47 protein-coding genes and 2 pseudogenes (2 of these 49 only partly in view) are annotated in these 57,671 nt (G+C 59.2%); 38 read left to right on the top strand and 11 right to left on the bottom strand.

Translation table 11 applies throughout. From position 1 onward, the window contains the following. The 13 genes from FXN65_RS20375 to FXN65_RS20315 form a co-directional block, all read left to right on the top strand. Positions 1–34 carry the 3' end of an NAD(P)/FAD-dependent oxidoreductase gene (locus FXN65_RS20375; RefSeq protein WP_151135801.1) on the top strand. It extends 1,241 nt beyond the left edge of the window, so the window shows 34 of its 1,275 coding nt (coding positions 1,242–1,275); the start codon falls outside the window, past its left edge; its stop codon occupies positions 32–34. 127 nt (positions 35–161) lie between these two features. Then, positions 162–1,811, top strand: a complete 1,650-nt coding sequence (locus FXN65_RS20370) for an ABC transporter substrate-binding protein (protein WP_151135799.1) — start codon at positions 162–164, stop codon at positions 1,809–1,811. A gap of 72 nt (positions 1,812–1,883) precedes the next feature. Continuing rightward, a complete protein-coding gene (locus tag FXN65_RS20365) occupies positions 1,884–2,837 on the top strand; it encodes an ABC transporter permease (protein WP_151135797.1) in 954 nt (317 codons plus the stop codon). Between the two features lie 71 nt (positions 2,838–2,908). Further along, positions 2,909–3,760 carry an ABC transporter permease gene (locus FXN65_RS20360; protein ID WP_244620690.1) on the top strand — a complete coding sequence of 284 codons (852 nt, stop codon included), beginning with the start codon at positions 2,909–2,911 and terminating at the stop codon, positions 3,758–3,760. A gap of 1 nt (position 3,761) precedes the next feature. Beyond that, positions 3,762–5,591: an ABC transporter ATP-binding protein gene (locus tag FXN65_RS20355; RefSeq protein WP_151135793.1), complete on the top strand. Its 1,830-nt coding sequence runs from the start codon at positions 3,762–3,764 to the stop codon at positions 5,589–5,591. Next, a complete protein-coding gene (locus tag FXN65_RS20350) occupies positions 5,588–5,896 on the top strand; it encodes a (2Fe-2S)-binding protein (RefSeq protein ID WP_151135791.1) in 309 nt (102 codons plus the stop codon). The genes FXN65_RS20355 and FXN65_RS20350 overlap by 4 nt, the downstream gene beginning before the upstream one ends. Further along, positions 5,878–7,302, top strand: coding sequence for an FAD/NAD(P)-dependent oxidoreductase (locus FXN65_RS20345; RefSeq protein WP_151135789.1), 1,425 nt, complete (start codon positions 5,878–5,880; stop codon positions 7,300–7,302). The genes FXN65_RS20350 and FXN65_RS20345 overlap by 19 nt, the downstream gene beginning before the upstream one ends. A gap of 41 nt (positions 7,303–7,343) precedes the next feature. After that, on the top strand, positions 7,344–8,453 hold the full coding sequence (locus FXN65_RS20340; RefSeq protein ID WP_394351306.1) for an NAD(P)/FAD-dependent oxidoreductase: 1,110 nt from the start codon (positions 7,344–7,346) through the stop codon (positions 8,451–8,453). Further along, complete coding sequence (gene argE, locus FXN65_RS20335; protein ID WP_151135785.1) at positions 8,450–9,607, top strand: acetylornithine deacetylase; 1,158 nt, start codon at positions 8,450–8,452, stop codon at positions 9,605–9,607. The genes FXN65_RS20340 and argE overlap by 4 nt, the downstream gene beginning before the upstream one ends. Positions 9,608–9,749: 142 nt before the next feature. Beyond that, positions 9,750–11,789 carry a methyl-accepting chemotaxis protein gene (locus FXN65_RS20330; RefSeq protein ID WP_151135783.1) on the top strand — a complete coding sequence of 680 codons (2,040 nt, stop codon included), beginning with the start codon at positions 9,750–9,752 and terminating at the stop codon, positions 11,787–11,789. A 151-nt stretch (positions 11,790–11,940) separates the two neighbouring features. Continuing rightward, positions 11,941–13,407, top strand: coding sequence for an NAD-dependent succinate-semialdehyde dehydrogenase (locus FXN65_RS20325; protein WP_151138901.1), 1,467 nt, complete (start codon positions 11,941–11,943; stop codon positions 13,405–13,407). A gap of 23 nt (positions 13,408–13,430) precedes the next feature. Continuing rightward, on the top strand, positions 13,431–14,510 hold the full coding sequence (locus FXN65_RS20320) for a tartrate dehydrogenase (protein ID WP_151135781.1): 1,080 nt from the start codon (positions 13,431–13,433) through the stop codon (positions 14,508–14,510). 104 nt (positions 14,511–14,614) lie between these two features. After that, a complete protein-coding gene (locus tag FXN65_RS20315; protein WP_151135779.1) occupies positions 14,615–15,445 on the top strand; it encodes a substrate-binding periplasmic protein in 831 nt (276 codons plus the stop codon). 91 nt (positions 15,446–15,536) lie between these two features. Here FXN65_RS20315 and FXN65_RS20310 read toward each other — a convergent pair. Further along, positions 15,537–15,713: pseudogene (locus FXN65_RS20310) on the bottom strand (TonB-dependent receptor); the annotation flags it as partial. Positions 15,714–15,850: 137 nt separating this feature from the next. Further along, a complete protein-coding gene (locus FXN65_RS20305; protein ID WP_151138899.1) occupies positions 15,851–16,777 on the bottom strand; it encodes a 2-hydroxyacid dehydrogenase in 927 nt (308 codons plus the stop codon). Positions 16,778–17,047: 270 nt separating this feature from the next. Here FXN65_RS20305 and gabT point away from each other — a divergent pair, with 270 nt between their 5' ends. The 3 genes from gabT (at position 17,048) to FXN65_RS20290 (ending at position 19,624) form a co-directional block, all read left to right on the top strand. Next, on the top strand, positions 17,048–18,343 hold the full coding sequence (gene gabT / locus FXN65_RS20300) for a 4-aminobutyrate--2-oxoglutarate transaminase (protein WP_151135777.1): 1,296 nt from the start codon (positions 17,048–17,050) through the stop codon (positions 18,341–18,343). A gap of 94 nt (positions 18,344–18,437) precedes the next feature. Continuing rightward, positions 18,438–19,091 carry an HAD family hydrolase gene (locus FXN65_RS20295; RefSeq protein WP_151135775.1) on the top strand — a complete coding sequence of 218 codons (654 nt, stop codon included), beginning with the start codon at positions 18,438–18,440 and terminating at the stop codon, positions 19,089–19,091. Between the two features lie 41 nt (positions 19,092–19,132). Then, entirely contained in the window at positions 19,133–19,624 is a 492-nt protein-coding gene (locus FXN65_RS20290; protein ID WP_151135773.1) for an Lrp/AsnC family transcriptional regulator, read from the top strand. Between the two features lie 28 nt (positions 19,625–19,652). Here FXN65_RS20290 and FXN65_RS20285 read toward each other — a convergent pair whose 3' ends face one another. Continuing rightward, a complete protein-coding gene (locus tag FXN65_RS20285) occupies positions 19,653–20,474 on the bottom strand; it encodes a substrate-binding periplasmic protein (protein WP_151135771.1) in 822 nt (273 codons plus the stop codon). A gap of 1,032 nt (positions 20,475–21,506) precedes the next feature. Here FXN65_RS20285 and FXN65_RS20280 point away from each other — a divergent pair. Continuing rightward, positions 21,507–22,454: a hypothetical protein gene (locus tag FXN65_RS20280; protein ID WP_151135768.1), complete on the top strand. Its 948-nt coding sequence runs from the start codon at positions 21,507–21,509 to the stop codon at positions 22,452–22,454. 297 nt (positions 22,455–22,751) lie between these two features. Here the strand turns inward: FXN65_RS20280 and FXN65_RS20275 are convergent, their stop codons facing one another. Beyond that, complete coding sequence (locus FXN65_RS20275; RefSeq protein ID WP_151135766.1) at positions 22,752–23,108, bottom strand: histone-like nucleoid-structuring protein, MvaT/MvaU family; 357 nt, start codon at positions 23,106–23,108, stop codon at positions 22,752–22,754. 118 nt (positions 23,109–23,226) lie between these two features. Continuing rightward, positions 23,227–23,502: a DUF7740 domain-containing protein gene (locus FXN65_RS28615; protein WP_449288519.1), complete on the bottom strand. Its 276-nt coding sequence runs from the start codon at positions 23,500–23,502 to the stop codon at positions 23,227–23,229. Between the two features lie 156 nt (positions 23,503–23,658). Between FXN65_RS28615 and FXN65_RS28585 the strand changes: the two genes are divergently transcribed. Next, positions 23,659–24,192: a lecithin retinol acyltransferase family protein gene (locus FXN65_RS28585; protein WP_394351254.1), complete on the top strand. Its 534-nt coding sequence runs from the start codon at positions 23,659–23,661 to the stop codon at positions 24,190–24,192. A gap of 150 nt (positions 24,193–24,342) precedes the next feature. Here FXN65_RS28585 and ribB read toward each other — a convergent pair whose 3' ends face one another. The 5 genes from ribB to FXN65_RS20240 all read right to left on the bottom strand — a co-directional run bounded on the left by ribB (position 24,343) and on the right by FXN65_RS20240 (position 31,245). Then, positions 24,343–24,999: a 3,4-dihydroxy-2-butanone-4-phosphate synthase gene (gene ribB / locus FXN65_RS20260; protein ID WP_151135760.1), complete on the bottom strand. Its 657-nt coding sequence runs from the start codon at positions 24,997–24,999 to the stop codon at positions 24,343–24,345. Between the two features lie 59 nt (positions 25,000–25,058). After that, on the bottom strand, positions 25,059–26,402 hold the full coding sequence (locus FXN65_RS20255) for an MFS transporter (protein WP_151135758.1): 1,344 nt from the start codon (positions 26,400–26,402) through the stop codon (positions 25,059–25,061). 98 nt (positions 26,403–26,500) lie between these two features. After that, positions 26,501–27,445: a D-2-hydroxyacid dehydrogenase gene (locus FXN65_RS20250; RefSeq protein ID WP_151135756.1), complete on the bottom strand. Its 945-nt coding sequence runs from the start codon at positions 27,443–27,445 to the stop codon at positions 26,501–26,503. A gap of 284 nt (positions 27,446–27,729) precedes the next feature. After that, positions 27,730–29,721, bottom strand: coding sequence for a sigma-54-dependent Fis family transcriptional regulator (locus FXN65_RS20245; RefSeq protein ID WP_151135754.1), 1,992 nt, complete (start codon positions 29,719–29,721; stop codon positions 27,730–27,732). Between the two features lie 363 nt (positions 29,722–30,084). Then, positions 30,085–31,245, bottom strand: coding sequence for an ABC transporter substrate-binding protein (locus FXN65_RS20240; RefSeq protein ID WP_244620689.1), 1,161 nt, complete (start codon positions 31,243–31,245; stop codon positions 30,085–30,087). A gap of 598 nt (positions 31,246–31,843) precedes the next feature. Between FXN65_RS20240 and FXN65_RS20235 the strand changes: the two genes are divergently transcribed. The 16 genes from FXN65_RS20235 to FXN65_RS20160 all read left to right on the top strand — a co-directional run bounded on the left by FXN65_RS20235 (position 31,844) and on the right by FXN65_RS20160 (position 53,035). After that, on the top strand, positions 31,844–32,950 hold the full coding sequence (locus FXN65_RS20235) for an LLM class flavin-dependent oxidoreductase (protein WP_151135752.1): 1,107 nt from the start codon (positions 31,844–31,846) through the stop codon (positions 32,948–32,950). Between the two features lie 280 nt (positions 32,951–33,230). Further along, positions 33,231–34,133, top strand: coding sequence for an ABC transporter permease (locus FXN65_RS20230; RefSeq protein WP_151135750.1), 903 nt, complete (start codon positions 33,231–33,233; stop codon positions 34,131–34,133). Further along, the gene (locus tag FXN65_RS20225) at positions 34,130–34,999 is read left to right on the top strand and encodes an ABC transporter permease (RefSeq protein WP_244620688.1); all 870 of its coding nucleotides are present in this window, start codon (positions 34,130–34,132) and stop codon (positions 34,997–34,999) included. Before FXN65_RS20230 ends, FXN65_RS20225 begins: the two co-directional genes overlap by 4 nt. Then, the gene (locus FXN65_RS20220; RefSeq protein WP_151135748.1) at positions 34,932–36,017 is read left to right on the top strand and encodes an ABC transporter ATP-binding protein; all 1,086 of its coding nucleotides are present in this window, start codon (positions 34,932–34,934) and stop codon (positions 36,015–36,017) included. The genes FXN65_RS20225 and FXN65_RS20220 overlap by 68 nt, the downstream gene beginning before the upstream one ends. A gap of 62 nt (positions 36,018–36,079) precedes the next feature. Further along, positions 36,080–37,684 (top strand): GMC family oxidoreductase, encoded by a 1,605-nt coding sequence (locus FXN65_RS20215; RefSeq protein WP_151135746.1) that lies wholly within the window; start codon positions 36,080–36,082, stop codon positions 37,682–37,684. Then, positions 37,685–39,112: an NAD(P)/FAD-dependent oxidoreductase gene (locus FXN65_RS20210; RefSeq protein ID WP_151135744.1), complete on the top strand. Its 1,428-nt coding sequence runs from the start codon at positions 37,685–37,687 to the stop codon at positions 39,110–39,112. A 49-nt stretch (positions 39,113–39,161) separates the two neighbouring features. Further along, positions 39,162–40,679, top strand: a complete 1,518-nt coding sequence (locus FXN65_RS20205) for a sigma-54-dependent transcriptional regulator (protein WP_151135742.1) — start codon at positions 39,162–39,164, stop codon at positions 40,677–40,679. A gap of 378 nt (positions 40,680–41,057) precedes the next feature. Further along, entirely contained in the window at positions 41,058–41,435 is a 378-nt protein-coding gene (gene gcvH / locus FXN65_RS20200) for a glycine cleavage system protein GcvH (protein WP_151135740.1), read from the top strand. 13 nt (positions 41,436–41,448) lie between these two features. After that, complete coding sequence (gene gcvP, locus FXN65_RS20195) at positions 41,449–44,316, top strand: aminomethyl-transferring glycine dehydrogenase (protein WP_151135738.1); 2,868 nt, start codon at positions 41,449–41,451, stop codon at positions 44,314–44,316. 60 nt (positions 44,317–44,376) lie between these two features. Beyond that, complete coding sequence (gene glyA / locus FXN65_RS20190; RefSeq protein WP_151135736.1) at positions 44,377–45,630, top strand: serine hydroxymethyltransferase; 1,254 nt, start codon at positions 44,377–44,379, stop codon at positions 45,628–45,630. Between the two features lie 28 nt (positions 45,631–45,658). Continuing rightward, positions 45,659–47,035: an L-serine ammonia-lyase gene (locus FXN65_RS20185; protein ID WP_151135734.1), complete on the top strand. Its 1,377-nt coding sequence runs from the start codon at positions 45,659–45,661 to the stop codon at positions 47,033–47,035. A gap of 73 nt (positions 47,036–47,108) precedes the next feature. Further along, positions 47,109–48,233, top strand: a complete 1,125-nt coding sequence (gene gcvT / locus FXN65_RS20180; RefSeq protein ID WP_151135732.1) for a glycine cleavage system aminomethyltransferase GcvT — start codon at positions 47,109–47,111, stop codon at positions 48,231–48,233. 93 nt (positions 48,234–48,326) lie between these two features. Further along, positions 48,327–49,289, top strand: coding sequence for a lipoyl synthase (gene lipA / locus FXN65_RS20175; protein WP_151135730.1), 963 nt, complete (start codon positions 48,327–48,329; stop codon positions 49,287–49,289). Positions 49,290–49,685: 396 nt separating this feature from the next. After that, positions 49,686–51,122, top strand: a complete 1,437-nt coding sequence (locus FXN65_RS20170; RefSeq protein ID WP_151135728.1) for an NAD-dependent succinate-semialdehyde dehydrogenase — start codon at positions 49,686–49,688, stop codon at positions 51,120–51,122. 64 nt (positions 51,123–51,186) lie between these two features. Next, entirely contained in the window at positions 51,187–51,681 is a 495-nt protein-coding gene (locus tag FXN65_RS20165; protein ID WP_178119372.1) for a flavin reductase family protein, read from the top strand. A 121-nt stretch (positions 51,682–51,802) separates the two neighbouring features. Further along, positions 51,803–53,035: a PLP-dependent aminotransferase family protein gene (locus FXN65_RS20160; RefSeq protein ID WP_151135724.1), complete on the top strand. Its 1,233-nt coding sequence runs from the start codon at positions 51,803–51,805 to the stop codon at positions 53,033–53,035. Positions 53,036–53,075: 40 nt separating this feature from the next. Here FXN65_RS20160 and FXN65_RS20155 read toward each other — a convergent pair whose 3' ends face one another. Then, on the bottom strand, positions 53,076–53,777 hold the full coding sequence (locus FXN65_RS20155; protein WP_178119371.1) for a GntR family transcriptional regulator: 702 nt from the start codon (positions 53,775–53,777) through the stop codon (positions 53,076–53,078). 363 nt (positions 53,778–54,140) lie between these two features. On the opposite strand from FXN65_RS20155, the gene FXN65_RS20150 reads away from it, so the two are divergent. The 4 genes and pseudogenes from FXN65_RS20150 to FXN65_RS20135 form a co-directional block, all read left to right on the top strand. Then, positions 54,141–55,301: a mandelate racemase/muconate lactonizing enzyme family protein gene (locus FXN65_RS20150; RefSeq protein ID WP_151135720.1), complete on the top strand. Its 1,161-nt coding sequence runs from the start codon at positions 54,141–54,143 to the stop codon at positions 55,299–55,301. Between the two features lie 81 nt (positions 55,302–55,382). Beyond that, positions 55,383–55,742, top strand: coding sequence for a RidA family protein (locus FXN65_RS20145; RefSeq protein WP_151135718.1), 360 nt, complete (start codon positions 55,383–55,385; stop codon positions 55,740–55,742). A gap of 93 nt (positions 55,743–55,835) precedes the next feature. Continuing rightward, positions 55,836–56,141, top strand: a pseudogene (locus tag FXN65_RS20140) (aldehyde dehydrogenase family protein); the annotation flags it as partial. Positions 56,142–56,357: 216 nt separating this feature from the next. Continuing rightward, positions 56,358–57,671, top strand: the 5' portion of a protein-coding gene (locus tag FXN65_RS20135) for a methyl-accepting chemotaxis protein (RefSeq protein WP_151135716.1). The gene runs 807 nt beyond the window's last position; the window shows 1,314 of its 2,121 coding nt (coding positions 1–1,314); its start codon is at positions 56,358–56,360; its stop codon lies off the right edge, out of view.

Raw genomic sequence — 57,671 nt, 5'->3', positions numbered from 1 at the left:
TGCCTATTACCGGGTCCAGGACTATTTGCATTAAGCGCATACGTGGTCAAGGAGAGCTATCCACACGAGCGAGACTGTTGATTCACCGTCGTTTGCGTTACCAGGTGGCTCCGCTCAACTGCGGGCATTCGAGCCTTCTCATTATCGACAGGTAGAACGATATGACTGACAACAAGAATAAAACCGAATCCCAGCTGATCAGCGGTTCGGAAAGCCAACGTATTTTCGAAGGACTCAATCGCGGTATGTCGCGGCGTGATGCGCTACGCATGCTGGGACTGGCCGGGGTGGCTGTCGCGGGCGCCAGCAGCCTGTTCGGCTCAGCCGGTCAGGTGTTCGCATCTACTTCTACCTCCACCGACACGGGCAAAGGCAAGCGCGGCGGCCGCATCAAGGTAGCCAGTGCGACCAGTTCTACCGCCGACACGCTGGACCCGGCCAAGGGTGCGAATTACACCGATTACTGTCGTCACAACATGTTCTACAACGGCCTGACCACGCTGGACGAGAAGTTGGTGCCGCGCATGGCCTTGGCAGAGTCGTTCGATACGAGTGACGCGATCTCCTGGACCGTCAAGCTGCGCAAGGACGTTGTGTTCCAAGATGGCAAGCCGTTCACCTCGGCGGATGTGGTCTATTCGTTGAACCGCCACAAGTTGCCTGAGCTCGGTTCCAAGGCACTGACAATCGCCAAGCAGTTCAGTGAAGTGAAGGCTGTTGGTCCCAATGAGGTGCAGATCATCCTGGGCAGTCCGAACGCGGACCTGCCGGCTATCCTCGGCACTACACACTTCCTCATTGTGCGAGACGGCACTACCGACTTCAGCATTGCCAATGGCACCGGGCCATTCAAATGCGTCGAGTTCCAGCCGGGCGTGCGTTCTATCGGCAAGCGCAACGACAGCTATTGGAAACCGGGCCTGCCTTACCTCGACGAGATCGAGTTCTTCTCCATCCCGGACGAGGCGGCTCGTATCAGTGCCCTGCTGGCCGGCGACGTGGACCTGATCAATCCGGTCAACCCGCGTTCGGTTTCGCGCCTTCTGGACAACCCCAAGGTCGCCTTGATGGAGACCAAGACCGGTGGCTATACCGACCTGGTGATGCGCGACGAGCTGGGCCCGGTGCAGAACCCGGACTTCGTCCTGGCCATGAAACACCTGCTCGATCGCAAGCAGATCAACCGGGTCGCCTACCGTGGCTACGGCACCATCGCCAACGATCAACCGATCGCCCCGAGCAACCGCTACTACTTCGCTGGTCTTCCGCAGCGTGAGTTCGACCCGGAGAAGGCCAAGTTTCACCTGCAGAAGTCTGGCATGACCGGGCGCTCCATTCCGCTGGTGGCCTCCGAAGCCGCTACCGGTTCGCTGGACATCGCCCAGTTGCTGCAGCTGTCGGGCCAGCAGATCGGGCTCAAGCTCGATATCAAACGGGTACCGGCAGACGGCTACTGGTCCAGCCACTGGATGAAGCACCCGCTGGGCTTCGGCAACGTCGGTACACGGCCGACCGCGGATCTGCTGTTCAGTCTGTTCTTCCAGTCCGACGCCAGCATGAACGAGTCGGGCTGGAAGAATGAGCAGTTTGACCAACTACTGCTTGCCGCCCGCGGCGAGACCGACGAGGCCAAGCGGAAACAGATGTACGCCGACATGCAGGTGCTGGTGCATGAGCACGGCGGCATCGGTATCCCGCAGTTCAACAGCAGCCTCGACGGCCACAACGCCAAGCTGAAAGGCCTTTCTCCCCATCCGCTCGGTGGGTTGATGGGCTACATGTTCGCCGAACACGTCTGGTTGGATGCCTGAACGCTGGTTCGATAACCAAGGCTCCGTCTGCAGGGCAGTGCAGGCGGAGCCATAGAAGAAAAGGGTTCAGTTATGAACAGCACCATTGCGCGCCTTGTGATTGGTCGGCTGGCTGTCGGCGTGCTGACGTTGCTTATTGTTTCGCTGGTGGTCTACTTCCTCACCAGCTTGCTTCCCGGCGATGCGGTCCAGGAGCAGCTCGGCCAGGAGGCGACCCCCGAAGCGGTGGCGGCCCTGCGTGCGCAGCTCGGCCTCGATCAGCCGGTCTACCTGCGTTACCTCTACTGGCTGGGCGGGCTGGTTACCGGCAACCCAGGTGTTTCCCTGGTCAACGGCATGCAGGTCGACTCAATGATCGCCAGCCGCCTACCCAATACCCTGAGGCTGGCCGTGATCACCGCGCTGGTCTCGGTGCCGCTGGCGCTGACCATCGGCATTCTCTCGGCAATGTATCGCGGCTCGATCTTCGACCGCTACAGCAACATGCTGGCGGTGTTCGCCGTCTCCGTCCCGGAATTTCTGATCGCCACCATCGCCGTGTTGATCTTCGCCGTGAAGCTGGGCTGGCTGTCAGCACTGTCGCGCAACGTCGATGTCCACACGTTCGGTGAGTTGGTGCGCGTCTACGCCATGCCGGTGCTGACCCTGTGCTGCGTGCTGACGGCGCAAATGGCGCGTATGACCCGCGCAGCAGTAATCGATCAGCTCAGTGCTCCCTATGTCGAGATGGCGGTGCTGAAAGGGGCTCGGCCGATCCGCGTGGTGCTGCGTCATGCACTGCCTAACGCCATCGGACCGATCGCCAACGCCGTGGCGTTGAGTCTTTCCTATCTGTTGGGTGGTGTGGTGATTGTTGAGTCGATCTTCAACTATCCGGGCATCGCGACGTTGATGGTGAACGGTGTGATTACTCGAGATATGCCGCTGGTACAGACATGCGTGATGATGTTCTGCCTTGGCTTTCTGGTGCTGGTGCTGCTGGCTGACCTCTGTGCAATTCTTTCCAACCCGAGGCTGCGTAAATGAAAGCGAACCGCAATACACCGAAACCAAACGGAACGCCTGATGGCGATAACGCATTGCCTGCGGAAGGACCGATGAAGGACCAGGCCTCTGCCGTTAAGCACCGCAAACGTTGCTTCTCGCTATCCGTTGGCGGCGCCATCGGCCTGCTGCTAGTACTGTTCTGGGCCCTGATGGCCTTTATCGGCCCGCTGATCGCGCCGCACGACGCCAACGCCCTGATCGGCGATGACTTCTTCGGCCCACTCAGCTGGGAGTTCCCGCTGGGCACCGATTACCTGGGCCGCGATATCTTGAGCCGGCTGCTGTACGGCGCGCCCTACACCATCGGCCTGGCCCTGGTGGCCACCCTGCTGGCCTGCACCGCCGGCGTGGTGCTGGGGTTGGTGGCGGCCGCCTCCGGTGGCTGGGTCGACGCGCTGATCAGCCGCACCCAGGATGCGCTGATCGCCATCCCCAACAAGATCTTTGCCCTGCTCATGGTCGCCTCGTTCGGCTCCTCGGTGCCGCTGCTGCTGGTGATGGCTGCCTTCGCCTACATGCCGGGTTCGTTCCGCATCGCCCGGGCCGTGGCGGTGAACGTGATGACCATGGACTTCGTCCGAGTCGCCCGCACGCGAGGTGAAGCCATGCCCTACATCATCTTCGTCGAGGTGCTGCCGAACATGCTGCGCCCGGTGCTGACCGATTTCGGCCTGCGCTTCGTGTACGTGGTGCTGTTGCTTAGCGCGATGAGTTTCCTCGGCCTGGGCATACAGCCGCCGGACGCCGACTGGGGCTCTCTGGTGCGCGAGAACATCGATGGCCTGGGCCAGGGCGCACCGGCCGTGCTGGCGCCGGCGGTGGCCATCGCCACCCTGACCATGGGGGTCAACCTGCTCATCGACAGCTTCGGCGGGCGGTCCAAGCGCGAGACGGAGAAGTGAGATGAACGAAATCGTCAGGGTAAGCGGTCTGCGTGTGGCCGCACGCAACGAAGAGGGTGTCGACGTACCGATCGTGCACGGTGCCGATTTCAGCCTGAACAAGGGCGAGGTGCTGGCGCTGATCGGCGAATCCGGCTCGGGCAAGAGTACGATCGCGCTGTCTCTGATGGGCTATGCGCGCGCCGGTTGCCGCATCGTCGGCGGCTCGGTGCGCATCGGCGACGTCGACGTGCTCAAGCTGTCGAACGCCGAGCTGGCCAAGCTGCGCGGCCGCACCGTGGCCTATATCGCACAGAGCGCGGCCGCGGCGTTCAACCCGTCGAAAAGCATCATGGAGCAGGTGATCGAAAGCGCGCTGATCCATGGCGTGCTGACGCGGCAGCAAGCGCAGGCCAAGGCCGTCGAGCTGTTCCGCGCGCTGGCGCTGCCGGAACCCGAGCGCATCGGCTCGCGCTATCCGCACCAGGTCTCGGGCGGGCAGCTGCAGCGTCTGATGGCGGCGATGGCGCTGATCACCGATCCGGCGCTGGTGATTCTCGACGAGCCGACCACGGCGCTGGACGTCACCACCCAGATCGAAGTGTTGCGCGCCTTCAAACAGGTGGTGCGTGAGCGCGATACCACGGCGATCTACGTGTCCCACGACCTCGCAGTCGTGGCGCAAATGGCCGACCGCATCATCGTTCTGCGCGACGGCCAGATTCAGGAAAACAGCAGCACCGGGCAGATCCTCGAAGAGCCGGAGCACCCCTATACCCGCAGTCTGCTGGAGGCGATGAAGCCGGCGGCGAACAATGTCGGTGAACAGGAGATCGCTCCCGCGGAAGAGGGCCTGCTGCTCGAGGTGCGCGGCCTAGAGATCTGCTACGGCACGAAGAAGGTGCTGCACGACGTCGATCTGAAGATCCGCCGCGGTGAAGCGGTGGGCGTGATAGGCGAATCGGGCTCGGGGAAAACCACTCTGGCGCAGGCCATCGCCGGCCTGGCCGAGCCGTCTGCCGGGCAGATCATGCTGGACGGCCAGCCGCTCAGCCGTTCGCTGGCCGGCCGCACTCGCGATCAGTTCCGTCGTGTGCAGTACGTGTTCCAGAACGCCGATACCGCGCTCAATCCGAAGCACAGCATCGAAGACATCCTCGGCCGTCCGCTGCGTTTCTACCACGGCATGAAGGGCGCGCAGCAGCAACGGCGAATCGCCGAGCTGCTGGAACTGGTGCAACTGCCGGCCAGCATCGCACAGCGCCGACCGGGCGAGCTGTCCGGTGGCCAGAAGCAGCGCATCAACCTGGCGCGGGCGCTGGCGGCGGAGCCGGACCTGATCCTCTGTGATGAGGTGACCTCTGCGCTGGACACTGTGGTTGGGGCCGCGATCCTCGAGCTGCTGCGCGATCTGCGTCGCGAGCTGGGGGTTTCCTACCTGTTCATCAGCCACGACATTTCCACCGTGCGTGCGCTGTGCGATGACATCGTGGTGATGTACAGCGGCCATAAGGTCGAGGCGGGCAACCAGCAGTCCTTCGCCCAGGTGCCTTTCCATCCCTACACCGACCTGCTGATCAATTCGGTGCCGGAGCTGCGCCAGGGCTGGCTGGAAAACTGCGGCGCCAACTACGGCGCGCTGCCGCGAATCGGCGAACCGGCCGCCGGGGTGAATCTCTGTCCGTTCCTCAACCGCTGCCCGATGCGGGTCGACGGCTTGTGCAATCGCAGCGCACCGCCACGCAACAGCATCGCCGGTGGCAGTGAGGTCCTCTGTCATCGCAGCGGCGCTGAGCTGCTAAAGGCGCAGCAGGGTGCGAACAGCTTGAAACTCGTGGGTACCTACGCATGAGCGGACGTTTCGTGCGGTTGGCCGAGCGTGACCGGTCAACGGTGAAGCTGATGGTCGATGGCGAGCCCATCGAAGCGTTACAGGGCGATACGCTGATGGTCGCTCTGCTGACCCGAGTGCCAGCGCTGCGCCAGTCGGAGTTCGTTCCGGGTAACCGCGCCGGCTTCTGCCTGATGGGCGCCTGTCAGGACTGCTGGGTCTGGACTCGCAGCGGTGAGCGTCTGCGCGCCTGTTCCAGCGAAGTCTGCGAAGGACTGGACATCGTCACCAGGCAACCGGAGGCGATATGGCCACTGCGCGGTTGAAAGACCTGCACAAGGAGGCCTGTCGGGTGGTGATCGTCGGTGCCGGCCCGGCCGGAACTCGCTGTGCCGAAGCTCTGGTTGCAGCCGGAATCCGGCCGATCCTGCTCGATGAGAACCGCCGCGATGGCGGGCAAATCTATCGCCGTCAGCCCGAAGGTTTCAGCCGCGACTACGCCACTCTATATGGCAGCGAGGCGGATAAGGCCAGGGCGCTGCACCAGACATTCGATCGCCTGCGCGGACAGATCGATTATCGGCCCGACACTCTGGTCTGGGGTTTGACGCCGGGCCAGTTGTGCTGCGTCAGCCAGGGCAGCCATTCGACAGTGGAATACGACGCGCTGATTCTCTGTACAGGCGCCACCGACCGGATAATGCCGATCGAGGGCTGGCAGTTGGCTGGCATCTACAGCCTGGGCGGGGCGCAGATTGCGCTGAAGGCCCAGGCGGTTTCCATCGGTCGCCGGGTGGTGTTTTTGGGCAGCGGGCCGCTGCTGTATCTGGTTGCCAGTCAGTACCTGAAGGCCGGCGCCAAGATAGCCGCAGTGCTCGATACCTCGCCGCTGCGCAGGCGCATCGCGGCCCTGCCAAATTTGCTAGCACGCCCTGGGGTGCTATTCGCCGGGATAAAGTTGCTGGCGCAGCTCCAGCGAGCCAAGGTTCCCGTTCATTTCGGTGTCGAGCCGCAGCGGATTCTCGGCGACGCCTCGTCGGGTGTCTGCGGCGTGCACGTGCGAACCGCCGCTGGCGATGATCTGCAGGTCGAATGCGATGCCTTGGCGCTGGGCTATCACCTACGGCCCGAGACGCAGCTGGCTGACCTGGCTGGCTGTCGCATGCGCTTCCATCAGGTTTCTCAGCAGTGGCTGCTGGATACCGACGAGCAGGGCCGCACCTCGGTCAAGGGCGTGTACGCCTCCGGCGACAGTACGCGCATTCGCGGCGCCGATGCTGCCGAACACGCCGGGCGCCTGACGGCGATGGCGCTGCTGCAGGACATGCGGCAACCCGTGAGTAGTGAGGCGCTCGCGCTTCACCGCCGCGCCTTGGCGGTGATGGAGCAGTTCAGTCAAGGCCTCTACCAGGCCTTTCCCTGGCCGGCGGCACAAGCCGGTGCGCTGCCGGACGAGGCGATCGTCTGCCGTTGCGAAATGATCAGCGCCGGAGAGCTGCGCGCCGCGGTGAGCGAGAAGGGTGCCTCCGAGGTCAACCGCGCCAAGGCGTTCAGCCGGGTCGGCATGGGCCGTTGCCAGGGCCGCTACTGCTCCCAGGCCGGTGCCGAAGTGATCGCCGCGGCCGCCGGCGTTGATGTCGAGCTGGTCGGCCGTCAGCGTGGCCAGGCACCGGTAAAGCCGCTGTCGATGTTGACCGAGGAGCTGAAGCCGGGCGAGGAGGTGGCGCTGTGAGCTTTGATCAGACCGATGTACTGATTGTCGGCGGCGGCCTCATGGGCGCGGCTTCGGCATTTTTCCTGCGTCAGCATGGGCGTTCGGTGGTCCTGCTTGAGCGGGACGTGATCGGCCAGTACGCCAGCGGGGTGAACTTCGGCAACGTCCGCCGCCAGGGACGTTTCCTCGGCCAGTTGGAGCTGGCCAACCACTCCTTCGCACTGTGGAAGCGCTTGCCGCAGCTGATCGACGATGACCTGGAGTTCATCACCAGCGGCCATATGCGGGTCTGTTATCGCGAGGACGAGATTGCTGAGCTGGAGGCCTACGCAGCAACCCCCGAGGCGCGCGAGCTGGATCTGCGCATCTATAGCGGGCGCGAGCTGCACACGCGTTTCCCGTTCCTCGGTCCTGAGGTTAAGGGCGGATCCTATGCGCCGCACGACGGCCATGCCAACCCGCGCCTCGCTGCACCCGCCTTCGCCCGCGCCGCGAGGCGTGCAGGCGCGATAGTCGAGGAGCGCTGCGAGGTGACCAGCGTAGAGAAGGTCGGCGGGCAGTTCCGGGTGACCACCAGCAACGGCCGCGAGTACCGCGCCGAGCAGGTACTGATCACGGCCGGTGCCTGGGGCGAGAAACTGTCCGCGCAGTTCGGCGAGCCAGTGCCCCTGATCACAAAGGGCCCGCAGATGTCGGTCACCGAGCCGGTGCCCTATGTCCTGAAGACTGTGATCGGCGTGTACACCAAGATGCCTGAAGAAGAGCTGTATTTCCGACAGATCCCGCGCGGCAACATCATCATCGGCGGCTGCAGTCACACCAAGCCGGACATGCTCAACCGACGCGCCCATTTCGATCCGCGCAGCCTCCTCAAACAGCTGCAGCAGATGCGCCGGCTCGTACCGGATATGACCAATCTGAACATCATCCGCACCTGGAGCGGTATCGAGAGCTATTTGCCGGACTCACTGCCGATCATGGGGCCGAGCGGCAAGGTCGAGGGTCTGTACTACGCCTTTGGCTTCAGCGGCCATGGTTTCCAGCTTGGCCCGGGCGTGGGCGACGTGATGGCTGAACTGATGAGTACCGGTGGCACCAACACTTCGATCGCGCCCTTCGGTATCGGCCGCTTCGCCGATTACACCGAGCAGCAGAGGAGGGCGTCATGAGACCCCGCGCACTGGAAATCCTCAAACGGCTGATTGCCTTCGATACCGTCTCCTCGGAATCGAACCTGGCGCTGATCGACTATGTCCGCGAGCTGCTGGCGAGTAAGGGCATCGAGTCGCTGATCGTCAAGGACGAGAGCGGGCGCAAGGCCAACCTGTTCGCGAGCGTCGGCCCGCGCGATGTGCCGGGCATCCTGCTGTCCGGACATACCGACGTAGTGCCGGCCGCCGGTCAGGCATGGACGGTGCCGGCGTTCCAGGCGACGGTGCGCGATGGGCGCATCTATGGCCGTGGCAGCTGCGACATGAAGGGCTTCATCGCCCTGGCCGTCGACGCCATGCTCAGCGCGACTGAAGCGCCGTTGACCCGGCCCCTGCAACTGGCCCTTTCGCATGACGAGGAGATCGGCTGCGTGGGTGTGCGGCGCCTGCTCGATGTGCTGCATCTGGCGCCTGTGAGGCCGATGCTGTGTGTCGTCGGCGAGCCGACCGAGATGCAGTTCGTTCTCGGCCACAAGGGCAAAGGTTCCTACCGCACTCTGTGCCGTGGCCAGGAGGCGCATTCCTCCCTGGCGCCGCGCTCGGCCAATGCCATCCACCTGGCGTGCGACTTCATCGCCGCGCTGCGCGAGGGGCAATGCCGCCTGCAACAGCAGGGCGCCCATGATGCGGCCTACGACGTGCCTTACAGCACCGTGCACGTCGGGCAGATCGCAGGCGGCAAGGCGCTGAACATCGTGCCGAATCTGTGCACCTTGGATTTCGAGGTCCGCAATCTGCCGGCCGACGACCTCGACCAGTTCATCGAGCAGATGCGCGAGCAGGCGCAGGTCATCGTCGCGGAGGCCAGGCGACTGTCCAGCGTCGCGGCCATCGAGATCGAAACCCTGAACGTCTATCCCGGCCTCGATACCCACCCGAGCGTCGAGGCCGTGCGCTTGCTGCAGGCGTTCGCAGCGCCGGGGACCGGCACCGCCAAGGTGTCTTTCGGCACCGAGGGCGGACTGTTCAACCAGCGCCTGGATGTGCCGGTGGTGGTCTGCGGCCCCGGCTCCATCGAGCAGGCGCACAAGCCCGACGAATTCGTCGAGTTGAGCCAGATGGACGCCAGCGAGCGTTTTCTTGATGGGCTGCTGGGCTCGCTGAAGGCGTAGCGCCGACGCTCTGCTACGGCCGCCTCGCGCCCGCAGCCGGGCCGCGCGGCTACGCAGGCGACAGTCGTGGGCAAAAAACTATAACCATAAAGCTGGACTGCTGAGGCTCCTCGTAGTCCCGAGCACTGCTGGAAACCCTGCCATGAAAGCTATGGAATACTTGTCCTTCTCCGCCAAGTTCGTCTTGCTCGGTGCATTGGCCTTCAGCCTGGTCCTGGTGCCGACCACTCTGTACTTGTTCGGCGCGCTGAAAAGCGGCCACCAAGCCGAGCGTGAATTGCATGGTGTTGTGCCGGTGCAGACGCTGCTGCAGCTGGTCGCGCTGACCCAGCAACATCGCGATCTGACCGCCAGCATGCTCGGCGGCGACAGCGGCCTGCAGCAGGCTCGCCAGGCTAAACAGGCCGAGTTGCAGCGTGCCTTCGAGGCGAGCGAGCAGGCGCTGCACGCAGCCGATGTCGAAGCCGATCTACTGGCCGCCTGGCAGCAGGTGCGTGAGCAATGGCGCACCCTTTCCGAGAAGATCGGCCAGGGCGATATCGGTGCCAGACAGAGCCTGCAACAGCATGCGCAGCTCATCGCGTCCAGCCTGCTGATTGAAGATGCCTTGCTCGATCACTTCGAGTTGGCGCTGGATCCGCTTCTGGACAGCGCCGCACTGATCAACTCAGCGCTGATCGAGATGCCGCAGACCGCCGAACTGTTCGGCCAGCTGCGTAGCTACGGCGCCCTGTATCTGGCACAGGGTCGCATTCTGCCGGAGCAGCAAGGCGCCCTGATGGGGCTCAGTGCCCAGGCGCTGGTCAGTGCCGAGAGGATGAGCCGCGCGTTCGCCAAGGCCTCTGCCGCCGATCCGGCGCTCGCGGCCATGCTGGAGGCACCGCTGGCTTCGCTGCGTCCGCAGATCCAGAAAGCCTTGGCATTGACCGACAAGGAGTTGATCTCGGCCATAGAACTGGATTTTGCCGGCGGTGGTGCCGGTTTGAAGCTGACCTACCCGGTGGCGGATTACCTGGCCGCTTATGCTCGGTCGATCGACGGCTTGCAGGCGATTGGCGACTCCGCCCTGATGGAGCTCGAGAAGAGGCTGGGCGAGCGGCGTGATGAACACCGCCGCCACACCCTGCTCATGTCCGCCGCTCTGCTGGCACTGTTGCTGATTGGTGGCACTGTCGCCGCATTGATCGTTATGCGTTTGCTCGCTCAGCTGAGAGAGGCCATGGCTGCCGCCGAGCGTATCGCCAAGGGCGACCTGAGCCAGCCGCTGGAAAGTGACGGCCGCGACGAAGCGGCTCGCCTGCTGCAGGCATTACACCGTATGCAAACCGATCTGCGCGTCACGGTCAGGCAGATTGTGTGTTCTTCAGAGCAGTTGGCCACGGCTTCGGGCGAGCTGAGCACGGTAACCGAGGGGGCCTCCTGTGGCCTGCAGCGCCAGTGCGAGGAGCTTGACCAGGCCGCTGCCGCCGTGACGCAGCTGACCACGGCCATCGAAGAGGTAGCGCGCAATGCGGTGTCCACCTCCGAGGTGTCGCTTTCGGCGGACCAGTGCTCGCGTCAAGGACACGACAGTGTTATCCGCACGGTTGATGCCATCGAGGCCCTAGCCGGCGATATCGAGTGCACCGCGCAGGCCTTACAGTCGTTGGCCGGTCGTATCGACGACATCGGATCGGTGTTGGATGTGATTCGAGCGATCGCCGAGCAGACCAACCTCCTGGCCCTGAACGCGGCGATTGAAGCAGCGCGAGCAGGCGAAAGCGGCCGCGGTTTTGCCGTGGTGGCCGACGAGGTTCGGGCACTGGCCCGACGCACACAGGATTCTACCCGGCAGATCGAAACCATCATCGGCGCGGTGCAACAGGGCAGCCAGGACGCTCTGCGGGCCATGCGCAGCAGCGATGGGCGAACCCGGGAGACCTTGGAGCTCGCCCGCGCGGCGGGTGTGGCACTGCAGCGCATCGTCGGCGCTATCACCGAGATCAACGAACGGAACCTGTGCATCGCCAGCGCCACCGAGCAGCAATCCCAGGTAGCGCGCGAGGTGGATCGCAATCTGCTCAATATCCGAGAGGTCGCCGCGCTGACTTCCAATGGAGCCGATCGGACTCAGCTTTCCAGCCGCCAACTCGCGGATCTCGCCGGGGAGATGAGCGATATGGTCAGACACTTCGTGATCTGATTCGGTACCTCGCGCGCCTGATTTGGAGTGCCGGCAGAGCCTGCCGTTGGTGGATGAATTTCAGCATCCGTCACCGCTCAAACCGCGCTTTCAGCATCCTCGTCTGCCTCGGCTCAATAGACTGAAGTCTGTCTCGGAACAGGACTCGACCATGTTGAAGAATCGTCTGAAAGATCCCAGCCTGTTGGTGGAACGTGCCTATATCGATGGCCAGTGGGTGAGCGCCGATAATGGCGACACGCTCGATGTCGTCAACCCTGCCAACGGCGAGTGTCTCGCCCGGATTCCAGCTCTGCAGGGCAGCGAAACTCGCCGCGCCATCGAAGCGGCCGAACGTGCCTGGCCTGCCTGGCGAGCACGGCCCGCTGCGCTGCGTGCTGCGCTGCTCGAGCGCTGGTATGAGGCCATGCTCGACAATCTCGACGATCTGGCACTGATCATGACCTGCGAGCAAGGCAAGCCGCTTGCTGAAGCCCAGGGCGAGATTCGGTACGGCGCCAGTTTCGTCAAATGGTTCGCCGAGGAGGCTCGCCGGGTGTATGGCGAAACCATTCCCGCGCCTAGTGGCGATCGTCGCCTGCTTACCCTGAAGCAGCCGGTCGGTGTGTGCGCGGCCATCACGCCGTGGAACTTCCCCAATGCGATGATCACCCGCAAGTGCGCGCCAGCCCTGGCAGCCGGCTGTCCTATGGTGGTCAAGCCCTCCGATCTGACTCCGCTGTCGGCGCTGGCGCTGGCAGTGCTGGCCGAGCGCGTTGGCATCCCGGCTGGCGTCTTCAACGTGGTCACCGGCATGCCGGCGGGCATCGGTGAGGAGCTGACCAGCAATCCGACCGTGCGCAAGATTTCCTTCACCGGTTCGACTGCCGTTGGCAGCTTGCTGATGCGCCAGAGCGCCAATCAGATCAAGCGCCTCAGCCTCGAGCTGGGCGGCAATGCGCCCTTCATCGTATTCGACGATGCAGACCTCGAACAGGCGGTCGCCGGGGTGATGCAGAGCAAGTTCCGCAACGCCGGGCAAACTTGCGTCTGCGCCAATCGAATCCTGGTGCAGGACGGTATTTATGAGCGCTTCGCTGCGCGCTTGGTGGAGGAGGTGGGCAAGCTCCGTGTCGGCGATGGAATGGAGTCCGCTACCACCATTGGTCCGCTGATCAATGCCGCGGCTGTGAGCAAGGTCGCCCGACATGTTGACGATGCCCTGAGTAAAGGAGCCCGTCTGCTCTGTGGTGGCGTGCCTGAGGACGATAGCCAATTCGTCAAGCCGACGGTGCTCGGCGAAGCTCGCGCCGACATGCTGCTGGCGAACGAGGAAACCTTCGGGCCAGTCGCGCCACTGATGCGCTTCAGAACTGAAGCAGAGGCCCTGGCTATCGCCAACGCGACTCCTTACGGCCTCGGCGCCTACTTCTTCACTCAGGACCTGCGTCGATCCTGGCGTTTCGGTGAGGCGCTGGAGTTCGGCATGGTCGGTCTGAATACCGGATTGATCTCGATGGAGGTAGCGCCGTTCGGTGGCGTCAAGCAGTCGGGTCTGGGTCGCGAGGGCTCCAAGTACGGGCTGGACGAATATCTGGAAATCAAGGCTTTCCATATCGGTGGGCTGCTGGGCGCCTGAGTCGACATCTAGGGGACTGAAGCATGAGCAAGACATACAGAATCGCCGCGATCGCCGGCGATGGCATCGGCAAGGAAGTGCTGCCCGAGGGGCTGCGCGTGCTGGAGCAGGCTGCGCGCAAGTGGGATCTGAATCTGAGCATCGAAGTGCTCGAATGGGCCAACTGCGATTACTACCTGGAGCACGGGCAGATGATGCCCGACGACTGGTTCGAGCAACTCAAGGGCTTCGACGCCATCTACTTCGGTGCCGTAGGGTGGCCGGACAAGGTACCCGATCACATCTCGCTGTGGGGCTCGCTGCTCAAGTTCCGCCGCGACTTCGACCAGTACGTGAACATCCGTCCTGTACGCCTGTTCCCGGGTGTGCCGTGTCCGCTGGCCGGTCGCGAAGCGGGCGACATCGACTTCGTGGTGATCCGCGAGAACACCGAGGGTGAATATTCCTCGGTGGGCGGCAAGATGTTCGAAGGCACCGAGCATGAGTTCGTGCTGCAGGAGTCAGTGTTCACGCGCCGTGGTGTGGACCGGATTCTCAAGTTCGCTTTCGACCTGGCGCAGACCCGACCGCGCAAGCAGTTAACCTCGGCGACCAAGTCCAACGGTATCTCGATCAGCATGCCGTACTGGGATGAACGCACCGAGCGGATGGCTGAGCAGTACCCTGAAGTGAGTTGGGACAAGCAGCACATCGACATTCTCTGTGCGCGTTTCGTGTTGCAGCCCGATCGCTTCGACGTGGTGGTGGCCTCGAACCTTTTCGGTGACATTCTCTCGGATCTTGGCCCGGCCTGCGCCGGCACCATCGGCATCGCGCCGTCGGCGAACCTGGATCCGGAACGGCGTTTCCCCTCGCTGTTCGAGCCGGTGCACGGTTCGGCGCCGGACATCTACGGACGCAACATCGCCAACCCCATTGCGATGATCTGGTCCGGGGCGCTGATGCTGGACTTCCTCGGGAATGGCGACGAGCGTTACCGGGCTGCCCACGACGGAATCCTCAGGGCTATCGAACGGGTCATCGCCGAAGGGCCGATCACCCCCGATCTTGGTGGGCAAGGTTCGACCCAGGATGTCGGTGCCGCAATCGTATCGGCGCTCTGAAATCCCTGTCTGATTAGCTAGTTTGTAACCCTCTTAGCCCGTTCACACTGCGGGCTTTTTTTTGCGTGAGATTCGGCTGGGCCGTGCCGTTCGAGGGACTGGATATGCGTAAGTTGTTGGTCGGGATGCTGGCGTGCTGGCTGAATGCTGGTAGCTGGGCGAGCCCGCCCATCGAGGTGACCATTCTCTGTGACGCCGGCTACCCGCCTTACAGCTATGCCGAGGGCTACCAGGCCAAGGGGCTCTACCACGATATTCTGCGGGCGGCCTTCGCCCGCATGCCCGAGTATCGCGTACAGATTCGCCCCTTGCCCTGGGCGCGCGCCCTCAGGGAATTGTCCAAGGGCCGGGCCTTTGCCCTGTATCCGCCGTACTACCGGCCTAGCGAGCGGCCGTGGATGGACTATTCGCGGCCCATACTGCAGGAAAAGCTGGTGGTCTTCTTGCGGGCCGAGGTCGCCCGGAAACTTTCGGACGAGCAGTTTCCGCAAGCCTACGGCGGCCTGCGCATCGGCCAGAACAGGGGCTTCATCAATGTCCTCAATCGGGATTACCAGCGCATGCTTACCAGTGGCGAGTTGCATCAGGTCTACGTCAAGGACAACCGAACAAGCCTGGCCATGCTTTATCGCGGTCGCCTGGATGCGTACATCAACGACCGCCGTGCAGTGCTCTGGGAGCTGGAGCAAATGCACAGCGACGGCGTATTCGGGCAGTACGGTCTTGACTGGTTGATCGAGGGCCCTTGGCTTTCCGGTGAGACTGGGCATCTTGGTTATACCCGCACCAACCCGCAGGCCTATCCGTACAAGCAAGATTTCAGGAAGCGTCTCGACGCTGTCCTGACCGATCTCGAGCGGGAGGGCGTTATCTATCGCATCGTCACTGGTTATGATGCGATCTATCCAATTCAGCTGCAGGCTGGCGGCATTTAGCTGCTCAGTTGGAAGGCGCTCGGATGACTCGTGCTTCCGCCGAGGCCAGGCGACTGCGCCTGGCCGTGCTTGAGCGAGCCGACCGTGTCGGTCAGAAGGTGTAGGCGATGCCAAACTGAACGGTGCACGGTGCGCCGGGGTACGCATAGAAATTGAACGCCCCTTCCTCGTACTCCTCGTTAAACAGATTCTTCACATCCAGGTTCAGTCGGACATCTTCATTGAGCTTGTAGAAGCTCAGCAGGTCGACCACGCCATAGCCTTGCATGTTGTAAGCGTTTGGCGGTGTACGGCCGTCGTGGCTTATGTAATCACCCAATGACGTTCTTGCCGAGGCGTAGCCCGCCTCGGCTTACGTCACAACGGGATGCACTCGCCTGGGGGGTAAGTTGTTCAAGCTGGGAGCTAGTAGCCCTGCTTGCGGTCGATCTGCCCGAGCATGGGTTCGCCGCGCTGATGACGACGGATATTCTCCAGCAGCACAGAAAAGGCGCTTTCCGGTTGGGTCATCGCAGCGATATGCGGGGTCAGCAGAATCTTCGGGTGCTGCCAGAACGGATGATCTGGCCCGGCAGGCTCCTGCTGCAGTACATCGAGCACCGCGGCGCTGAGTTGACCGCTATCCAGGGCTTCGAGCAGGTCCTCCTCTACCAGATGGCCACCGCGCCCCATGTTGATCAGCGCGGCGCCTTTGGGCAGCTGTTGGAACAGTTCGCGGTCGAGAATCCCCTGGGTCTGCTCAGTCAGCGGCAGGGCGCAGAGTAGGATGTCGCACTGGCCGAGGAAGACCGGCAGTTGATCGGGGCCAGCGAAGCAGTCGACGCCGGGGATGTGATGCAGGCTGCGAGCCCAACCGGACAGGGCGAATCCATAGGGCCTTAAGGTGGTGAGTATTTGTCGTGCCTGCAAACCAAGGCCCAGCACCCCGACCCGACGCTGGTGTGCCGGCACCAACCGGTGCGCCTGCCAGCATTTCTCGGCCTGTTGCTGACGGTAGCGCAGCATGTCTCGATGTAGCCCGAGCACGGCGAAACTGGCGTATTCGCACATGCCCTTGGTGATGCCTGGGTCGAGCAGACGAACCACAGGCAAGGACTGTGGCAGGCGGCCCAGGTCGAGTTGATCGACACCAGCTGATAGGGCGAAAAGCACCTGCAGATTCGGTAGCAATGAGTCGAGATTTTCCGGCGCCTGCCAGGCCGCTAGGTAACGGACGTCATGCGGGTCGCCGATATCCGGCCAGGCACGCCATTCAATATCCGGCGCCTGTTCAGCGAACAGCGCTTGCCATCTTTCGCCGCGCACCGGGTCAGCTTTGTAGAGCAGTGCCATGGGCATTTCTCCTGTATGCGAAGGCATCCAGTGTGCCGCAGCGTCAGAGCAGTAAATGTCGAAATGGCCTCGCTGAACGCAGCATGCCGAGTTGTCTCGGGCCGAATCCGGCAGATTCCATGCCGTGGCCGATTCTGCCGTTTGCCGGGAGGAAAACAGTTGATCCGAATCTCTCGGCGGCCAAGTTCGGCTTAGAACTTTGCCGCGAAGGCTTAACCTCATCAGCATCGCAGCCGCCTCCCGGTTGCTCGGCTCACTATGGGAGATGCCATGAACAGCAAATGCGAAGAAACCCCTTATCTGCTCCAACAGCGTGATCGGTTCGTGCCGCGTGGCCTGGTCACCGCCCATCCGCTGGTCATCGATCGAGCTCAGGGGGCGGAGTTGTGGGATGTTGACGGCAAGCGCTACCTCGACTTCGTCGGCGGTATCGGTGTGATGAACATCGGCCACAACCACCCGCAAGTGGTCGCAGCGGTACAGACGCAGTTGGAGAAGATTACCCATGCCTGCTTCCAGGTGGTGGCCTATCAGCCCTATCTCGACCTAGTACAGCGTCTATGTGAGCTGGTCGGCGGGTCCAGCGGCATTGCGCACAAGGCGGCGCTGTTCACCTCCGGTGCGGAGGCCGTGGAGAACGCGGTGAAAATCGCTCGCGCCCATACCAAGCGCCCCGCGGTGATCTCCTTCCGTGGTGGCTTCCATGGTCGCACCCTGCTCGGAACAACCCTCACCGGCATGAGCCAGCCCTACAAGCAGAACTTCGGCATGGCGCCCGAGGTTTTCCACACCCCCTACCCAAATGCCTATCGCGGCTTCACCAGCGAGTTGGCGCTGAACGCCCTCAACGATCTGTTCGCCACGCAAGTCGCGCCGGAGCGCGTCGCGGCGATCATCATTGAGCCGGTGCAGGGCGACGGCGGTTTTCTCACCGCGCCGCCGGAATTCCTCCAGGCGTTGCGGGCGCTCACCGAGCAGCACGGCATCGTCCTGATCCTCGACGAAGTTCAAGCTGGCTTCGGCCGCACCGGTACATGGTTCGGCTTCCAGCATGCCGGCATCCAACCTGACCTGGTCACCGTGGCCAAGAGTCTGGCCGCCGGTATGCCAATCTCGGGTGTGGTCGGCAGGGCGGAGATCATGGACGCGCCGACCCCAGGTGGCCTCGGCGGCACCTATGGCGGCAACGCTCTGGCTTGCGCCGCGGCCTTGGCGGTGATCGAGACCTACGAGCGCGAACAATTGCTTGCTCGTGGCGACCAGCTAGGCGAGCGCCTGCGTCAGGGACTGCTGCGCCTCCAGGCGCGTTATCCGCAAATTGGCGACGTACGCGGATCCGGCTTCATGCTGGCAATCGAGCTGGTCAAGGACGACGCGGCCCGCAGCCCCGACCCCGAGATCAATCAGAAAATCATCGATGAGGCCCGTAACGGCGGGCTGCTGGTGATCAAGTGCGGCGTGTACCGTAACGTGCTGCGCTTCCTCGCGCCTCTGGTCACCGAGGAGGCTCAGATCGATGAAGCGCTGGATATCCTCGAGACGGCGCTGGAGCGTGTTCTGAACTAAGCCCCAGCCTCGGTCGATGCGGGCAATGTGGCATCGACCGAGGCAACCAGGGAGTTCCTACTCATGAAACGCAGCGAGGGAGGCTTGATTGGCCATGGAACTGACTGACTATCGTGCACTGCTGGTCGACTGCGACGAGGTTCTGGTCGATCGAGATTCCGGCATCTGGGTGGCTTTGCAGCCATTGCTCGAGAATCACCCGGGCTCACTGAGCAAGGAGGAGGTACTGGCCGAGTTCAAACAAGTTGCCCAGTCGCTTTATCCACGCTTCGGCGAACTCGGCTTCGGCGGCCTGCTGTGCTTCGCGCACCGTCAGTTAGCGCAGCGCCTGGGGCTCGAAAGCAGCTGGGAGGAGGACATGACGTTTGCTCGCTCGGCTGGCGACTGGTCGCTGTTCGAGGACGCGCCCGGCGCGATGCTGTACCTGCGTAAGTTCTATCGGCTGCTAGTGTACGGCGATCGCGATAATGCCGACCGCGAAGCGCTCTGCGAGCGCCTGGGGATCCCCCCCGAGGATCTCTTGTCTTGGTCCAATCCGCTGTTGGATCCCGCCTGGCTATCAGCCAATGACTTGGAACCCAAAGATATCCTGCTGGTTTCCGCCCCGTCAGCTAACACGCCAGCGTCGGTTGACCTTTGTCTTATCCGTCGCGGCGAGACTGAGTACGCCCCACCGGCGAATGCGGACTTTTGCGCTAGCAGCATGGCCGACTTGGTGGCGCAACATCAACTGTCGTTGCGTCGTTGAATTTGCTAGAAAGATCTTATCGGTTACTCGAGAGGTAGGCGATGGAAGGTATAGTCAAGCTGGACCGGATCGACATCAACATCCTGGTTGAATTGCAAAAAGACGGCCGCATTACCAACGTCAGCCTGGCGGATGCAGTAGGGCTCTCAGCCAGCCCATGCTTGCAACGGGTCAAGCGGCTTGAGGCGGCGGGTTATATCTCTGGCTACAGTGCTCACCTGAATCTGGCCAAGATTACCGAGTCAGTAACGGTGTTCACCGAGATAACCTTGAGCGACCATAAGCGCGAAGACTTTGCGAAATTCGAGTCCAATATTCGACTGGTCGATGAGGTACTAGAGTGTCATTTGATCAGCGGTGGCTACGACTATCTGGCACGTTTCATGACCCGCAGTATTCAGCACTATCAGGAGGTTATGGAGGGCTTGCTAGACAAGAACATCGGCATATCCAAATACTTCAGCTATATCGTTATCAAATCGCCAGTGCTGAAGGATGGCGTACCGCTGCGCAAACTGCTGAGCCAGCAGTAATCGACCGACATCGGCTCGCGCGAATCTTTCAGTCCGTATAGCGTTGGATGATTCGGTCAACCTCCCCAGCGCGGCGCATCGCGTCGAGCGCCGTATCCAGTTGTGTGGCGAAATCCTCCTTGAAAGGGAAGCGGCCCTGGTCGCGATTGGTGTAGCCGACGTGTGCGGTGTCCTTGTTCAGAATCGGTCCTTCCACGATGCGCCCGTCCCTGGCCTCGTCGTAATCTCCGCTGCGCTTAAGCTCGGCTAATCCACTGAGAGTGGATATGCGGTCAAAGGCGAAACAGTCGATCCGTCCGCGCAGCATCTTGAGCAGGTTGGAGCGTGTTCCAGGAGCCTCCTCGACTTTGATCAGCTTGTTCGACTCCGCCTGCCAGAACGCTGTGCCTGCTGAGAGCGAGCCTAAGTTGACGCCGAAGCGCAGTCCCTGGAAATCTTCAGGCCAGAGCTGGCGTGGGCGCTCAGCAAATACCGAGTGGCGGCAGAACACCGCCACCTGTTCTTCCAGAAGTGGTGTCGAATAGCGGCCAATGAACGGCCGCTCCTGCGGCCGGAAAAAGGGCGGCACCACAGCCAGTGCTCGCCCAGCCTCGACCTCGGCCAATGCACGTCGCCATCGCGTGGGTTGTAGGCTCAAGCGGTAGCCGCGCAGCTGCGACTCAGCCGCACGAAGGATGTCCGGGTATATACCGGTGGCCGTTCCATCGGCTGCCCGGTAGGCATAAGGCGGGTAGTTCTCGTCGACCAACAAGGTTACCAGAGTTTCGCCCGGGGTGGAGAAAGGTGCCGCGCTCAGCAACGCCCCTATCCACCAGACCTTGGGTAGCCGGTGGTATAGGTAGTTGAACATCGCTTCCCCTCCGAGAACCGAATATTTTGCCCCGATGGAAAAGGCTTAACCATAATGCGGGGCCGTTGTTACGAAACTTGTGGACATCTGGCTTCCAGCATTCCACGTGCCTTTAGCTTCCTGTGCTGCTCAGTAAGTCTAGATGAAGCTTGTCTGGGCCAAGGAGAGTCTTTCGGGGCCGAATTCTCCCCCCTCGATTTCAACGACCGCTGAGAACCGGATAACCCGTCTTATGCTTGAGGTGCTGCTGAAGTCTCCGGGTATGAGAAAGAGGGCATGTAGGAGTTGTCTACGAAACTAGGGGCGATTCACACCCTTGACTGCCAGTAACCAGAAAGAGGACGGATTTACATTCTCGCAGATGTCTAAAAGCTAAGGGCCGATTCAAGCTGCTCGACGAAAGCCCCGAAGTTGGGGCTTCTGAGGCGTGACCATGCCGGCGATTAACTACCGAATGCCTACACCTTGACTACGCAATGCTAGCCCGCTTGCTGGTTGACAGTTGTAAGGGGCTGGGCTAATTACAAATCAGGATTTAACAACGCAAGCGATAAAGGAAATCGACCATGAGTATCAAGCCTGGCCCTAAAAGAACAAACGAAGATGGTACTCCGGACAAGAGGCAGAGAGTCACGCCCGAAAAGCAAAAGGATCATCCAGACCTGAAACCCCATAAGCATAAAAAGGGGGAGTAGGATCGAAAAGCAGCTCCCGAGAGCTGCTTTTTATTTGTGTACAAATTGACCTGTCCGTCATCACCGTCACGATGATTAATCGCGCCGTGTAGTGAACGAAAGAGACAGGGGATTAGGGGCAGCGCCTTATCCAAATGACAGCCTGACAGTCGATGGCAACGATCGCCACTCGGTTGGTTTCACCATCTCGAACTAAATGCCCTGAATCCGAACCGAAAGATGAACTCGGGGCTGGGCCGATCAAGCCGGCGCAGCTTGCGTCCACCTTTTGCTCAGTACCCATTTCAGCTGATAACTACTCGAAGCACTTATCACCGACTCGTAGTGAAAAATCCGCATGGAAGCGATCGCCGACAAAATCCGCCATTACCGACAAACGTTTCGTCCGCCGGTCTTCTACGCGCTCAACTCGTTGGCACTCTGGCTGTCCATCGGACTGGCGATGCTTATCCTGGGGCTTTTGTTCTTCGACCTGTACCTGCGCATTGCCACGAACACATATCTGTTGGGCAAGGTCGATCAGGCATGGCTAATCGTGTACGAGGTGCCCATGCTGTTCGGCCTGATGCAGGTCTATTTCCAAGGCGCCGAGCGTCGGTATCGCTTGCTTTATCCAACCGCAAGACGCATCCACTTCAGGACGCCGTATGCCATCTTGGCGAAAGAAAAGCACGCCTACCTCCGTACTACCTTCGCTCTCAACGGAGACCTGCGTGCACTGGCCAAGCACCTCATTGAAGAATGGGAATGGCGACGTGAGATCAAGACCCGTGCCCAGGAGCCCCTGTCCCGCCTTGCTACAGGTTTCTTTAAACTACCGTCACCGAGTAACTTCGCCGCGTACATGACAGGCCTCGTGGCGGTCTTGGCCGGTATCGTCATCGCTACATTATCTGGTGAGGCGCTCTTTGCCGATCTAGAGCAGTTCCTGATTGATACTTGGCATCTGATCGTTCAGCTGTGGCTCGCTATCGTGCTGCCATTCGCGGTTTGTGTGCTGCCGGCCGCGGTAGTTCTCGTTTGGATCAAGCAGATCGGTGAAACGCTCCTGGAGTGCGTGAACGATCAGTTCCTCAGCCATACCGCGTTCTACCGTTTCATCTCGGAAGTGCTTGAACTGCACGATAGGGGGGAACGTCTGCTGATGCGCAAGACGCGGGCATGGGCCTATTGGACGGTCCGACTAACCATAGCTCCGCTTGAAGACATTCCGCGTATATGGCGGTGTATCAAACGTGCCAAGGCCATAGCGCAGCGTAGTGGTAGGGTACGAGTACATGAATAAGTTTCGGTCCGCACAGTAGCCGCGTGCCCATGGTCTCGACGAGATCTTCGCACCCTTTATGCAACCGGCGGTCACAGGTTGAGGCCCTTGCTGCGCAAGGTGAAGAACCAGCGACAGCTGATCCTAGCGACGCACAATGCCAACCTTCGGGTAAACGCCGATACCGACCTCGTGTATGCCCTGGAGGTCGTGAAAGCCTACGATAGAGTCACGTGGCGAAGCTATGCGGGGCGCGGAGCAAACTAACTCAAACTAGGATCGTAAGGTCGGGCGTGGCCGACCTTACGCCGAGCAGCTTTACTGGATCCAAGACTTTACTGCTGCGGCACCATATTTAGCCTTCCAAGCGTTCAGCACCTTGTTGTTGCCGCCTTTTGTCTCGACGACTTCATTGGTGTGCGGATTCTGGTAGACCTTGACGGTGCGTTCGCGCCGTTGGACTTTTTGAGCAGGCAGCGGAGTGCGCGTGCGACCTGGATCAAGGATATTGATTACTGTCTTTAGCCCCAGGCCATATTCATCCAGCAGCGCTTTAAGTTTGGACTCAAACTCAATTTCTCGCTTGAGCTCCGTATCATTTTTGAGGTTGTCCAGCGCAGCGAGTTGCTCTGCCAGCTGTGCTTCCAGGCGTTTAAATTCAGCCAGTTTGCTCATTGGTTTCTCCTTAGCGTGATGAAAATAAGCTCCGCAGTTGACCGATAACGTCTGCAACTACTCTGACGGTTGCCATTGCAAACGATTAGCGTGCCAGGATCGCACCTGTTCAATGCTATCAGTCCAAATTCTCGGCTATGTACCTAACCAGCTTGAGTGGTTCGGCGCTGTCGATGATGGAGAACATCAAATCTCGCTTGCTGCGAGGAAGACGCTGGGCGCAGCGTTTTGCTGTGGCTTTGATAGCCTTGTCCGAGCAGTGAATCTGCGCGGTGAGCAAGAGGGCAATGGTGGCGTCCAATAGAGTCAAACTGCGGTGCCTTGTGTCAGTTAGCAAGCCAGTATTCGCCAACTCGTTGGGCTGTTCAAGCCGTCCAGTGAGTAGCGAGAGCATCGCTTTATAGCTGTGACTCAGGGGTTCTCTAGCTTCTCTGACGTTACAGTTGTCGCGTGGTGGCTATGGTGCTAAACCCCTTTGTTTTATCGCCATGTAGCCCTTTGCTGATGTCGCAGCTTTTCTCCGACGCTATCGGAAGTTTTGGCGTGCTACATGCAGGGAACACCCAGCCATCTCATCAAAAGTTCAGGTTATTCGGATGGCGGGAGGTCAGGCATGGGCGGCTTTCGGACACGGCTCAGTGCAGCGGAAATAGTGCACTGCTTTGATATGGTGCCGTGGCCAGTGGGGACTCATCTGGTGTCCGAACGGACAGGCTACCTCCACCATGGAATCTATGTGGGAAACGGCAGGGTGATCCATTACGCCGGCCTTTGTGAGTCCTTGCGGTATGGCCCCGTTGAAGAGGTTTCACTGAGCAGGTTTGCCGGACCTAATGATGTCTGGAGCATTGAAGACTGCGACTCTGAGTATCGCGCGCAGGATGTAGTTGCCAGAGCACGGAGCAGAATCGGTGAGTGCCGCTACAGACTGCTGACGAACAATTGCGAACATTTCTGCAACTGGTGCCTGTATGGCAAAGCATGGAGTGATCAGGTACGTCGATTTTGGAGCAATCCCATTTTTGCGACGAGACTGATACGTTTCGTCGTTCCAGCGTTGCTCGGTTGCGTATGGGGCAGATAGCTGCAGCTCCAACCTGTATTACGGTTCATGTCCCGTGAACTGAGAGCCGAGAGATTCAGGAGGAGAGGGGGAGCAGGCTGAATCGCCTGGTGAGGTAGTTGGAAGAGTCATGGGTGCCCTGGCTACCGCGCAAGGCACCCAAGCAACCAATCAAGCAATCGCTTCCAGCAAGCTTTCTTCCTTGAGACTGCGGTACCGGGCGATTTCATCGATCGTCAGGATCGGGAGGTCGTAGCGCTTCGCGTATTCCCGGATCTGCTCACCCTTGGCCATCGTTCCATCCGGGTTCATCAGTTCGCAGATGACCGCAGCCGGGCGCTGTCCAGCGAGGATGGCGATATCTACGGCTCCCTCGGTATGACCACGTCTGACCAGGACCCCGCCGTCTCGAGCGCACAGCGGGAAGACATGCCCGGGGCTAACAATCCGAACAATGTCAGGCGTGGAGTTCAGTGCCGCTTGGATAGTCGTGACTCGATCCGCAGACGAAACGCCAGTCGATACGCCCTCTGCAGCCTCAATGGTCACCGTGAAGGCGGTCGAATGGCGGGACTTGTTTACGGGCACCATCGGCTTGAGGCGCAGCATTTCAACTGTCTGCTCATCCAGGCACAGGCACACGATACCGCTGCCATCACGAATCATCATCGTCATGGTTTCCACCGAAAGGTTTTCTGCGGCGGCCACGATGTCGCATTCGTCTTCGCGATCATCGTCGTCCATGAGCAGAACGGGTTTGCCACAGCGATAGGCTGCGATAGCAGCGGCCAAACGGGGAAAATCATTGAAGTTGTTGTGATGGTTCATAACGCACACCTTGATGTTGACTGGAGAGGCCCCGCCGGAGAGGCCTGTCCTGGAGAGCCTCATTGGCCGGCAAAGTTGCTGTGGCAAACGGTGTTGCCTTTAGACTTTTTTCTGACAACGAGCCTGTGATCGACGAAGAAGTAGAGAGCAAGTACCAGCGGAAGCACAGCGAATAGCTCAAACGATTTCACGGCTGCATAGGCGTTGACTTTCAGCCACTCCGCCGAGTCCGGAACCAGCGCCTTAAATGCCTCGGCGCCGCCCGCGGCTTCAATCTTGAAACCGTCATAAAGTCCGCCAACCCAAGGCACGAATACGTAGCCTGAGGCCATGCCAGCAGCGCAAAGCATGCCGATGCCAAGGGCGCCGGTATTTGGGTAGCGTTCGGATGCAACGGCCAGCATGTTGGGCCAGAGGAGGGATCCACCAACACCGAGAAGAGCCGCGGCGAGGAGCGTCTGGACTGTGCTGTGTGAATGCGCCAGGCCAATCAAGGCCAATGAGATGGCGAGGCAAGCGAAGATCAGGATGGTAACCGCATGCACTTTCTTCAAGACATATTCGGCAATGCTGCGCGCGAAAAAGTAGGCAATAGCCACATAGATCAGAAGCCAAGTTCCCTTGATTCCAGATGTCTGGCCAACAACGATATCCAGCCAGTTCTGAGGCACGACCTCACAGGCCAAGGCCAGGAACATCACCCCTACAAGGACAAAGATGCCGGGCTTTAGCGCAACCTCTTTCCACATCCCCTTGAAGCTGACGCCGTTCGTGACCCGTTCGGTCGGCGGGAACTGAACGAAGAACATCATGATCAGCGCGATCGTTGCAGGCACGAAGGCCAGGGCAAACATGTAGTCCCAGCCGAACTCGTACTTTTCCAGAGTGATGGAGAGCAGGCCGGCAAGAATCCAGCCGAGCGGCCAACTGGTGTGCAGGCGGTTCAGCTTGGCTGCCTTGTCGTGCGGATAGAGGGAAGGTACGACCGGGTTGACTACTGATTCGATGCAACCCCAGCCGATACCGTGCAGAAGAGCACCAGTCCAAAGCACCTGATAAGCGCTTTCCGAGCCAGGAACGGCGGTGATCATGACTGCTATGCCTGCGTTGAAGATCAGCAGGCCGACAAACAGGACTCGCTTGATGTTCAGTGCGTCGATGAACGGAGGGAGCAGGGAGTTGCAGATGGCGAACCCAAGGTAGGTGATCCCCATGATGCTTCCAACCATCGCGGCGGATGTCAGGGGCGAGGTGGTATCAAAGAACACGGCCTTGAGCGTCCCAGACAGGCAAAGCTTGAGCATCATGGCGAAGCCTGCCGCGAACAATGCTATCCAGCAGACGACGAAGGCCCGCGCGATCATCGACGGGGTTGGTGCAATGACCGTTGTCTTGCTAATCATGGAGCTTTCTCTCTTGTTCTCGTTCTACGGGTGAAACTGACGATCAAAGCCGTGGGGGCCTCGTCTCGTATAAGTCTGGGCTATTGCCTAAAAATTGCTCAGTAACCGGCGTTGAAGTCGACCAGGCCATCAAGCTTCTCTCCACTCTGGAAGCGAGACAGGTTGTCCAGGAACATCTGAACCATCAGCTCAGGAATCTCTGGACCGGCGACATGGGGAGTGACCTCGATGTTTTTCGTGTTCCAGAACTGGTGGGTCTGGGGAAGAGGCTCTTTGCGAAAGACGTCCAGCACCGCGCCGGAAAGCTGACCAGACTCCACGGCTACGATCAGGTCGTGATCAACCACTGAAGTGCCGCGACCGATGTTGATGAAGAACGCCCCGCGCTTCACATTTTCAAAAAGAGCTGCCGAGTACACGTCTCTGGTGCACGGCGTATCGGGAAGGACGTTGATGATGTAGTCGGCCGATGCCACCGCCTGAGGAAGTTCACTAAGGGTATACACATGTTCGAAAGGCGGGATCGGTCGCTGATGGTTGGCCACACCCACTAACCGGCCGCCGAATGGTTGAATGAATCGGGCAATTTCTGTACCGATGCTGCCAGCGCCTACGATAAGCACGTTCTTCCCTCGAAGGGTCCCCGGCTTGCTTGGCGACCAATGGAATCTGCTTTGCTCGTCCCTGCGGTATTGCAGTTGCTGCTCGTTGGCCAACAGGTAAGACAGCACGTACTCCGCCATGACCTGGCCGTACACACCAACAGCTCGGGTCAGGAGATAGTCTTTGGGCAGGTCGCTCGGCATCAGCCTGTTGATTCCCGCCCAAGTGAGCTGCAGCCATTCCGGCTTGAAACCCTTCTGCAGAAGGACTGCCGCAATGTTCGGCTCGCCAAACCAGATCTTGCATTGCAGGAGTTTGGAAGAGGGCACGGTGGCATGCTCTTCAACTGGCACTGGCTCAATCCAAGGCGCTTGCGATTTCAGCAGCGAGGCGTAGTCGTAAGCGCGACTGTTCAGTACGAGGACTTTCGTACGCTGCATCTTTCCAGTCTCCAATAGCTATGGTGGGCGAGGGTTGGAGATAGATGAGCAAGAGGTGTGCCATCGTATTTTTTCACTTAAGCCACTGATATTGCTAGGTTTGATTGTGCTTTGTGTGAGGGCGTATCAGGGTTGAGATGATAAAGATCAGATTTGAAACCACTTGGCGCGGTAGCAACGAGTTGGGATAAACGGACACGAGGGCGGGGCTGAAAATGAGCAGGGGGCAGCAGAAGTTGCCTCTGCTGCCCCCCATCGGATGACAAAGTGTTGGACGGTTGCGTCTAGCTCTTGATGCCGTATTTCTTCAGCTTACGGTAGAGCGTTGCACGACTCATTCCGAGGGTTTTCGCCGCCTCCTCGACGTTGCCATCATTGGCTGCCATCGCTTCCGCAATGACCTTTCCTTCTGCCTCCGCGACCGCCATTTTGGCGGCGACAGAGGGTGACTCAAATCGATCAGAAGCCTCTTCGTAAGCACTTGGGCTCGGGAGTCGCAGCCTGTCCGTTGGCGGCGTTGATTCGTGGCGCTGGAATGGCAGCGAGATGTCCTTGGCGTCGATCACGCCGTCATCACAGAGCAGACTGGCGCGGTGTAGCACGTGCTTCATCTCTCGGACGTTGCCCGGCCAAGAGTAAGACAGCAACATTTCCTCGGCTGCCTTGGTCAGCTGGACTGCGTCGGATTTACGGCACAGATCGGCCAGCAAGGCTTTGATAATGAAGTCCTTGTCTTCCCGTTGGCGCAGGGGGGGCAGGTTCACAATTACGCCCGCCAGCCGGAAGAACAGGTCCTCGCGGAAGGAACCCTCTGCCACCTTGTCGTGCAAACGTTGGTTCGTCGCAGCAATAACCTGCAAATCGACATGTCGGGGTTTGCCAGAACCGAGCGGAGAGACTTCTCCCGACTCAAGCACGCGGAGTAGCCTGGTTTGCAGTACCAACGGCATGTCGCCAATTTCATCCAGGAACAGCGTGCCGCCATGAGCCTCTACCAGGCGGCCCTGGTTGCCTTCCCTGTTGGCGCCAGTGAAGGCACCTTTGCCATAGCCGAACAGTTCGCTGTCGATCAAGGATTCAGGAACGGCGGCGCAGTTGAAGGCAACGAAGGGGCCATCCCGTCGATCACTTTCCTGGTGGATAGCTTTCGCCAGCGTGTCTTTACCAACGCCGGTTTCGCCGAGCAGCATGATCGGCAGACCCTTGTTCATTATCTTCCGTACGAGTCGGACATTTTCCTTCATCTGCCTGTCATTACCCGCACACGCGTCCAGGGCGGTGGGCTTATCTGTCCGTGAGACGACGGGCTCGCCCCGATCAGGAATGTACAGATTCGGCCGGCCATTACGCTCATGGCGGCGCGCATCAAAGCGGATGATCGAAACTACTTCTCCCGAGTCCAACATCCTGACTTGGTCGGAGCTACGCAGCTGATCTATCGCGGCGCCCGACTTGTGCAGGTCGAAGATCTCCCAAATAAACCGTCGCCCCATATCCATTTGGCTCAGAGCAAAGCGTTTGCGCATCGCCATGCTAGCGCCACGAATCACCCCTAGTTCGTCGTAGGCAATCAGGAATGCTTGCGTGCTGACATTCCGAAAACGAAGAGACATGAAATCCTGGAAATGCTCGAGAAACAGCCGCTCCTCCAGCTGGACCGAACTCTGGCAGGCAAGTTTGTAGACGATATGGTGCGCATTGATGTCCAGGTACGGGTTGCAGGTGGTGAGGTTGAGGACACCTTGCAGATTTCCCATAGCGTCATAGAAGGGCGCCGCGACACAGGCCTGCGCTGCGAAGTCGTAATAGAAATGATCGTCTTTGAACACCGCTACTGGTCGCTGTTCGATAATCGATGTGCCAATACCGTTGGTCCCGCCGATCTCCTCAAGCCATATGCTGCCTAGCCTATCGCTCTCGCAGTAGTACTCTTGGGATGGCTTGACGCTCTCTGCAATGATCACCCCTTGCGAGTTTGCCAGGCTGGCTGAGTAGCCTACTTCGTTCACCATGGACATGAGGCTGTTGAGCTCTTCCAGGGCGTAGGAAAATATCCGGTGTCCGAACTCGTCCTGGAGTTGGCGCAGTTGGTTCTCGCCAACCTGGGGAATGGTGGCTCTACTCTTGGGGTCTAATTGGTGCTGTTCAACACAGCGGCGCCAGGATTCTTGATGGCTGTCTCGAACGATTAGGCCTTTGGAAGCGGAGGGGGCGACATCGGACGCAGGCTGTTCGACGCCGGCCAGAATGCGTGAGTTGTGCTCGTGAATATTCATAGAGTCCCATCCTGCAGCCAATCGAAAACAGCAGTACACCCTTGCTCAGGCAAGGAGCTTGCCAATTCCCTTTGATCGAAACGTTTGAGAGACCAGCGGCGGTGCTGGAGAGGCCGCTCTAGTAATGGGGATTTCAGAGGGCGCTGTCTCAGTGTTCTCGGCGCTGACCTATCCGCTGATGCTTTCGTAGTTACCAAGGACTAAAAGCTTGTCTTAAAGAGACAGCCTAGTCCTTGGATGGTGCCCATCCAACCCTTTTGTACTGGGCATTTTAAGCCTTGTGAAGACTCCGGTTCCGCTCGGAACCGGAGTCTCATGCAAAGCACGCAGCTGGGATTCAGCTTGCGCCGACGAAGGTGATGATTAGAAGCCTGCCCGGAACGACGACCATGCCTGGAGCCAGTCATCGTAAGTTGCGTATTGTTCCGAGGTACGGGGAGGCTGCCCCTTCAGCGGGGATTGCTTCAGGAAGCTGTCGACGTTGTCATAGTCGAACAGTGCGCGCACGGATGGTTCCATCAGCGGTACGGCGCGCCGGTTCACGACTGCGGAGCTGACGGCTTTGCTCATTTTGGCCTGTACCTGCGGATCCAGCGCCTGGTTGATGAACTCGAGCGCAGTATCGATGTTTTCCGCCGATGCGGGGATGAACCACGCGTCCGCCCAGACTGCCCCACCTTCTTTGGGGAATACGTACTTGGTGTCGACTCCCTGCTTTGCCGTTTCCAGCGTGGCTGCAGTCCAGGTGCAGAAGCATGCCGAAATTTCTTTCGCGACGAAGAGCGATACCACGTCACCGTTGCTGCCGGCGAACGTGCGGCATTGCTCGCGATACGGCTGCATAAGTTCGAATATTTCCTGAAGCTCGTCGGCGGTGACGTTGGGGAATTTGTCTCCGAAGCCGGTGATTCGGGCGACCAGAGGCCAGACGGTCAAAGGGTTGTCGAGGAAGGTAAGCTTGCCCTTGAATTCGGGGCGGAGAAGGTCCTTGAAGCTTTCGACGGGCTCAGTGGTCGATTTGGGGTCGTACACGATGGTGTCGACGCCCCAGGTCCACGGAATGGCGAACCGTTGTCCATCCCAGTACCACATCTCGCCGTCGTAGAAGTTGGTGTAGATGTCCGCTTTGTTGTAGTTCGGGATGCGGGACGTATCGATCGGCCTCAGCTGGTTCAGTTGCTTGTACAGCTCGTTGTAGCCGTTGGAGTACTCAGCCAGATCAAGGCGTACGCCCCCGCCCATAAGCTTGGCGGTCACATCATCCTGGTTGCTCATGATGCTGGCGTTGACGTTGATTCCGTTCTGCTTGATCCAATCCGTGGCTTCGCCCTGCAGCGTGTAGCCTTCCCAAGCCATGATGTCCAGCCGTCCACCCACTGCCGCTTCGGCGTTGGGAATCCAGCGACCCAGGGTAGCACCGGCAGCAGCAGCTGCGGCCCCCAGCATTAATTTCCGACGCCCGATGGGCGTATTCAAAAGATTCTGAATGGACGATTCGCGCGAAAAGCTTTGATCTTTTGACATTCAAGTCACCCGCATTCTGTGAATCAATATTGTTTAAATTGGCAGATTCAATCTGGGGAAACGCTTTCTTGGATCTTCTCTGGTGACTGCCGTTAGGTAAGCGCAGTACCAAGGCGGGCGAGGCAATTTCAATGCCAGTTGTTAAAAGGCAGTGATTCTGCTGGGTGGCGTCCAATAGTTTGGTGAGAATTTCTCAGGCCTGACCTAGAAATCTCACTCTCGCGAAAAAATCTCATCTTTGATATGGGGAGGGGTGATATTAGTTGCTGGTGGAGAGGTTTGATGGAAAGCACTCTTTATCTGCTTGTCTGGCGTCATCGCAGGGATGAAAAACTTTTCATCGCGAAGCTGAGAAACTCGTGAGACGAGAATGATCGTATAAAATAAAATCCTTAAAAAACAGATAGATAGAATGTTTCAAGGTCTTGGCATCCTCCTTGCTATTCCGGAAGTGCATCTAGCGATTTTGGAACCAGTGAAGCTGCTGGCCGATGAGCCCTAGCGGTACCCAGGTCCCTCTTCGTGTTATGCGTGGCTATTCACTGGTTTTGCCAGAAGCTCGGGCAGACACCAGCCGGTAAACAATAAAGGAGTCACTATGAAACTCGGTCTTTTCATGATGCCGCTGCATGATCCGCGGCGTAATTACACCGAAATGCTGCATCAGGATCGGCAAGCCGTTATTCTTGCCGATGAACTCGGTTACTCCGAAGTTTGGGTTGGCGAGCATTACAGCTGCAGTTCGGAGCCGATTGCCAACCCGCTGCAGTTCTTCGCATCCCTGATCGATCAGACCAAGAACATCAAGTTCGCCACCGGCGTGATCAACCTGCCGCAACATCACCCGGCCGCTGTCGCGGGTGACGTCGCTCAGTTCGACCATCTGTCCAAGGGCCGTTTCATCATGGGCGTTGGCCCGGGTGGCCTGGTTTCCGACATGGAGCTTTTCGGCACTCAGGAAATGAACCGTGCTGAGATGACCGTCGAGTCCGTCGAGATCATCCACAAGATCTGGGCTTCGGATCCGCCCTACCGTATTCAGGGCAAATACTGGAACGTGGTCCTCGAGAAGAACCTGATTCCGTCGCTTGGTTTCGGGCCAATGCTCAAGCCTTACCAGCAGCCTCATCCGCCTCTGGCTATCTCGGTCATGAGTCCGCACTCCAGTAGTGCCCGCCAGGCTGCCGAGCGTGGCTGGAGCATCGTGAGTGCGAACTTCATTCCGCCGGTGTACGCCAAGTCCCACTGGGAGCAGTACCTGATCGGTTGCGAGAACGCCGGCCGCCGCGCGGATCCTGAGCAATGGCGTGTAGCTCGCTCCATCCTGGTGACCGACACCGATGGCGAGGCTGCCGACTACCTGGCCAACCCGAGCTCGAGCTACGGCTGGTACTACGACTACATCATCGAGGACATGGCTGCATTCAACATGCAGAAGATCCTCAAGCCGAGCCCGGATATTCCTGACAGCGAAGTGACTCGCGAGAAATGCCTGGAATGGATGGTCATGTCGGGCTCGCCGAAAACCGTGCTGGATAAGCTGGTTGCGTTCGTGGATTACGTCGGCGCTCCGTTCGGCACTCTTCTCGCCACCCAGAAGGATTGGGAGCAGCCCAAGATCCACCAGCGCTCCATGCAGCTCCTGGCTCAGGAAGTTATGCCGAAGCTGAAGGACTACTGCGCTTCCCTGAAGCAGCCGTCCTAAGTGGTACGGCATGGGCCTTACCGGAAAGAGGCCCATGCCGGTTATCTGCAAAAAAGAACTCCTTACTAAACAAGAAAAGGACGCCCCCAAGTTTTTTGCGTCTGACATAGGAGAAACCTTGCATGTTCATGATTAATTCAGTTCCCATAATCTGCCCTTCACTTCTGATGCGATTGTGCTTCGCCACCGTTGATTCGGAAGTTTCCTGCGACTGCCAAAAATGAAGTTGCTGCCCTAGTTGGGGCGGTTGGCTATGGCTTTAACGTGGAAGGGGTGCTCTATGCGACTCAGTATTACCCAGCGCCAGAGGTTGTTGGGAGGCTATCTGGCCTCTCCGTCCATGGCGTTCATGCTGTTCTTCTTCATATTGCCCTGCATACTGCTGATTCTTTGCAGTTTCTGGACCGCCAAGTCCTTTGTCATCGATCCGACATTCAATATAAACAATTACACCAGGACGCTAGGTGCCGAGGGGTTCTGGAAGACCAGTCTGACTGGATTTCAAAATGGTCTTTGGACGGCGGTTGCCTCGGTTGTACTAAGTTTTCCCGCTGCCTACTACATCGTCTATAAAACGGCTAATAACAATGCGCTCTACCTGATTCTCTTGTCGTGGTTTTCAAGCTATCTGGTGAGAGTGTATGCCTGGCGAACAATCCTGGGCACTAATGGCCTGATCAATACCAGCCTAATGCAGATGGGGATTATCAGCGAGCCTATCGATTTCATCCTGTTCAGTCCATTTGCGTCTGTTCTAACACTTGTTCATATCATGTTTCCATTTGCACTTCTGCTCTTGGTCTCGGCGTTGCGCGATGTGAAAACGGATTACATCGATGCCGCGCGAGACTTGGGGGCATCTGGAGTCAGGGTGTTCACAAAGGTCATCATTCCCATGTCATACAAGGGGATTGTCTCGGCCTTTATGTTCACATTCATCCTGGCTGCGGGCGACTATATAACCCCACAACTTCTTGGCGGGCGGGATGGTGTCACCAGTGGACTGCTCATCGCCAACCAGTTTCGAAGTGCAGGAAACTGGCCCTTGGGTGCAGCTATGGCATTCATCACGCTGTTTCTCTTTGGTGGGGTGTATCTGATCTTTACTCAGATGCTCAGTGTTCTCCGACTTGCTCCTGGCCGTCGTTACCATGATCTTGATCAGGGGAGTAAAGAGAAATGATGCTGCGAGCATATCTTTGGTTATATCTGGCGTTTCTGTATGCGCCGATCTTCATCATTGCCCTGTTCAGTTTTCATAGCGTGCCTTCACTGGTGTTTCCGTTTGAAGGTTTCAGTCTCCGCTGGTACGAACAGATCTTCAGTAATCCCACATTCACTACTTCGCTCTGGAACAGCATCATCGTCGCCACAGCCGCTTCGATTGGCACAACTGTTCTCGGCGCGACAGTGGCGCTTGCCATGATCAGGATCAAGGGGCGAGCAAAGGCAGCCATCGCTGCGATCTGCTCCGTTCCAATCGGCCTGCCAGGGCTATTCCTCGGAATCTCCCTGATCATCTGGTTCGCCCAGGTTGGCATTGGGCGCTCTCTGGTCAGTGTGACCATTGCGCACATCCTGTATGCGTTGCCGTTCTTCGTGGCAACCATGCGTTCGCGTATTGAGTACTTCGACCAGTCTCTGGAAGAGGCTGCTCGAGATCTTGGTGCCACAACCTGGCAGTCGTTCCGCCTAGTGACCTTGCCCATATTGAGGCCCAGCATTTTGGGGGCCTCTGTACTCGTCTTCGCACTCTCGTTTGACGAGTTGATCATCACCGTATTTGTCAGTGGAAATGACACCACTTTGCCGATGATGGTCTGGTCAATGATGCGTCGGACGGTTGACCCGACTATTAACGCTGCCTCGATGGTCGCGTTCGCTCTTTCTCTTGTCGTCATCATGCTGGGAGGCCTGATTTATTGGCTTCAGCGTCGCGCAGCAATCAAGTCCAGAAAGTCTATTTCGAGGGTCGAAGAAGATGAGCAAGTACATCGTGGAACTGAACAGCGTTCGGAAAACGTTCGGCCCATTCACGGCTTTGAATGACGTCAATCTTAAGATCGAGAAAGGGGAGATTCTGACCCTGCTGGGACCGAGTGGTTGTGGTAAGACGACTTTGATGCGGATCATCGCCGGATTTGAAGAACCCACCAAAGGTGAACTTCTTATCGGTGGTGTGGATGCGACGCATCTTCCGCCGGAGCGTCGAAGTGTCAACATGGTCTTCCAGCGGTATGCGCTGTTTCCACACCTGGATGTGTTCGATAACGTTGCATTCGGCCTCCGCTTGAGAAATATGCCCGAAAAGGAAGTGAAGTCCAAGGTTCTGGCCATGCTTCATCTTGTTCAACTTGACTCCATGGCCAATCGCTGGATCAACGAACTGAGCGGCGGGCAGTCGCAGAGGGTTGCACTTGCGCGGGCGTTGGTGAACCACCCCGATGTATTACTTCTCGATGAGCCTTTGGCGGCACTTGATCTGAAGATTCGCCATCACATGCTCAAAGAGTTGCGTCGTATTCATGATGAAACCGGTACGACTTTTGTTTATGTCACTCACGATCAGGACGAGGCAATGATTCTTTCTGATCGAGTAGTGCTAATGAATAGAGGGCAGATCGAGCAGTTGGGGTCGCCACAGGATTTGTACGGCGCACCGGAAACTCTATTTTGTGCGAAGTTCTTTGGTGAGACGAATATTTTGGAGGGGCAGGTGACTGGTGTTAACGGTGGTGTAGCCGATATCCAGTCGTCTTCGATTCTAGTCAAGGGCATTGCAAGAAAGGTCAAAGAGGGCGAATCAGTCTCCCTCTCAATTCGCCCGGAGTCGGTGAATATTAGCGAGGTTTTGGATGGCAATGTTCATGGAGACGTGAACTCCATCGTTGGGACCCTTGAAGATGTCACGTTCATAGGAAGCCGTGTTGTCTATCAGGTAAGAACTGGCAATGCCAGCACTATAAATTGCCAGGAAACCCGTCCGGTTTCTGGTGTCCGTCATAAACCCGGTGAGCAAGTTCGTTTGAGCTGGTCGCCTGAAGCTGTAGTGGTACTCAACCAATGACTATAAATGAAGCGCCCCGTAACCTAGATTTAAGTCATGCAATGAACGTGAAGGAGAGCAAGGTGGTTGACTATATCGTTGTAGGCGGCGGTCCTGCTGCTTGCGCGGCAGCCTCCAGGCTTAGCGAGGATTCTGGTGTCAGCGTGACCCTCTTCGAGCAGGGGCCTCGGGACTGGAACCCTTACATTCACATGCCCGTGACCTACTTCAAGACCGCCAAGGGGCAACTGCTGAGTCGCTATACGCTGCAACCCCAGATTCACCAGGGCGGGATCACGCCGGAAATGGTCCAGGGGCGCGTCCTCGGTGGTGGCAGTTCGGTCAACGCGATGGTGTACATGCGGGGCTGCCCAGAAGACTACGACCATTGGGGCGAGTTGGGCTGCGATGGCTGGTCGTACAAGGACGTTCTGCCGTACTTCAAGCGTGCTGAAGACAATGAACGTTTCTCCGGGGAAGCGCACGGACAGGGCGGCCCCCTGGGTGTGTCTGATCAGCGCCATACCCACTACCTGACCAAGGCATGGCTGAAGGCTTGCCAGGAGAACGGGATCAACTACAACCCGGACTTCAACTCAGGCAAACAGGCGGGCTGCGGTCTTTACCAGGTCACCATGCGCGATGGACTGCGTTGCAGTGCAGCGGTTGCCTACCTGAACCCGGCGCGTGGCCGACGCAACCTGCGGATCGAAACCAATTCCAAGGTGCTCAGAGTTCTCGTCGAGAATGGCCGCGCTGTTGGCGTTGAGTACCAGCAGGGCAACCAGCGCAAAGTTCTCCGTGCAGAGCGAGAAGTCATCGTTAGTGCAGGTGCGATCGGTTCCCCGACTCTGCTGCTGCGTTCAGGCATCGGCCCGGCGGACCACCTGCGCTCGGTTGGTGTGCCGGTGGTGCATGACCTGAAAGGGGTTGGTGAGAATCTGCAGGATCACGTCGATATGTTCCTGATCTACGAGCTCACCGGTCCTCACAGTTACGACAAGTACAAGAAGCTTCACTGGCAGGCTTGGGCCGGTCTTCAGTATGCGTTGTTCCGTAATGGGCCCGTTACCTCGAACATCTGCGAAGGTGGCTTGTTCTGGTACGGCAAGGACGACGATCCGCTGCCGAATCTCCAATACCACTTCCTCCCCGGCGCCGGTGTGGAAGAAGGGGCTGACTCGGTGCCGAGTGGCAATGGTTGCACGCTCAACGTCTATCAGACCCGTCCGCGCTCTCGTGGAACCATTCGCCTGCGCGATGGCAACCCGAACTCCGCGCCGCTGGTTGATCCTAACTACCTGGCCGACCCTTACGACGTAGAGTGTCTGGCGGAAGGCGTACGCATTGGCCAGGAAATCATGCAGCAGTCGGCATTGAGCAAGTACGTTGCGCGCTCCTACCGCCCGCTCCAGCCGCTCAACACCCTGGAAGATCGCATGCGTTTCGTCAGGGAGACTGCGCAGGGCGCGCTGCATCCGTCTGGCGCTTGCAAGATGGGCACCGATGACATGGCTGTAGTGGATCCCCAGTTCCGCGTGCACGGCATTGAGGGACTTCGCGTCGCCGATACCTCGATCATGCCGACACTGGTTTCGGGTAACACCAACGCGCCGTCGATGATGCTGGGTGAGCGGTTGTCTGACTTCATTCGTGGCCGTTCCATCGCTGGAACCGGAGGCAAGTAGATGGATCTCCAGCCGGCGCTTCCCGGAGCGGATTCCCGCTTGTGGTCGTGGTGGCGTGAAGACGCCAATTACAGCTATGGGCCGGCCAGCACAGTGCTGACCGGCACCAAAGATGTGGACGTTGTCATCATCGGTGGGGGGTTTACAGGTCTCTGGACTGCTCTCGCGTTGCGTGAGCGAGCGCCTCATCTTTCAGTGGCGTTAGTGGAGGCATCGCGGGTCGGGGATGGGGCTAGCAGTCGCAATGGTGGGATGGTCCATGGCTACTGGGCATCCCTGAACAGCAACGTTCAGACCATCGGAATTGAGTCCGCGCTGGAAATCGCGCGCCTGGGCAGTGACGCCCAGGACGCGATTCGCAAATTTGCGAATCGGCCCGGCGTTGACGTGTGGTGGCGAGAGGAGGGGAGTATTCGCGTCGCTACCTGCCCGGCGCAGGAGCGCAAGCTGGTCGATTACTGGCGCGAATGCGACGAACTGGGTGCCGGTCGATTCATCCAGAAGATCAGCCAGTCCGAAACCAGGGAGATGATCGACGCCCCTGTGTTTGGCTCCTCACTGTACTTTCCCGAAGCGGCGAACGTGCATCCAGGTCGTCTGGTTCTGGCTCTTAGGGATGCTGCCGTGGCAGCAGGTGTCAGCATCTATGAGCAGTCGCCCGTGGGGCGCATTGATGAGGCACGGATCCATTCGGTGATAACCAAGCACGGACGACTCCGCGCTGGCCACGTGGTCCTGGCTACCAATGTGGGCCTCTCCGCCATTCCCGAAGTTGGAGCACGGATGAGTCTCTTCTCCAGTTTCGCGACCATGTCACGAGAGGTACCGGATGCCCTCTCGAGACTTGGTTGGAATCACGGTGTAGGGGCAAGCGACTTCAGGATGTTCCTGCACTACTTCCGGCGAACCAAAGACAATCGTGTGCTCATGGGATCCGGCTCTGGACCCATTGGCTTCGGCAGTCAGACGGCGAATCCACTGCTTTATGGGGACGAAGCGACCAAGGAGAGGGCGCGAAGAGGCATGGCCAGGCTATTGCCTGAGGTGGCACAAGCTGGGTTCGCGAAGAGTTGGGGGTGGCCAATCGATGTATCGGCGGACCGACTGCCATTCTTCAAGACCTTGCGACGCGGGATCTACTACGGAGGCGGCTATTCCGGTCATGGCGTCAACGCCACATGGATTGCAGGCCGATGCTTGTCGTCTCTGGTGCTTGGCGTTAAAGACCAGTGGAGCCAATCTCCATTCTGCGCTCGCAAAGTGCCTCGCTTGCCGCCCGAGCCCTTCAAGTACATCGGCGCTAACGCGATTCGCTGGGGCATTCTGCGATGCGAGGAGGCGGAGGAGGCTGAGCAGCGGTCAGATATTGCTGCACGAAGCCTTGCTGCGCTGCCAAAAATCCTCGGCTTGAGGATAGGGGTGCGATAGGCCGATAGCGGCAGGAGGTCTCCTGCCGCTTTTATACGCTCTGGTAGTCATGCGAATTCACGTTTCTTTCATCGATCGCGTGGGTATTACTCAGGAAGTCCTGGCACTCCTGGGTGCTCGCAATCTCAATTTGGACGCGGTGGAGATGATTCCACCGAACGTCTACATCGATGCTCCATCTCTCTCCCAGACAGTACTGGAAGAACTCCATCAAGCTTTGTTGCAAGTGGATGGGGTTAAGTCTGTGGAGCTCGTCGACATCTTGCCTGGCCAGCGCCGACGCCTGCAGCTCGATGCTCTGTTGGCTGCCGTGAATGATCCGATCCTGGCAGTAGATTCCCGCGGCCATGTGTTACTGGCCAATCCGTCACTGACCGGACTGTGTGGTCGTGAGCCAGCCGGCGAGCACTTGTCGGCACTTTTTGCTGAGCCGGACCTGGCTCAGAAGCTCGTCGAGAAAGGCTTTCGTCTGCCCATGTGTGAAGTGAGGTTCAAGGGGCAGGCCCTGCTGATGGATGCCACTCCGGTAAGCGGAGGGGGTGGGGGGTTACTCACGCTCTACCCGCCGAGCCGTATTGGCGAACGTCTTGCTTCGTTGCACCACGATCATGCTGAAGGCATGGAGGCACTCCTTGGCAAATCGCCGGAGCTCAAAGCGCTGAAGACGCGTCTCCGTAAGGTGGCCAACCTGGAAGCTCCGTTGCTGATTCAGGGCGAAACCGGAACCGGTAAGGAGTTGGTGGCCCGAGCTTGTCATGCGCTCAGTGCCCGTCGGGATGCCCCATTCTTGGCGCTCAATTGTGCTGCGCTCCCAGAAAACCTGGCCGAGAGCGAGCTGTTCGGCTACGCCGCAGGCGCGTTCAGTGGCGCCCAGCGTGGTGGCAAGCCGGGGCTGCTGGAGCTGGCCGACAGCGGTACGGTGTTCCTCGACGAAGTGGGGGAGATGTCGTCCTATCTTCAGGCCAAGCTGCTGCGCTTTCTCAGCGATGGCTCCTTCCGCCGTATCGGTGGCGACCGCGAGGTGAATGTGAACGTGCGGGTGCTCTGCGCCACTCACCGCAACCTGGAGCGCATGGTGGAGGAGGAGGGGTTCCGGGAGGACCTCTACTATCGGTTGAACGTACTCAACCTAGTGGTGCCACCGTTGCGCGAACGTGGGCAGGACATCCTTGTGCTTGCTGAGCACTTTCTCCGACAGGCCTGCGCCCAGATCCAGCGTTCCCCATGCCGATTGGCAACGGCCGCCAGTGCCGCACTTCTGGTGAATCGCTGGCCCGGGAATGTGCGGCAGCTCCAAAACGTGGTTTTTCGTGCTGCTGCCATTTGTGAGTCTGAGGTGATTGATTGCGACAGTCTGGAGCTGGCTGGTACGGCGCTTGGTAGCCAAGCAACAGAGCCATTGGAAGTCACCAGTCTGGAAGAGGCGATGCAAGGTTACGAGAAGAATCTATTACAAAGGCTCTTCACTGCTTATCCCTCCACCAGACAGCTGGCGGCGCGGCTGAATACCTCTCATACCGCTATCGGGCAACGTCTCAGAAAGTATGGGATTTCCTCCAAAGCGTAAGGCATGGATTTCCACACCATTCATCTCGCTCGAATCTCAACTTGGAAATCTAGAAATTGCGACAAAGTCCCAGCCGCTAGATTTAATTGAGATTCTGTTTGGCAGTTCTGTGTAAGCCTGGATCAATTTCGCTCCAGTGGAGCGTATTTAATCCATTTGGTCGGGAGCCTTCTACCACTTGGGTTTCAGCGGATTTGCTCCTTCTAAACTTCAATAGAGTCCGTAATGCTTTCGTTCCGCGTGGAGTATCTCAAGTCGACTCAAAGGGGACTTTGTTGGCTTGCAGCTAATTATTTTTTGTTGGCACTGCTCTTGCTCTTTCCTCGTTCAGCCGAGCCTTGATGGTTCGGAAAACAACTGATTACAAGAGGAAGATCCATGAGCATTCTGCGTTTTACCCCTGATCACGAATGGCTGCGTATCGACGCTTCCGGTGACGTAACCGTAGGTATTACCAGCTACGCCCAGGAGGCCTTGGGCGACGTCGTGTTCGTGCAGCTTCCGGATGCTGGTAGCTACGAGGAGGGTCAAGAAGTCGCAGTGCTGGAGTCGGTGAAGGCCGCCAGCAACATCACCATGCCGTTGACCGGCGAAGTGCTGGAGGTGAATCAGGCGCTCGCCGACACCCCCGAGTTGGTCAATGAGTCTCCCCTACAAGCAGGTTGGTTCTTCCGCTTTCGCCCGGAAAATCCTGAAGCTCTGGAGGCACTGATGGATCAGTCTGCCTACGACAGCTTCCTTGCCGAAAACGCCTGAGCCGGGGAATGCCATGAGCCAAGCACATCTTTCCCTGGGAACGAGCAACGAGTTCATCGCTCGTCATATCGGCCCACGTGAGGCGGATATCTCCGCCATGTTGGCGCTGACCGGCCATGATTCCCTGGAAGCGCTGATTGCCAGCGTCATTCCAGAGAGCATCAAGGGCACCAGCGTGCTCGACCTGCCGGCAGGGCAGGGCGAAGCCGAGGCCTTGGCCGCCATCAAGGCGATCGCCGCGAAGAATCAGCTGTTCAAGAGCCATATCGGGCAGGGTTATTACCCTTGTCACACCCCGCCCCCGATCCTGCGTAACCTGCTGGAAAATCCGGCCTGGTACACCGCCTACACCCCCTACCAGCCGGAAATCTCCCAGGGCCGCCTGGAGGCGCTGCTGAACTTCCAGACCCTGGTCAGTGACCTCACTGGGATGGAAATTGCCAATGCTTCATTGCTGGATGAGGGGACTGCTGCGGCGGAGGCGATGACCTTCTGCAAGCGTCTGGCGAAGAACAAGCGCAGCAACGCTTTCTTTGCTTCCCGCTATTGCCATCCGCAAACGCTGGACGTGCTGCGTACTCGCGCTGAACCTCTTGGTATTGAGGTGGTTATCGGTGACGAGCATGAGATTGATGACGCCAGCGCCTACTTCGGAGCGCTGCTGCAGTACCCGGCCACCGATGGCGACATCTTCGACTACCGCGAGCTGGTGGAGCGCTTCCATGCTGCGGGTGCCCTGGTTGCCGTAGCTGCGGATCTGCTGGCCCTGACCCTGCTGACCCCGCCCGGCGAGTTTGGTGCTGACGTGGTGCTGGGGAGTGCTCAGCGCTTCGGCGTACCTCTGGGCTTTGGCGGCCCGCACGCGGCCTACTTCGCCACCCGCGATACCTTCAAGCGCGATATGCCCGGCCGCTTGGTGGGCATTTCGATTGACCGCCACGGCAAGCCGGCCCTGCGCCTGGCCATGCAGACCCGTGAGCAGCACATCCGCCGTGAGAAGGCCACCAGCAACATCTGCACCGCCCAGGTGCTGCTGGCCAACATTGCCAGCATGTATGCCGTTTACCACGGCCCGCAGGGCCTGGCTGGCATCGCCCGCCGCGTGCACCGTTTGACCGCCATCCTGGCTCAGGGCCTGACTCAGCTTGGCCATCAGGTTGAGCAATACCATTTCTTCGACACCCTGAGCATCGTTTCCTCGACCACCGCCAAGGAAGTACATGCAGCTGCCCAGGCTACGCGCATCAACCTGCGGGTACTGGACGACGTGCGTGTGGGTATTTCCCTGGACGAGACCTGCGACGCCGCCAGCGTCGAAGCACTCTGGTCGGTGTTTGCCAGCCAAGGCCAGACCCTGCCTGACTTCAAGGCTCTGGCTGCCAGCACTGGCGATTGCCTGCCTTCGAAGCTGCTGCGTGAGTCTGCCTTCCTGCAGCACGAAGTGTTCAATCGCTACCACTCGGAAACCGAGCTGATGCGCTACCTGCGCAAGCTGGCCGACAAGGACCTGGCCCTGGATCGCACCATGATCCCGCTGGGTTCCTGCACCATGAAGCTGAACGCCGCCAGTGAGATGATCCCAGTGACCTGGCCGGAGTTTGGTGCCTTGCATCCCTTCGCGCCCGTCGAGCAGTCCCAGGGCTACCTGGAGCTGACCAACGAACTCGAGGCCATGCTGTGCAAGGCCACCGGTTATGACGCCGTATCCCTGCAGCCCAACGCTGGCTCCCAGGGCGAGTACGCCGGTCTGCTCGCCATCCGCGCCTACCACGCCAGCCGTGGCGAAGGTCAGCGTGACATCTGCCTGATCCCGCAATCGGCCCACGGCACCAACCCGGCCACCGCTCAGATGGCGGGTATGCGTGTGGTGGTGACCGCCTGCGACGCCCGTGGCAACGTGGACATCGCCGACCTCAAGGCCAAGGCCGAGGAGCACCAGAACCGCCTCGCCGCACTGATGATCACCTACCCGTCCACCCATGGTGTGTTCGAGGAGGGCATCCGCGAGATCTGCGAGATCATCCACGCCAACGGCGGCCAGGTGTACATCGACGGCGCCAACATGAACGCCATGGTCGGCCTCTGCGCACCGGGCCAGTTCGGTGGCGACGTGTCCCACCTGAACCTGCACAAGACCTTCTGCATCCCCCACGGTGGTGGCGGTCCGGGCGTGGGTCCGATCGGCGTGAAATCCCATCTGGCGCCTTTCCTGCCCGGCCATTGCCACATGGAGCGGAAGCTCGGTGCGGTCAGTGCGGCTCCCTTCGGCAGCGCCAGCATCCTGCCGATCACCTGGATGTACATCCGCATGATGGGCGGCGAAGGCCTCAAGCGCGCCTCTCAGTTGGCCATCCTCAGTGCCAACTACATCGCCCGTCGCCTGGAGGAGCACTACCCGGTGCTCTACACCGGCGAAAACGGTCTGGTCGCCCACGAGTGCATCCTCGATCTGCGCCCGCTCAAAGAAACCAGCGGCATCAGTGTGGAGGACGTGGCCAAGCGCCTGATCGACTACGGCTTCCACGCCCCGACCATGTCCTTCCCGGTGGCTGGCACCCTGATGGTGGAGCCTACCGAGAGTGAGTCGAAGGAAGAGTTGGACCGCTTCTGCGACGCGATGATCCGCATCCGCGAGGAAATCCGCGCGGTAGAGGCCGGCGAGTTGGACCAGGACGACAACCCGCTGAAGAACGCCCCGCACACCGCCGCGGAGCTGGTCGGTGAGTGGACCCATCGCTACAGCCGCGAACTGGCCGTGTACCCCACCGCCAGCTTGATCGATGGCAAGTACTGGCCGCCGGTGGGCCGCGTCGACAACGTCTACGGCGACCGCAATCTGGCCTGCGCCTGCTTGCCCATGTCGGCGTATCAGGACGCCTGACGCCTATGGCCCGGAGTTCTTCCGGGCCATACCTCCGCCCCGAATCTAAAGGATACGAACATGTTCCATAAGAGTGTCACCCTGTCCGATTTTGACCCTGCGCTCTTCGATGCTATTCGCCACGAGGCCCAGCGTCAGGAAGACCATATCGAGTTGATCGCTTCGGAGAACTACACCAGCCCGCAGGTAATGCAGGCCCAGGGTACCGAGCTGACCAACAAGTACGCCGAGGGCTATCCGGGCAAGCGTTACTACGGCGGCTGCGAGCACGTGGATGTGGTGGAGCAACTGGCCATCGATCGCGCCAAGAAACTGTTTGGTGCCGATTACGCCAACGTCCAGCCGCACTCCGGCTCCCAGGCCAACGCAGCGGTCTATCTGGCTCTGCTTCAGCCTGGCGATACCATTCTCGGCATGAGCCTGGCGCATGGCGGCCACCTGACCCACGGTGCCAAGGTGTCGTCTTCCGGCAAGCTGTACAACGCCGTGCAATACGGTATCGATGCCTACGGCTTGATCGACTATGCAGAAGTCGAACGCCTGGCCCTCGAGCATCAGCCGAAGATGATCGTCGCCGGTTTCTCGGCTTACTCGCGCGTGGTCGATTTCGAGCGTTTTCGTCGAATCGCTGACAAGGTCGGTTCCTACCTCTTCGTCGACATGGCTCACGTCGCTGGCTTGGTCGCCGCCGGCCTGTACCCGAACCCGCTGCCCCATGCCGACGTGGTCACCACCACCACTCACAAGACCCTGCGTGGCCCGCGCGGTGGCCTGATCCTGGCTCGCTCCAATCCTGACCTGGAGAAGAAGCTGAACTCCGCCGTGTTCCCTGGCGCTCAGGGTGGCCCGCTGATGCACGTTATCGCGGCCAAGGCCGTGTGCTTCAAGGAAGCGCTGGATCCCTCCTTCAAGGAGTACCAGGCACAGGTCATCGCCAATGCGCGCGCCATGGCGGAGGTTTTCGTCGGCCGCGGTTACGACGTGGTCTCTGGTGGTACCGACAATCACCTGTTCTTGCTCAGCCTGATCAAGCAAGGCCTCACTGGTAAAGATGCTGACGCAGCCCTTGATCGCGTGGGTATCACCGTGAACAAGAACGCTGTGCCCAACGATCCCCAGTCGCCCTTTGTGACCTCGGGCATTCGCATCGGTACTCCGGCGGTGACCACTCGAGGATTCCAGGTTTCGGAGTGCCGCGCCCTCGCGAGCTGGATCTGCGACATTCTCGACCACCTCGGCGATGCCGATGTCGAGGCTCAGGTAGCGCGCCAGGTTGCGGGGCTTTGCGCTCGCTTCCCGGTATACGCAGCCTGATCACCGAAGGGCTCACGGGAGTCGAGAAATGTCGCTAAGCGTTTTCGATCTGTTCAAGGTGGGTATCGGTCCATCGAGCTCGCATACCGTGGGCCCGATGCGAGCCGCAGCGGGATTTGCCCAGGGGCTGAAGTCCGATGGCCTGCTGGAACGTGTGGCCAGTGTTCGGGCTGAGTTGTATGGATCGCTGGGTGCTACGGGCAAAGGACACGGCAGTGACAAGGCCGTGTTGCTCGGCTTTGAAGGCGAGCAGCCGGATAGCGTGGATACCGAGAGTGTGGAAGGACGCCTGGCTGCGATACGTGTCGAAGGCAATATCAATCTGCTGGGCGAGAAACCTATTCGTTTCGTGGAAAAGGAGCATCTGGCGATGATTCGCAAGCCGCTCCCTTACCATCCCAACGGTATGGTGTTCCGCGCTTTCGATGACGCAGGCATCCAGCTTCGCAGCAGGGAATTCTATTCGGTGGGCGGTGGGTTCGTCGTGGATGAAGCCGCTGTTGGGGTTGATCGCATTGTCGAGGATCGCACGCCGCTACCCTATCCGTTCCGCACCGCCAAGGAGTTGCTGGATCAGTGCACCAGGCATGGGCTGTCTGTAAGCGAGCTGATGTGGGAGAACGAAAAGGTCTGGCGCAGCCCCGAGGAAACCAGTAGGGGCCTGCTGAAGATCTGGCAAGTGATGCAGGACTGCGTGAAGGCCGGCTGTCGCAAGGAAGGCATCATGCCCGGCGGGCTCAAGGTCAAGCGCCGCGCCGCCGCGCTCTACCGCCAGCTCAGCGAGCAGCCGGAAGCCAACCTGCGCGACAGCCTCTCCGTGCTCGACTGGGTCAACCTCTACGCCCTGGCGGTGAACGAGGAAAACGCCACCGGCGGCCGTGTGGTCACCGCGCCCACCAACGGCGCGGCCGGCATCGTGCCGGCGGTGCTGCACTACTACAGCCGCTTCATCACGGGCGCGGATGAGGAGGGCGTTAAGCGCTTTCTGCTCACTGCCGCCGCCATCGGCATCCTCTACAAGGAGAACGCCTCCATCTCCGGCGCCGAGGTCGGCTGCCAGGGCGAGGTCGGCGTGGCCTGCTCGATGGCCGCCGGCGCCCTCTGCGAAGTCCTCGGCGGCACCCCGCAGCAGGTGGAGAACGCCGCCGAGATCGGCATGGAGCACAACCTCGGGCTGACCTGCGACCCGGTCGGCGGCCTGGTCCAGGTGCCCTGCATCGAGCGCAACGCGATGGGCTCGGTGAAGGCCATCAACGCCGCGCGCATGGCCCTGCGCGGCGACGGCCAGCACTTCATCTCGCTCGACAAGGTGATCCGCACCATGCGCCAGACCGGCGCCGACATGAAGAGTAAATACAAGGAAACCGCCCGCGGTGGCCTCGCTGTGAACATCATCGAATGCTGAAGCCGTCGTACGGTGCCGTGCGTATCAACGAATCAACACTGGTGCGCGTGGCGCACCTTCTGGAGAGAATTACATGACCACTGAGAATCTTGCCAAGACTGCACTGCATGCGCTGCACCTCGAACTCGGTGCCCGCATGGTGCCTTTTGCTGGCTACGACATGCCGGTGCAATACCCGCTGGGCGTGCTCAAAGAGCACCTGCACACCCGTGAGCAGGCTGGCCTGTTCGACGTGTCCCACATGGGCCAGATCATCCTGCGCGGCGCTCAAGCAGCCATTGCTCTGGAAAGCCTGGTGCCTGTCGATATCGTTGATCTGCCTGTCGGCATGCAGCGCTATGCCCTGTTCACCAACGTCGAAGGCGGCATCCTTGATGACCTGATGGTCGCACGCCTGTCCGAGAATGAACTGTTCGTAGTGGTCAATGCTGCCTGCAAGGATCAGGACCTGGCTCACCTGGTGCGCCACATTGGTGATCGCTGTGTAATCGAGTCGCTGTTCAAGTCTCGTGCCCTGATCGCGTTGCAGGGGCCCCAGGCCGCTCAGGCGCTGAGTCGCTTGGCGCCGGACGTGGCCGGTATGACCTTTATGCAGTTCACCAAGCTCGAGTTGATGGGCGTGGATTGCTATGTCAGCCGCTCCGGTTACACCGGTGAAGATGGCTATGAGATTTCCGTTCCGGTTGAGCACGCCGAAGCCCTGGCTCGCGCTCTGCTGGAGCAGCCGGAAGTCCAGCCCATCGGTCTCGGCGCCCGCGATTCGCTGCGCCTGGAAGCCGGCCTGTGCCTATACGGTCACGACATGGACCAATTCACGTCCCCGATCGAAGCTAGCCTTGCTTGGGCCATTTCCAAAGCACGTCGCGCGGATGGTGTACGAGCTGGTGGTTTCCCGGGAGACGACATGATTTTCGCCCAGCAGCAGGAAGGAGTCGTCAGCAAGCGTGTTGGTCTACTGCCGCAAGAGCGTATTCCTGTGCGTGAAGGGGCGGAAATTGTCGATGCCGAAGGCACCGTAATTGGTCAGGTCACGAGTGGTGGTTTCGGCCCAAGCCTCGGTGGCCCGCTGGCGATGGGATATGTGAAAGCGCCTCACAACGCATTGGGCTCGGAAGTGTTTGCTGTTGTGCGCGGCAAGCAAGTCCCCATGCTTGTGGCCAAGACTCCTTTCGTTCCGCAGCGCTACTACCGCGGTTGATCGATCCTCGTCTGCCCCGAAAGCCTACTTTGCCGGCCCGGGGATTCAAGGCGGGGGGCAATCCCCGCCTTTCTTTTTTCATGGGGCTTACGCATGACTGCTACATCCCGGTCCGCCGTCGAAGTGGGCGTCAAACTGCGCGGCGCCGAGAAGGTAGCGCGCATCCCGGTGAAGATCATTCCCACCGAGGAGGTGCCGCGCAAACCCGATTGGATTCGCGTACCCATCGCGACCTCTCCTGAAGTGGCGCGCATCAAGCAACTGCTGCGCAAGCACAAGCTGCACAGCGTCTGCGAAGAGGCCTCCTGCCCGAACCTGGGCGAGTGTTTCTCTGGTGGTACCGCTACTTTCATGATCATGGGCGACATCTGCACCCGTCGCTGCCCCTTCTGCGACGTCGGGCACGGCCGGCCGAAGCCGCTTGACCCGGACGAGCCGAAAAACCTCGCGGTCGCCATCGCCGACCTGCGTCTGAAGTATGTGGTGATTACCTCGGTGGACCGCGACGACCTGCGCGATGGTGGCGCCCAGCACTTCGTCGACTGCCTGCGCGAGATCCGCAAGCTCTCTCCGGGTATCCAGTTGGAAACCTTGGTGCCGGACTACCGCGGGCGCATGGATGTGGCGCTGGCCATCACCGAGCAAGAGCCGCCAGATGTGTTCAACCACAATCTGGAAACCGTGCCGCGCCTGTACAAGGCCGCGCGTCCGGGCTCCGATTTCGAGTGGTCCCTGGACCTGCTGGAGAACTTCAAGCAGCGCGTACCTCATGTGCCTACCAAGTCTGGCCTGATGCTGGGCCTGGGCGAGACTGACGACGAGGTGATCGAAACGATGCAGCGCATGCGCGAGCACGAGATCGACATGCTGACCCTCGGCCAGTACTTGCAGCCCTCACGCAGCCACCTGCCGGTGCAGCGCTTTGTCCACCCGGACACCTTCGCCTGGTTCGCCGAGAAAGGCGCCGAAATGGGCTTCAAGAACGTAGCTTCCGGTCCGCTGGTTCGTTCCTCCTACCACGCCGACCAGCAGGTTCACGGGCAGACAATTCGATAAGCAGAACGGCAGAAGCGAAAAAGGCGACCTTGAGGTCGCCTTTTTCGCTGATGGGGCCGGTGATTCGCGACCGTAGAAAAGTGATGTCGGGTATCGAACTGTTAATCGCTTGGGAACAGCTCGCCTCTGAATTGAGAATGCCTGACTTTCACAAAGCTTGAGAAAAAGAGAAAAAGCAGCTCCGGGCTCATCTCAATACTGAGAATCCCGCTTTTCTGTTTGTCTAAGTATCTGATTATAAAGTGTTTTTCTTTGTGGCACCGAACTTGCTCAAGTCAGGCTAACGAGCAGTTCAGGGCCCACGGTTTCAAAGCAGCAAACCGACCGCGATTCCTGGACTGCATGCAAATCCAACGACCAACTGGCAGAGCCAGTATGAGAAGCGCAGGAGTTAGCATGGCTTATCCAGCAGTGAATTTGTTCATCAACGGGGTATGGCGCGAGGGTTCCGAAGGGCGCCGGGAAGATGTAGTCAACCCGGCTACCGGAAAGGTCATCGGAAGCGTTGCGCATGCGAGCCGTGCGGACCTCGATGACGTACTCGAGGCCGCTCAGGCCGGCTTCAAGGCTTGGCAGAACGTCTCCGTTTTTGAACGCAGTAAAATCATGCGTCGCGCTGCCACGCTGCTCCGTGAGCGCGTTGAGGAGATCGCCACGCTGATCACCCTGGAAGAGGGTAAGCCGCTGGCCGAAGCCCGCATGGAGGTCAACTCCGGCGCCGACCTGATCGACTGGTTCGCTGAGGAGGCGCGTCGCACTTACGGCCGTATCATTCCGGCCCGCCTGCCAGGTGTAACCCAACTTGCCAACAAGGAAGCCGTTGGGCCATGCATCGGGTTCACGCCCTGGAACTTCCCTGTCAGCCAGATTCTGCGCAAAGTCGGTCCCGCTCTGGCCGCGGGTTGCTCGATCATCATCAAGGGACCTGAGGAGACTCCTGCTGCTCCTGCTGCAATGTTCCGCTGCTTCGCCGACGCCGGCGTTCCCGCTGGTACGCTCGGCCTGATCTACGGGGTTCCTGCCGAGATTTCCTCGTACTGCATTCCGCATCCGATCATTCGCAAAGTGTCCTTCACCGGTTCCGTGCCCGTTGGCAAACATCTGGCTGCCCTTGCAGGTAGCCACATGAAGCGGGTCACCATGGAGCTGGGTGGACATGCTCCGGTGATCATCTGCAACGATGCAGACCTTCAAGCGGCGTGCCAGGCACTCATCGCGTTCAAGTACCGCAACGCCGGCCAAGTTTGTATCTCGCCGACCCGCTTCATCGTTCAACGCGGTGTACATGACCAGTTTGTCGAGATGTTCTCGTCGGCTGCGTCCGCGCTCAAGGTTGGTGATGGCCTGGCACCTGATACCCAGGTTGGTCCGTTGATCAACGAGCGCCGTCTGCAGGCAGTAGAGCGCCTGGTGAAGGATGCCGTTGCCAAGGGTGCCAGCGTGGCGGCTGGCGGTAATCGTATCGATAAGGAAGGTTACTTCTTCGAGCCGACAGTGCTGACCGGTGTCACCGCAGAAATGGCTGCCATGAGCGAAGAGCCTTTCGGCCCCGTTGCTCTGGTTCGCTCTTTTGATGAAGTCGAAGAGGCCTTGCAGGAGGCGAACCGACTTCCGTTTGGTCTGGCTTCCTACGCCTGGACTCGTACCCAGTCGGTGGCGGACACCCTTTCCCGTCGCGTCGATTCGGGAATGCTCACCATCAATCACCTGGGCCTGGCGCTGGCTGAAACACCTTACGGCGGCGTCAGGGATTCAGGTTACGGCTCCGAGGGCGGTATCGAAGCTCTCGACGGCTATTTGACCACCAAATTCGTCTCGTGCCTTAACCAGTGACGCTCTCGGCCCTGGTGGCATGTGCTGCTCGGGCCGAGCCCTTCAAACCAGAGAGGTATCTGCCATGTTGACTCAGGAATTTCGTGAAGCAATGGGCCGGTTTGCCGGCGCAGTGAATGCCATTACCAGTTTCGAGGGCGACAAGCCGGTCGGCTTGATTGCGACTGCGGTCTGCAGTCTGTCCGCTGAACCGCCGTCCGTCATTGTGTGCATCAACAAGTCGGCTTCGGCTCACGATGCGATTCTCAACCACGGCTATTTCGGTGTGAACCTGTTGTCCCCGCTGCAGGCGCACGTGGTGGACCGCTTCACCAAGAGCAAAGGGGCTGACCGCTTCTCCGAGTCCGATTGGGATCTGGAAGACTTTGCCGTGCCGATCCTGAAGGACGCTCCGGCCGGAATGGTCTGCAAGATCGGCAATTGCTTCGATGGTTTTTCTCACACCATCTTCGTGGGCATCATCGAGTCGATCAACCTCAGCGACCCCGAGCGCAATCACTGCCTGCTGTGGAAAGGGCGTGGGCTGCATCAAGCCGTGGAGCTGAATATCGCCAGCTGATGCTGAGGTCGGATTCGGCGGGGGTGGTGGCCCCCGCCGCGATCTGAGTAGGAATGAATATCCGAGGTAGCTAAGCGCGAGTCGAGGCACCTTGGACGGGTACGCAATACCAGAGGGCAGTATGCAAAGCAGATTCAATCGACTCCGGTCCTATGACAAGGATCTGTTCACTGCCTTGAGTGATGCCGCGTGGCGCGTCGAAAGCTGTCTGGATCTACGTGCCTCTGCCAACCATGTCAGCCCCCAGATCCTGGATGCACTTGGGGGAAGCTTCGATAGCGGATTATCTCTCATGGGGAGATGCGAGTTCGAAGCGCTGGCTGCAGATCGTGCTCGACAATTGTTCAATGCTGATTACGCCTGCGTGACACCCGCGTCTGTAGAGCAGGCAATTGCATCCATTTGCGACGCTCTGCTGGACATGGGGGATGGCATTCTCAGTGTCGGCTGGGTCGGCAATGGTCATGCCCTCCAAGCCGGCAAATTTGTCACGGCCAGGGCAGCCTTCAATTGTTCCCATCATGATGAGGTCGATCCCTCCGGCCTTGATCTCGACGTTATAGAGCGAAGGGTGCAGTTGCTGAGACCGAGGCTGCTGGTGGTAAAGGCCGCAGGCATTGGACGGAGAATCGACTACTTCAGGCTACGCGCGATAGCGGACAAAGCCAGGGCCTATCTGGTGGTGGACTTCACACTTATCGCCGGAATGGTAGCGGCGGGCCTTTGCTTGAGCCCTGTGCCTTTCGTGGATCTCGCCATCGCATCGACTGGTTCCACGTTGCGCGGCCCTGAAGGGGGGATGATTCTCGCCAAGGCAGACAGGTCGTTGCAGCAGATGCTCAATGCTGTGGCAGTTGAGCGGGACCCTATCGTGCGCATCTCTTCCGGTAACTTGGCTGCGAAAGCTTTGTGTCTCAAGGAGGCGATGTCCCCATCTTTTCAGAGTTATCAGGTCCAGGTGCTGGAAAACGTCCGTGCCGTCGCGGGTGCGTTTTCTTGTCGAGGGTACGAGCTGCGTTCGTGTTTGGAGGAGGGCGGCCCGGTATTGGTTGGATTGGCCGGGCGACCGCCTCAGTCGGTAGGGGTGGAGCAGGTGCTTCGCCGAAGCGGGATATGTATGGAGTCTGGTCGCTGGCCTGGTCACGGTGCTGAACCCGACTATCTGCGATTGGGTACTACCGCTATCACGACACGAGGCTTGGGACCGTCCCACTGTGCAGAGGTTGCTGGATGGATCTGCGACATCCTAGACAATCCCGGAGGCATTGAGGTCGAGGCGTTCGTGACGCGTCGCATCACGCGGATGTGCGCGAAGTATCCAGTTTACTCAGAGTTCCCCCTAATCCCTTTCTGAGTCGTCCCGGAGCGCCTCCGAACTGTACTCGGTATGGTCGTTACGCCTGGATCCGGGCGGACTCCAATGTCAGTAAATGGCGATGCAACTTCTTGCCTTCCGAGAGGTTGTGCTCTGAGGAGAGCTTTGCGGCCAGGTCAGCATCTCTAGCCAGAATGGCGTCCACGATCGGGCGGTGGTGATCGATGAATGTCTGGAAGTCAGGCGTGAGGGCATCACTGGACGCGATATAGACCCGGATCTGCTGCTGAACGATGCGATATTGCTGCTGCAGGCGCTTGTGTCGCGAAAGGGTCACGATCGTTTTGTGCAGCTTGAAGTCTGCCTCGGCTACTTGTGTTCGATCCTGTTTACGGCAGGCATTGGCCAGTTCTTCGAATGCCCGAAGCAGCTCGGTGGAGCTGCTGCTGTCCATGTTCTGGCTGGCCAGCGAAGCTGCCAACATTTCCAGGTTCGCTCTCAACGTATAGAGCTCCCAGGCATCTGCCGATGATATCGGCATGACTGCCCAACCACAGTACGGAATCTTCAAGAACAGCCCTTCTTGGGAGAGGTGGTGAAGTGCCGATCGGATAGCGCCACGAGATAGCGCGAACAGGTCGGCCAACCCGTTCTCAGTCACGCGCGATCCCGGTTCAAGCTCTGCCTGTAGGACTGATTTCCGAAGCACCTGTACTGCCTGTTCATCAGCCGGCTGACGCTTAGAAGCCAAGGTCTGATTTTCGATGGATTGCTTGCTCATTTGATTCGGCCTGCCCGACGTTCTTTTCGATCCTTGCTGCTGAAACTCATTCGGGTCCGCCGAAACTGAGTGATCTTGTGGTGTATTTAACATGAAATATTTGCAAGTTCTTGAGAGGGGAATTCTCAGCTTTTTCAGTTCTGTCTCACTCTTTGGTGGAGGGCGGTTATTCCCTGTTCACAATCGCAAGAATGAGACTCAAATAAGAGATGAATACATAGAATAATCAGTGCTTTGCGTGGTTTTTGGATTGTTGACAATGAGAGTGTTACTCCCTGATCTTCATTACACACCAACGGGCTGCCGATGGCGATATCCGGCACCAAATCAATGCGTCAGCTGAGGAACTACGGAGTACTCAACATGAAAATTACTTCTGCAAAGGTCTTCCTGGTCGAGAGCGGTTACGTCAAGCCGATCATCGTCGAACTCACCACCGACGAAGGCATCACCGGCATTGGCGAAGCTGCCATCGCCTACGGTCTGGGTGCGACCGCTGCAGCAGGGATGATCAAGGACCTCTGCGAGCGCCTCATCATCGGTAAAGACCCGTTCCGCATTGAGCAACTCTTCACCGAGATGTACGACCATTCCTTCTGGGCCAAGGGCGGTGGCGCCATCGTCTTCTCCGGCATCAGCGCTATTGAGCAGGCGCTGTGGGATATCAAGGGCAAGGCCACGAATCTGCCGGTATACGAGTTCTTCGGCGGCAAGGTCTTCGATGAGGTCCCGGTCTACGCCAACGGCTGGAACTACCATTGCGTGGATGCCGACTCCTGGGCCCATGCCGCTGAGCGACCGATCGCCGATGGCTATCGCGCACTGAAGTGCTATCCCCTGGCGACCCAGGACGAGAAAGGTCGTCTGCGTCATGTGACCCGTCGTGCCCATGATCGCGAATTCATGGAGCTGGCCTATCAGCGCGTGAAGAAGCTTGTTGAAGTGGCGGGTTCTGAGGTTGAGGTCTACATCGACCTGAGCGGCGGCCTTACCACTGATGAAAGCATCCGCTTGATCAAACGCTATGAGGATCTGGGTATCACCTGGATTGAAGAGCCTTGCGATGCCTTCGATGTCGGTGCAATGGCCAAGATCGCTGGTGCCACCAACACCTCCATGGCTGCAGGCGAACGTCTGTATACCCGCCAGGGTTTCCGTCGCCTGGTCGAGAAGCAGGTGGTCGACATTGTCCAGCCGGATGTCGGCAACACCGGCGGCCTGTCCGAGACCAAGAAGATCGCGGCAATGGCCGAGGCTTACAACATGCGTGTCGCACCTCATAACTGCGCAAGCATGCTGTGCACCGCGGCCACCCTGCAGGTGAGCGTGACCATGCCGAACTTCATGACCCTGGAGATCTACCCGTACTTCCCAGATTCGCCGAAGTATGTCCAGGTGCTGGAGAACCCGCTCGAAGACCGCATCAAGGGTGGCAAGCTGGTCGTGCCGTCCGACGTGGGTCTGGGTGTGACTTTGAACCAGAAGAATGTTGCGCCCTATCTGTGGGCCGAGTGCAAAGCCTGAAGGTTCAAGTCTGCGACGAGGGGCCCGTATGGGCCCCCGTTCTGACTGAAGACACTCCCATCACTTCACGAGGTAGTGGCGTTGTCCATTCAACGACTCCAGGTTCTGCCCGGGCGACTCAGTCATGCGCTCGTACACAACGGCACGGTTTACATCACAGGTCAGGTTCCTGAAGACATCACCCAAGACCTAGCTGGCCAAACAAAACAGGTTTTGGCCCGACTCGAGGCGCTTCTGTCCGAGGTCGGTTCAGATAAGTCCCGAATCTTGTTTGCCCAGATCTGGCTCAAGCATGCCGTCAGAGATTTCGACGCGATGAATGCGGTGTGGGAAGCCTGGATACCTCATGACGCATTACCTGCACGCGCTACGGTTGAGGCGAACTTGGCAGATGACGAGATCCTCATCGAGATTGCCCTGCAGGCTGCGGTAACGGCATGAGCGAGGAGGCGGATCATGCCGTCCTCATCATCGTTTTTTAACTTTTGGATTTCCCGCATGTCGATCATTCCGCATCCGATCAATGGCGAGCATGTGGAAGACGCCATGCAGTTGATCAACGACTACGAGTACGGCAACGGCGCCTGCATCTTCACCCGCGATGGTGAGGCTGTCCGCCTGTTCTGCGACGAGATCGAAGTGGGCATGGTCGGCGTCAACGTACCGGTGCCGGTGGCGTACCACAGCCTCGGCGGCTGGAAGCGCTCGCTGTTCGGCGACCTGCACGCCTACGGCCCGGACGGCGTGCGCTTCTACACCCGCCGCAAGGCCATCATCCAGCGCTGGCCGCAGCGTGCCAGCCACGAGGCGGCACAGTTCGCCTTTCCTGGCAGCGGCTGAATCAGTCAACAAGTTACACGGACGCATTGAGGGTCGACAGACGTCGGCATGAGGCCCTCATTGACTGTCCGGGGCCGTGGATCGCATGGGGCGATTCACGGCCTTTTTATTTCCGGGGATCGGAATCAGCTAACGACTCGAATCTAGTACTTCGCCCCACTGGGGGACACGAGTCTTGCGTAGTTAAACCGCAGTCCGACGCGTCAAGGAGAGAAGATGTACCTGTCAAAGCTATCTATAAAAACAAAAATCACGGTGCTGGCTGGACTATGCATGCTGGCTGTACTTGCAGTTCTCGTGGCGGTTTCGATCTTCCGTATCCAGGGGATATCGCAGGCGATTGACCAGTCCAGTTCAGCCGCCCTACAGGGGCAGGCTCTGCAGCACTTGTACAAGGTAGGTGAGGCTGAGGCCCAGGCCATCGCCAAGCGCTTTAGTGAAGGCGCAATCTTTGGTGAGACGTTGGCGCGGCAAATCCTTTTCATGAAAAAGCAGGCGCAGAGCAGGGGAGGGGACCCAGCAGAGCTGCGCAAGGACATCTTCAACATGATGCAAGAGCAGGTTGCAGCGAGCCCTGGAGTGCTCGGTGTCGGCGTGGCATTTGAGCCGAATTTGCTTGATGGCCAGGACGACCGATTCGTTGGACTCGGAGTTGGAGCAGGCAACGACACAGGCCGATTTGCTTCTTACGCGACGACGCAGTTGAAAAGCTACGCCATGCCCGAGAATGAGATGGCGGACGATGGCCAGGCGTCGACTTACTGGTACCGCTGTGCTCGGGACTCCAAGCGACTATGTGTAATCAATCCCTACACCTATACCACCTTGCAAGGCATCGATGTCTTGATGTCCACCATCTCTATCCCATTGGTGGAGGATGGGCGGGTGGTGGCTGTGATGAGCATCGACCTCGCGTTGAGCAGTCTGCAGGAAGTGGTGCAGGCCTCGAGCAATAGTCTGTACGGTGGTCGTGTTCAGATGAGTTTCATCAGCTCCGATGGCGCTGTGGCAGCCCGAAGTGGTGATAAGGAGTCGCTGGGTAAATCGCTGACGGCTACGGTGCCCAAGCTCGCGGGTGAGGTTCACAATCGGAGTCAGGCCGAGGCTGTCAGCCACGTAGAACTGGACGGCGAGATCACCGTCGTCGCGCCTTTCTCGCCACTTGTTGGTACTCCGCATTGGAGCGTAGTGATTCAAGTCCCGACCTCAGTTCTGATGGCTCAAGTGGGGGCGATGCGCAAAATCCTCGACGAGGCGAATAACGCTGCGACACGGACCCAACTGATCGTGGGTGTAGTGGGGGCAATGATTGGATTGGTCCTGATCTGGTTCATGGCTGCAAGCATTGCCCGTCCGATTTTGAACGTGGCCGAAATGCTCAAAGACATCGCAAGTGGTGAGGGGGATCTCACAAAGCGCTTGGTGCATGATGGGCGCGATGAAATAGGGCAGATGGCAGGTTGGTTCAACCGCTTCCTGGACAAGTTGCAGCCGATCATTTCGGAGGTGAGCGAGTCCGTTGATAACACT

Source organism: Pseudomonas lalkuanensis, from assembly GCF_008807375.1.
Classification (GTDB): Bacteria; Pseudomonadota; Gammaproteobacteria; order Pseudomonadales; family Pseudomonadaceae; genus Metapseudomonas; species Metapseudomonas lalkuanensis.
The sequence above is the reverse complement of the archived record's forward strand: the minus strand, read 5'-3'. Positions and strand labels throughout refer to the sequence as shown.

Excerpts from the sequence above, each read along its gene's own strand:
- FXN65_RS20370 (WP_151135799.1), top strand. The coding sequence starts at position 162 with ATGACTGACAACAAGAATAAAACCGAATCCCAGCTGATCAGCGGTTCG.
- FXN65_RS20365 (WP_151135797.1), top strand. The coding sequence starts at position 1,884 with ATGAACAGCACCATTGCGCGCCTTGTGATTGGTCGGCTGGCTGTCGGC.
- FXN65_RS20360 (WP_244620690.1), top strand. The coding sequence starts at position 2,909 with ATGAAGGACCAGGCCTCTGCCGTTAAGCACCGCAAACGTTGCTTCTCG.
- FXN65_RS20355 (WP_151135793.1), top strand. The coding sequence starts at position 3,762 with ATGAACGAAATCGTCAGGGTAAGCGGTCTGCGTGTGGCCGCACGCAAC.
- FXN65_RS20350 (WP_151135791.1), top strand. The coding sequence starts at position 5,588 with ATGAGCGGACGTTTCGTGCGGTTGGCCGAGCGTGACCGGTCAACGGTG.
- FXN65_RS20345 (WP_151135789.1), top strand. The coding sequence starts at position 5,878 with ATGGCCACTGCGCGGTTGAAAGACCTGCACAAGGAGGCCTGTCGGGTG.
- FXN65_RS20340 (WP_394351306.1), top strand. The coding sequence starts at position 7,344 with ATGGGCGCGGCTTCGGCATTTTTCCTGCGTCAGCATGGGCGTTCGGTG.
- argE (WP_151135785.1), top strand. The coding sequence starts at position 8,450 with ATGAGACCCCGCGCACTGGAAATCCTCAAACGGCTGATTGCCTTCGAT.
- FXN65_RS20330 (WP_151135783.1), top strand. The coding sequence starts at position 9,750 with ATGAAAGCTATGGAATACTTGTCCTTCTCCGCCAAGTTCGTCTTGCTC.
- FXN65_RS20325 (WP_151138901.1), top strand. The coding sequence starts at position 11,941 with ATGTTGAAGAATCGTCTGAAAGATCCCAGCCTGTTGGTGGAACGTGCC.
- FXN65_RS20320 (WP_151135781.1), top strand. The coding sequence starts at position 13,431 with ATGAGCAAGACATACAGAATCGCCGCGATCGCCGGCGATGGCATCGGC.
- FXN65_RS20315 (WP_151135779.1), top strand. The coding sequence starts at position 14,615 with ATGCGTAAGTTGTTGGTCGGGATGCTGGCGTGCTGGCTGAATGCTGGT.
- FXN65_RS20305 (WP_151138899.1), bottom strand. The coding sequence starts at position 16,777 with ATGGCACTGCTCTACAAAGCTGACCCGGTGCGCGGCGAAAGATGGCAA.
- gabT (WP_151135777.1), top strand. The coding sequence starts at position 17,048 with ATGAACAGCAAATGCGAAGAAACCCCTTATCTGCTCCAACAGCGTGAT.
- FXN65_RS20295 (WP_151135775.1), top strand. The coding sequence starts at position 18,438 with ATGGAACTGACTGACTATCGTGCACTGCTGGTCGACTGCGACGAGGTT.
- FXN65_RS20290 (WP_151135773.1), top strand. The coding sequence starts at position 19,133 with ATGGAAGGTATAGTCAAGCTGGACCGGATCGACATCAACATCCTGGTT.
- FXN65_RS20285 (WP_151135771.1), bottom strand. The coding sequence starts at position 20,474 with ATGTTCAACTACCTATACCACCGGCTACCCAAGGTCTGGTGGATAGGG.
- FXN65_RS20280 (WP_151135768.1), top strand. The coding sequence starts at position 21,507 with ATGGAAGCGATCGCCGACAAAATCCGCCATTACCGACAAACGTTTCGT.
- FXN65_RS20275 (WP_151135766.1), bottom strand. The coding sequence starts at position 23,108 with ATGAGCAAACTGGCTGAATTTAAACGCCTGGAAGCACAGCTGGCAGAG.
- FXN65_RS28615 (WP_449288519.1), bottom strand. The coding sequence starts at position 23,502 with ATGCTCTCGCTACTCACTGGACGGCTTGAACAGCCCAACGAGTTGGCG.
- FXN65_RS28585 (WP_394351254.1), top strand. The coding sequence starts at position 23,659 with ATGCAGGGAACACCCAGCCATCTCATCAAAAGTTCAGGTTATTCGGAT.
- ribB (WP_151135760.1), bottom strand. The coding sequence starts at position 24,999 with ATGAACCATCACAACAACTTCAATGATTTTCCCCGTTTGGCCGCTGCT.
- FXN65_RS20255 (WP_151135758.1), bottom strand. The coding sequence starts at position 26,402 with ATGATTAGCAAGACAACGGTCATTGCACCAACCCCGTCGATGATCGCG.
- FXN65_RS20250 (WP_151135756.1), bottom strand. The coding sequence starts at position 27,445 with ATGCAGCGTACGAAAGTCCTCGTACTGAACAGTCGCGCTTACGACTAC.
- FXN65_RS20245 (WP_151135754.1), bottom strand. The coding sequence starts at position 29,721 with ATGAATATTCACGAGCACAACTCACGCATTCTGGCCGGCGTCGAACAG.
- FXN65_RS20240 (WP_244620689.1), bottom strand. The coding sequence starts at position 31,245 with ATGTCAAAAGATCAAAGCTTTTCGCGCGAATCGTCCATTCAGAATCTT.
- FXN65_RS20235 (WP_151135752.1), top strand. The coding sequence starts at position 31,844 with ATGAAACTCGGTCTTTTCATGATGCCGCTGCATGATCCGCGGCGTAAT.
- FXN65_RS20230 (WP_151135750.1), top strand. The coding sequence starts at position 33,231 with ATGCGACTCAGTATTACCCAGCGCCAGAGGTTGTTGGGAGGCTATCTG.
- FXN65_RS20225 (WP_244620688.1), top strand. The coding sequence starts at position 34,130 with ATGATGCTGCGAGCATATCTTTGGTTATATCTGGCGTTTCTGTATGCG.
- FXN65_RS20220 (WP_151135748.1), top strand. The coding sequence starts at position 34,932 with ATGAGCAAGTACATCGTGGAACTGAACAGCGTTCGGAAAACGTTCGGC.
- FXN65_RS20210 (WP_151135744.1), top strand. The coding sequence starts at position 37,685 with ATGGATCTCCAGCCGGCGCTTCCCGGAGCGGATTCCCGCTTGTGGTCG.
- FXN65_RS20205 (WP_151135742.1), top strand. The coding sequence starts at position 39,162 with ATGCGAATTCACGTTTCTTTCATCGATCGCGTGGGTATTACTCAGGAA.
- gcvH (WP_151135740.1), top strand. The coding sequence starts at position 41,058 with ATGAGCATTCTGCGTTTTACCCCTGATCACGAATGGCTGCGTATCGAC.
- gcvP (WP_151135738.1), top strand. The coding sequence starts at position 41,449 with ATGAGCCAAGCACATCTTTCCCTGGGAACGAGCAACGAGTTCATCGCT.
- glyA (WP_151135736.1), top strand. The coding sequence starts at position 44,377 with ATGTTCCATAAGAGTGTCACCCTGTCCGATTTTGACCCTGCGCTCTTC.
- FXN65_RS20185 (WP_151135734.1), top strand. The coding sequence starts at position 45,659 with ATGTCGCTAAGCGTTTTCGATCTGTTCAAGGTGGGTATCGGTCCATCG.
- gcvT (WP_151135732.1), top strand. The coding sequence starts at position 47,109 with ATGACCACTGAGAATCTTGCCAAGACTGCACTGCATGCGCTGCACCTC.
- lipA (WP_151135730.1), top strand. The coding sequence starts at position 48,327 with ATGACTGCTACATCCCGGTCCGCCGTCGAAGTGGGCGTCAAACTGCGC.
- FXN65_RS20170 (WP_151135728.1), top strand. The coding sequence starts at position 49,686 with ATGGCTTATCCAGCAGTGAATTTGTTCATCAACGGGGTATGGCGCGAG.
- FXN65_RS20165 (WP_178119372.1), top strand. The coding sequence starts at position 51,187 with ATGTTGACTCAGGAATTTCGTGAAGCAATGGGCCGGTTTGCCGGCGCA.
- FXN65_RS20160 (WP_151135724.1), top strand. The coding sequence starts at position 51,803 with ATGCAAAGCAGATTCAATCGACTCCGGTCCTATGACAAGGATCTGTTC.
- FXN65_RS20155 (WP_178119371.1), bottom strand. The coding sequence starts at position 53,777 with ATGAGCAAGCAATCCATCGAAAATCAGACCTTGGCTTCTAAGCGTCAG.
- FXN65_RS20150 (WP_151135720.1), top strand. The coding sequence starts at position 54,141 with ATGAAAATTACTTCTGCAAAGGTCTTCCTGGTCGAGAGCGGTTACGTC.